Annotated in this window: 56 protein-coding genes and 1 pseudogene (1 of these 57 only partly in view); 24 read left to right on the top strand and 33 right to left on the bottom strand. The window is 64.1% G+C overall.

Features of this window, described 5'->3' with window-relative positions:
* Positions 1-1219: the 5' portion of a 1-acyl-sn-glycerol-3-phosphate acyltransferase gene (locus AC0KW6_RS07875; protein ID WP_474034615.1), read on the bottom strand. 212 nt of this gene lie to the left of the window's left edge; the window shows 1219 of its 1431 coding nt (coding positions 1-1219); it begins with the start codon at positions 1217-1219; its stop codon lies off the left edge, out of view.
* Between the two features lie 169 nt (positions 1220-1388).
* Here AC0KW6_RS07875 and AC0KW6_RS07870 point away from each other — a divergent pair, with 169 nt between their 5' ends.
* From AC0KW6_RS07870 to deoD, 3 genes are all read left to right on the top strand, one after another.
* Entirely contained in the window at positions 1389-3356 is a 1968-nt protein-coding gene (locus tag AC0KW6_RS07870; RefSeq protein ID WP_474034614.1) for a protein meaA, read from the top strand.
* Between the two features lie 117 nt (positions 3357-3473).
* Positions 3474-3791: an H-NS histone family protein gene (locus AC0KW6_RS07865; protein WP_323783724.1), complete on the top strand. Its 318-nt coding sequence runs from the start codon at positions 3474-3476 to the stop codon at positions 3789-3791.
* A 21-nt stretch (positions 3792-3812) separates the two neighbouring features.
* Positions 3813-4517, top strand: coding sequence for a purine-nucleoside phosphorylase (gene deoD / locus AC0KW6_RS07860; RefSeq protein WP_323783726.1), 705 nt, complete (start codon positions 3813-3815; stop codon positions 4515-4517).
* Positions 4518-4755: 238 nt separating this feature from the next.
* Here the strand turns inward: deoD and AC0KW6_RS07855 are convergent, their stop codons facing one another.
* From AC0KW6_RS07855 to AC0KW6_RS07785, 15 genes are all read right to left on the bottom strand, one after another.
* Positions 4756-5613 carry an urea carboxylase-associated family protein gene (locus tag AC0KW6_RS07855; protein ID WP_323783727.1) on the bottom strand — a complete coding sequence of 286 codons (858 nt, stop codon included), beginning with the start codon at positions 5611-5613 and terminating at the stop codon, positions 4756-4758.
* 85 nt (positions 5614-5698) lie between these two features.
* Positions 5699-6868: a type III PLP-dependent enzyme gene (locus AC0KW6_RS07850; RefSeq protein ID WP_474034613.1), complete on the bottom strand. Its 1170-nt coding sequence runs from the start codon at positions 6866-6868 to the stop codon at positions 5699-5701.
* Between the two features lie 423 nt (positions 6869-7291).
* Entirely contained in the window at positions 7292-7489 is a 198-nt protein-coding gene (locus AC0KW6_RS07845) for a hypothetical protein (RefSeq protein WP_323776752.1), read from the bottom strand.
* Between the two features lie 47 nt (positions 7490-7536).
* Positions 7537-7713, bottom strand: coding sequence for a hypothetical protein (locus AC0KW6_RS07840; RefSeq protein ID WP_323776751.1), 177 nt, complete (start codon positions 7711-7713; stop codon positions 7537-7539).
* 105 nt (positions 7714-7818) lie between these two features.
* A complete protein-coding gene (locus AC0KW6_RS07835) occupies positions 7819-8529 on the bottom strand; it encodes a ZIP family metal transporter (RefSeq protein WP_323776749.1) in 711 nt (236 codons plus the stop codon).
* A gap of 45 nt (positions 8530-8574) precedes the next feature.
* Positions 8575-8844, bottom strand: coding sequence for a hypothetical protein (locus AC0KW6_RS07830; protein WP_323776747.1), 270 nt, complete (start codon positions 8842-8844; stop codon positions 8575-8577).
* Positions 8845-8961: 117 nt separating this feature from the next.
* Positions 8962-9741, bottom strand: coding sequence for a succinate dehydrogenase iron-sulfur subunit (locus AC0KW6_RS07825; protein WP_323776746.1), 780 nt, complete (start codon positions 9739-9741; stop codon positions 8962-8964).
* An 11-nt stretch (positions 9742-9752) separates the two neighbouring features.
* The gene (gene sdhA / locus AC0KW6_RS07820) at positions 9753-11558 is read right to left on the bottom strand and encodes a succinate dehydrogenase flavoprotein subunit (protein ID WP_474034612.1); all 1806 of its coding nucleotides are present in this window, start codon (positions 11556-11558) and stop codon (positions 9753-9755) included.
* 19 nt (positions 11559-11577) lie between these two features.
* Entirely contained in the window at positions 11578-11949 is a 372-nt protein-coding gene (gene sdhD / locus AC0KW6_RS07815; protein WP_024088980.1) for a succinate dehydrogenase, hydrophobic membrane anchor protein, read from the bottom strand.
* Between the two features lie 17 nt (positions 11950-11966).
* Positions 11967-12350 (bottom strand): succinate dehydrogenase, cytochrome b556 subunit, encoded by a 384-nt coding sequence (gene sdhC / locus AC0KW6_RS07810; protein ID WP_323776742.1) that lies wholly within the window; start codon positions 12348-12350, stop codon positions 11967-11969.
* Between the two features lie 194 nt (positions 12351-12544).
* Positions 12545-13246, bottom strand: coding sequence for a DUF1194 domain-containing protein (locus tag AC0KW6_RS07805; RefSeq protein WP_323776740.1), 702 nt, complete (start codon positions 13244-13246; stop codon positions 12545-12547).
* Positions 13247-13384: 138 nt separating this feature from the next.
* Entirely contained in the window at positions 13385-14431 is a 1047-nt protein-coding gene (locus tag AC0KW6_RS07800; RefSeq protein WP_323776738.1) for a MaoC family dehydratase, read from the bottom strand.
* Positions 14431-14634, bottom strand: coding sequence for a DUF1737 domain-containing protein (locus AC0KW6_RS07795; RefSeq protein ID WP_323776736.1), 204 nt, complete (start codon positions 14632-14634; stop codon positions 14431-14433). Before AC0KW6_RS07795 ends, AC0KW6_RS07800 begins: the two co-directional genes overlap by 1 nt.
* A 6-nt stretch (positions 14635-14640) precedes the next feature.
* Positions 14641-15189, bottom strand: coding sequence for an NnrU family protein (locus tag AC0KW6_RS07790; protein WP_474034611.1), 549 nt, complete (start codon positions 15187-15189; stop codon positions 14641-14643).
* 34 nt (positions 15190-15223) lie between these two features.
* Positions 15224-16078, bottom strand: a complete 855-nt coding sequence (locus AC0KW6_RS07785) for an HpcH/HpaI aldolase/citrate lyase family protein (RefSeq protein WP_323776732.1) — start codon at positions 16076-16078, stop codon at positions 15224-15226.
* Positions 16079-16428: 350 nt separating this feature from the next.
* Here AC0KW6_RS07785 and AC0KW6_RS07780 point away from each other — a divergent pair, with 350 nt between their 5' ends.
* Positions 16429-16743, top strand: coding sequence for a hypothetical protein (locus AC0KW6_RS07780; protein ID WP_323776730.1), 315 nt, complete (start codon positions 16429-16431; stop codon positions 16741-16743).
* A gap of 77 nt (positions 16744-16820) precedes the next feature.
* Here the strand turns inward: AC0KW6_RS07780 and AC0KW6_RS07775 are convergent, their stop codons facing one another.
* Entirely contained in the window at positions 16821-17576 is a 756-nt protein-coding gene (locus AC0KW6_RS07775) for a sulfite exporter TauE/SafE family protein (protein ID WP_474034610.1), read from the bottom strand.
* A 157-nt stretch (positions 17577-17733) separates the two neighbouring features.
* Between AC0KW6_RS07775 and mdh the strand changes: the two genes are divergently transcribed.
* From mdh to lpdA, 8 genes are all read left to right on the top strand, one after another.
* Entirely contained in the window at positions 17734-18696 is a 963-nt protein-coding gene (mdh, locus tag AC0KW6_RS07770; protein WP_024088970.1) for a malate dehydrogenase, read from the top strand.
* Between the two features lie 302 nt (positions 18697-18998).
* Entirely contained in the window at positions 18999-20192 is a 1194-nt protein-coding gene (sucC, locus tag AC0KW6_RS07765) for an ADP-forming succinate--CoA ligase subunit beta (RefSeq protein WP_474034609.1), read from the top strand.
* Between the two features lie 12 nt (positions 20193-20204).
* Positions 20205-21032: a glycosyltransferase family 25 protein gene (locus AC0KW6_RS07760; protein ID WP_474034608.1), complete on the top strand. Its 828-nt coding sequence runs from the start codon at positions 20205-20207 to the stop codon at positions 21030-21032.
* Between the two features lie 13 nt (positions 21033-21045).
* Entirely contained in the window at positions 21046-21930 is an 885-nt protein-coding gene (gene sucD / locus AC0KW6_RS07755; protein WP_323776723.1) for a succinate--CoA ligase subunit alpha, read from the top strand.
* 238 nt (positions 21931-22168) lie between these two features.
* Positions 22169-25120 (top strand): 2-oxoglutarate dehydrogenase E1 component, encoded by a 2952-nt coding sequence (locus tag AC0KW6_RS07750; protein WP_474034607.1) that lies wholly within the window; start codon positions 22169-22171, stop codon positions 25118-25120.
* A 12-nt stretch (positions 25121-25132) separates the two neighbouring features.
* A complete protein-coding gene (gene odhB, locus AC0KW6_RS07745; protein ID WP_474034606.1) occupies positions 25133-26659 on the top strand; it encodes a 2-oxoglutarate dehydrogenase complex dihydrolipoyllysine-residue succinyltransferase in 1527 nt (508 codons plus the stop codon).
* Between the two features lie 211 nt (positions 26660-26870).
* Positions 26871-27281: an MAPEG family protein gene (locus tag AC0KW6_RS07740; protein ID WP_474034605.1), complete on the top strand. Its 411-nt coding sequence runs from the start codon at positions 26871-26873 to the stop codon at positions 27279-27281.
* 93 nt (positions 27282-27374) lie between these two features.
* Complete coding sequence (gene lpdA / locus AC0KW6_RS07735; protein ID WP_474034604.1) at positions 27375-28766, top strand: dihydrolipoyl dehydrogenase; 1392 nt, start codon at positions 27375-27377, stop codon at positions 28764-28766.
* 357 nt (positions 28767-29123) lie between these two features.
* Here the strand turns inward: lpdA and AC0KW6_RS07730 are convergent, their stop codons facing one another.
* From AC0KW6_RS07730 to AC0KW6_RS07720, 3 genes are read right to left on the bottom strand one after another with little or no spacing between them, the layout of a single operon-like run.
* On the bottom strand, positions 29124-29873 hold the full coding sequence (locus AC0KW6_RS07730; protein ID WP_474034603.1) for a lysophospholipid acyltransferase family protein: 750 nt from the start codon (positions 29871-29873) through the stop codon (positions 29124-29126).
* A complete protein-coding gene (locus AC0KW6_RS07725) occupies positions 29870-30769 on the bottom strand; it encodes a cell division protein FtsX (RefSeq protein WP_323776711.1) in 900 nt (299 codons plus the stop codon). Before AC0KW6_RS07725 ends, AC0KW6_RS07730 begins: the two co-directional genes overlap by 4 nt.
* Positions 30766-31443 (bottom strand): cell division ATP-binding protein FtsE, encoded by a 678-nt coding sequence (locus tag AC0KW6_RS07720; protein WP_323776754.1) that lies wholly within the window; start codon positions 31441-31443, stop codon positions 30766-30768. Before AC0KW6_RS07720 ends, AC0KW6_RS07725 begins: the two co-directional genes overlap by 4 nt.
* Positions 31444-31659: 216 nt before the next feature.
* On the opposite strand from AC0KW6_RS07720, the gene AC0KW6_RS07715 reads away from it, so the two are divergent.
* The gene (locus AC0KW6_RS07715; RefSeq protein ID WP_474034602.1) at positions 31660-32592 is read left to right on the top strand and encodes a zinc-ribbon domain-containing protein; all 933 of its coding nucleotides are present in this window, start codon (positions 31660-31662) and stop codon (positions 32590-32592) included.
* Positions 32593-32656: 64 nt separating this feature from the next.
* Here the strand turns inward: AC0KW6_RS07715 and AC0KW6_RS07710 are convergent, their stop codons facing one another.
* From AC0KW6_RS07710 to argH, 5 genes are all read right to left on the bottom strand, one after another.
* Entirely contained in the window at positions 32657-35263 is a 2607-nt protein-coding gene (locus AC0KW6_RS07710) for a TIGR02302 family protein (RefSeq protein WP_474034601.1), read from the bottom strand.
* Between the two features lie 48 nt (positions 35264-35311).
* The gene (gene lysA / locus AC0KW6_RS07705; protein WP_474034600.1) at positions 35312-36577 is read right to left on the bottom strand and encodes a diaminopimelate decarboxylase; all 1266 of its coding nucleotides are present in this window, start codon (positions 36575-36577) and stop codon (positions 35312-35314) included.
* Between the two features lie 491 nt (positions 36578-37068).
* Positions 37069-37221, bottom strand: a complete 153-nt coding sequence (locus AC0KW6_RS07700) for a hypothetical protein (protein WP_323783412.1) — start codon at positions 37219-37221, stop codon at positions 37069-37071.
* A 92-nt stretch (positions 37222-37313) separates the two neighbouring features.
* Entirely contained in the window at positions 37314-37490 is a 177-nt protein-coding gene (locus AC0KW6_RS07695; RefSeq protein WP_323783410.1) for a hypothetical protein, read from the bottom strand.
* Positions 37491-37525: 35 nt separating this feature from the next.
* The gene (gene argH / locus AC0KW6_RS07690) at positions 37526-38920 is read right to left on the bottom strand and encodes an argininosuccinate lyase (RefSeq protein WP_323783408.1); all 1395 of its coding nucleotides are present in this window, start codon (positions 38918-38920) and stop codon (positions 37526-37528) included.
* Positions 38921-38942: 22 nt separating this feature from the next.
* On the opposite strand from argH, the gene AC0KW6_RS07685 reads away from it, so the two are divergent.
* The 7 genes from AC0KW6_RS07685 to phbB all read left to right on the top strand — a co-directional run bounded on the left by AC0KW6_RS07685 (position 38943) and on the right by phbB (position 45077).
* The gene (locus tag AC0KW6_RS07685; protein WP_323783406.1) at positions 38943-39503 is read left to right on the top strand and encodes a TlpA family protein disulfide reductase; all 561 of its coding nucleotides are present in this window, start codon (positions 38943-38945) and stop codon (positions 39501-39503) included.
* A 219-nt stretch (positions 39504-39722) separates the two neighbouring features.
* Positions 39723-40064, top strand: a complete 342-nt coding sequence (locus AC0KW6_RS07680) for a hypothetical protein (protein WP_323783404.1) — start codon at positions 39723-39725, stop codon at positions 40062-40064.
* A 120-nt stretch (positions 40065-40184) separates the two neighbouring features.
* A complete protein-coding gene (locus AC0KW6_RS07675) occupies positions 40185-40583 on the top strand; it encodes a hypothetical protein (protein ID WP_474034599.1) in 399 nt (132 codons plus the stop codon).
* Positions 40580-41512 carry a sterol desaturase family protein gene (locus AC0KW6_RS07670; RefSeq protein ID WP_474034598.1) on the top strand — a complete coding sequence of 311 codons (933 nt, stop codon included), beginning with the start codon at positions 40580-40582 and terminating at the stop codon, positions 41510-41512. The genes AC0KW6_RS07675 and AC0KW6_RS07670 overlap by 4 nt, the downstream gene beginning before the upstream one ends.
* A gap of 128 nt (positions 41513-41640) precedes the next feature.
* Positions 41641-42480, top strand: a complete 840-nt coding sequence (locus AC0KW6_RS07665; RefSeq protein WP_474034597.1) for an EAL domain-containing protein — start codon at positions 41641-41643, stop codon at positions 42478-42480.
* 509 nt (positions 42481-42989) lie between these two features.
* Entirely contained in the window at positions 42990-44165 is a 1176-nt protein-coding gene (locus tag AC0KW6_RS07660) for an acetyl-CoA C-acetyltransferase (protein WP_024088946.1), read from the top strand.
* A gap of 189 nt (positions 44166-44354) precedes the next feature.
* The gene (gene phbB, locus AC0KW6_RS07655) at positions 44355-45077 is read left to right on the top strand and encodes an acetoacetyl-CoA reductase (RefSeq protein ID WP_323783691.1); all 723 of its coding nucleotides are present in this window, start codon (positions 44355-44357) and stop codon (positions 45075-45077) included.
* 92 nt (positions 45078-45169) lie between these two features.
* Here the strand turns inward: phbB and AC0KW6_RS07650 are convergent, their stop codons facing one another.
* Positions 45170-45331, bottom strand: coding sequence for a hypothetical protein (locus AC0KW6_RS07650; protein ID WP_323783689.1), 162 nt, complete (start codon positions 45329-45331; stop codon positions 45170-45172).
* Between the two features lie 112 nt (positions 45332-45443).
* Here AC0KW6_RS07650 and AC0KW6_RS07645 point away from each other — a divergent pair, with 112 nt between their 5' ends.
* Together AC0KW6_RS07645 and yddG are read left to right on the top strand one after the other, a co-directional pair.
* Entirely contained in the window at positions 45444-46391 is a 948-nt protein-coding gene (locus AC0KW6_RS07645) for a transcriptional regulator GcvA (protein WP_474034596.1), read from the top strand.
* Positions 46388-47251 carry an aromatic amino acid exporter YddG gene (yddG, locus tag AC0KW6_RS07640; RefSeq protein ID WP_323783685.1) on the top strand — a complete coding sequence of 288 codons (864 nt, stop codon included), beginning with the start codon at positions 46388-46390 and terminating at the stop codon, positions 47249-47251. The genes AC0KW6_RS07645 and yddG overlap by 4 nt, the downstream gene beginning before the upstream one ends.
* Positions 47252-47360: 109 nt before the next feature.
* On the opposite strand, the gene AC0KW6_RS07635 is transcribed toward yddG, so the two are convergent.
* The 3 genes from AC0KW6_RS07635 to AC0KW6_RS07625 form a co-directional block, all read right to left on the bottom strand.
* A complete protein-coding gene (locus AC0KW6_RS07635; protein WP_024088941.1) occupies positions 47361-47534 on the bottom strand; it encodes a YdcH family protein in 174 nt (57 codons plus the stop codon).
* A 235-nt stretch (positions 47535-47769) separates the two neighbouring features.
* Positions 47770-48537, bottom strand: a complete 768-nt coding sequence (locus AC0KW6_RS07630) for a tRNA1(Val) (adenine(37)-N6)-methyltransferase (RefSeq protein WP_474034595.1) — start codon at positions 48535-48537, stop codon at positions 47770-47772.
* On the bottom strand, positions 48534-48749 hold the full coding sequence (locus AC0KW6_RS07625; protein WP_323783680.1) for a putative signal transducing protein: 216 nt from the start codon (positions 48747-48749) through the stop codon (positions 48534-48536). The genes AC0KW6_RS07630 and AC0KW6_RS07625 overlap by 4 nt, the downstream gene beginning before the upstream one ends.
* A gap of 57 nt (positions 48750-48806) precedes the next feature.
* On the opposite strand from AC0KW6_RS07625, the gene AC0KW6_RS07620 reads away from it, so the two are divergent.
* A complete protein-coding gene (locus tag AC0KW6_RS07620; RefSeq protein ID WP_474034594.1) occupies positions 48807-49805 on the top strand; it encodes a polyprenyl synthetase family protein in 999 nt (332 codons plus the stop codon).
* 181 nt (positions 49806-49986) lie between these two features.
* Here the strand turns inward: AC0KW6_RS07620 and AC0KW6_RS07615 are convergent, their stop codons facing one another.
* The 4 genes and pseudogenes from AC0KW6_RS07615 to soxR form a co-directional block, all read right to left on the bottom strand.
* Complete coding sequence (locus AC0KW6_RS07615; RefSeq protein ID WP_474034593.1) at positions 49987-50808, bottom strand: 4-(cytidine 5'-diphospho)-2-C-methyl-D-erythritol kinase; 822 nt, start codon at positions 50806-50808, stop codon at positions 49987-49989.
* On the bottom strand, positions 50798-52510 hold the full coding sequence (locus AC0KW6_RS07610; RefSeq protein WP_323783905.1) for a tetratricopeptide repeat protein: 1713 nt from the start codon (positions 52508-52510) through the stop codon (positions 50798-50800). The genes AC0KW6_RS07615 and AC0KW6_RS07610 overlap by 11 nt, the downstream gene beginning before the upstream one ends.
* Before the next feature lie 135 nt (positions 52511-52645).
* Positions 52646-54301 (bottom strand): annotated as a pseudogene (locus AC0KW6_RS07605) (electron transfer flavoprotein-ubiquinone oxidoreductase); the annotation flags it as partial.
* 188 nt (positions 54302-54489) lie between these two features.
* Positions 54490-54945 carry a redox-sensitive transcriptional activator SoxR gene (soxR, locus tag AC0KW6_RS07600; protein ID WP_323784221.1) on the bottom strand — a complete coding sequence of 152 codons (456 nt, stop codon included), beginning with the start codon at positions 54943-54945 and terminating at the stop codon, positions 54490-54492.
* Positions 54946-55042: 97 nt separating this feature from the next.
* Here soxR and AC0KW6_RS07595 point away from each other — a divergent pair, with 97 nt between their 5' ends.
* Positions 55043-55423, top strand: a complete 381-nt coding sequence (locus AC0KW6_RS07595) for a VOC family protein (protein WP_474034592.1) — start codon at positions 55043-55045, stop codon at positions 55421-55423.
* Positions 55424-55617 lie beyond the last annotated feature (194 nt).

Genomic DNA, 55617 nt, shown 5'->3' with positions numbered 1-55617 from the left:
AACCCAGGTTTTCCCGCGGCATGTGGGCATGGGCCATCGGCATCGCCGCAATCAGTTCCGCCAGCCGATGCTCAACAGCGGCGCGGCTGAGGGCGCCGTGCTGCTGCAGGATGGCGGCGATCAGCGGCACCGGCAGCACCGGAACAATGGCGCTGATCCGCGCCATCAATTCCCGTCCCAGCGGCCTTGTCATATCGCCGTCCCGCCCGGCTTTGAACGCGGCCAGGCTGAGAGGGCGGCCAAAGTTCACCCCGGCATAGCCCGAACGGTAGTAACGCCCGGTCATCCACAGCCACAGCAGCCGTAACAGCCGCAGCGCGACCAGGCCGATGCGGGCGCGGAATCTCCGGTCTCCATCCTTGGCGGCAGATGTCAGGATCCTGTCTTCCAGCACCCGGTCGTAATTCAGCGCCACTGGCACAAAGACCACATCACGCCCGTCCGGGTCATAGCCCTCGACGATGTATTTCAGCAGGCCCAGCCTGGGGGCAGCGATCGCACCATCCAGGCTGAGGCCCCCTTCGGGGAACATCGCCTGGGTGGAACCGCCCCGCGTGGCCAGCCGCACGTAGGCCGCCAGCACTTTGCGGTAAAGATCATTGCGCGAACGGCGGCGGATGAAATAGGCCCCCATCGCCCGAATCAGGCGGCTGAGCGGCCAGACCCGCGCCCATTCCCCCACCGCATAAGACAGCGCCGAACGTTCCGCCGCCAGATAGGTGACCAGCACATAGTCCATATTGGAGCGGTGATTCATCACAAAGACCACCGTCGCATCCGGGTCGATGGCCCGCAGCGCCGCCTCGTCCTGGTGGCCCAGCCGCACCCTGTAGACCGCGTTGGACAGCAGCCGCGCCGCGCGGATGGCGAGGCCGAAATAGGCAAAGGCGGAAAATCCGGGCACAATTTCGCGGGCATAACGGCGCACCTGCTCGAATGCCACGTTTTCCGGGATGCCTTCTGCCGCCGCATGATCCACCGCCGCCTGGGCCACCTGCGGATCATGGATCAATCGTTGAATCAAGTCATAGCGGCGGGTCAGCTTGAACGGCTCAATCGGGCGCTCCAGCCGCTGGTTCAGCCGCGCCACAGCGCGTTCCAGCCGCCGCCGGAAGAACCAGCGCACCGAGGGGAACAGAAAATGCGAGGCAAGGGTCACCGCGGCAAAGCCCACGATCAGCACAAAGAGCCAAAGCGGAAGTTCCACGGTCTGCGTCATAAAGGGACAGTTGCCCAGGCCCGCGCCGTTTACAAGCGCCTTGCCGGCAGGGGGCCGCACCCCGGCAGCGGAATTGCCGCAACGCAGCGAATTGACATGGGTTGAAAATTGCAGTTTACATCTGCATGACGAAATAAAATTACCAGCACACTGACTCGCGAGGCCCGACATGCCGCAGATGCAAAAAGACCGCCCCTGGCTGATCCGCACCTATGCCGGCCATTCCACGGCATCGGCGTCCAACGCGCTGTACCGCGCCAATCTGGCCAAAGGGCAAACCGGTCTGTCGGTCGCCTTCGACCTGCCGACCCAGACCGGGTACGACAGCGACCACGTGCTGGCCCGCGGCGAAGTGGGCAAGGTTGGTGTGCCGATCGGCCATCTTGGCGACATGCGGACGCTGTTCGACGAGATCCCGCTGGAACAGATGAATACCTCGATGACCATCAATGCAACGGCGCCCTGGCTGCTGTCGCTCTATATCGCGGTGGCCGAGGAACAGGGCGCCGATGTCTCGAAGCTGCAGGGCACGGTGCAGAACGATCTGATCAAGGAATACCTCAGCCGCGGCACCTATGTCTGCCCGCCCAAACCCAGCCTCAAGATGATCGCCGATGTGGCCGAGTACTGCTATACCAACGTGCCCAAGTGGAACCCGATGAACGTGTGTTCCTACCACCTGCAGGAGGCTGGTGCCACGCCGGAACAGGAGCTGGCCTTTGCGCTGGCCACCGCGCAGGCGGTGCTGGACGAGCTGAAGCCGCGCATCGCGCCAGAAGACTTCCCGGCGATGGTCGGGCGGATCTCATTCTTTGTGAATGCAGGCATCCGCTTTGTCACCGAGATGTGCAAGATGCGTGCCTTTGTCGACCTGTGGGACGAGATCTGCGAGAAGCGCTACGGCGTGGGCGACCCCAAGTTCCGCCGCTTCCGCTATGGCGTGCAGGTGAACTCGCTGGGGCTGACCGAGCAGCAGCCGGAAAACAACGTCTACCGCATCCTGATCGAAATGCTGGCGGTGACCCTGTCGAAAAAGGCGCGCGCCCGCGCGGTGCAGCTGCCCGCCTGGAACGAGGCGCTTGGCCTGCCCCGCCCCTGGGACCAGCAGTGGTCGATGCGGATGCAGCAGATCCTGGCCTATGAGACCGATCTGCTGGAGTACGGCGACCTGTTTGACGGCAACCCGGCGGTGGACGCCAAAGTGGAAGAGCTGAAGGACGGTGCCCGGGCCGAGCTGGCCAACCTGGAATCGATGGGCGGCGCCGTGGCCTCGATCGAATACATGAAGGGCCGCCTGGTCGATTCCAACGCCGAGCGCCTGAACCGGATCGAGAAGAACGAAACCGTGGTGGTCGGCGTCAACAGATGGACCGAGGGCGAACCCTCGCCGCTGCAGACCGAGGATGGCGGCATCATGGTTGTTGATCCGGCGGTGGAGCAGGAGCAGATCAGCCGCCTGAACGCCTGGCGCAGCGAGCGGGACAATGCGGCGGTGGAAACGGCACTCGCCGCCCTGCGCGCGGCAGCGCAAAGCGGCGCCAATATCATGGAGCCCTCGATTGCCGCCGCCAAGGCCGGCGTCACTACCGGTGAATGGGCTGAAGAAATGCGCAAGGTTTACGGCACCTACCGCGGCCCGACCGGTGTGTCGGCCTCGGTCTCGAACAAGACCGAGGGGCTGGACGATCTGCGCGATGCGGTCAATGCGGTCAGCGACGTGCTGGGCCGCCGGATCAAATTCGTGGTCGGCAAGCCGGGCCTCGACGGCCATTCCAACGGTGCCGAGCAGATCGCCTTCCGCGCCCGCGACTGCGGCATGGACATCACCTATGACGGCATCCGCATGACCCCGGCAGAGCTGGTGGAGGTGGCGCAAAAGGACGACGCCCATGTGGTTGGCCTGTCAATCCTGTCCGGCAGCCACCTGCCCCTGGTCGAGGAGATGATGGGCCGCATGCAGGAGGCCGGCCTTGGCCATATTCCGGTGATCGTCGGCGGGATCATCCCTGATGACGACGCGGAAAGGCTGAAATCCATGGGCGTGGCGCGCGTTTACACCCCCAAAGACTTCGAGCTCAATTCAATTATGAGCGACATTGTGAACTTGGCAAGGCCACCGGAAATTGCAGTGAATTGACCTTTCTTCGGCATTTTTCCGCGAATTAGAAAAAAGATGCTGAAACGAGTCTGGCATTCGCGCCATAAAGAATGACATACCGGGATCTCCGGTATGTCATTTAATGTGGAGTGCAGAATGACCCTTGATCTTTCGGCAATGACCAGAAAAGAACTTCTTCAGCTGCAAGGCGATGTGGAAGAAGCGCTGCGCGCAGCGGAACTGCGCGAACGCCAGGAAGCTTTGAAGGCGGCTGAAGAAGCGGCTGCAAAATACGGCTTTTCCCTGGAAGAAATCGCCAATGCGTCGCGCCAGGGCGTAAAGAAGAACAAAGCGGCCCCGAAATACCGCAATCCCCACAACCACGAGGAAACCTGGACCGGCCGCGGCCGCAAACCGCATTGGGTGCATGCCGCGCTGACCGCGGGCATGGATATTTCCGACCTGGAAATCTGATCCTGACGGCGGAGCAACGCGATGACCATTCATATTGGTGCCGCAAAAGACGACATTGCGGAAACCGTTTTGATGCCTGGCGACCCCTACCGGGCGAAATGGGCCGCAGAGACATTTTTGACAGCCCCCAAACTGGTCAACGAGGTGCGCGGGATGCTGGGCTATACCGGCAGCTGGAACGGGCATCCGGTGACAATTCAAGGCAGCGGCATGGGGATGCCTTCGCTGTCGATCTACGCCAATGAGCTGATCCGCGATTTTGGCGCCAAAACGCTGATCCGCATTGGTTCCTGCGGCGGCATGCAGGACAGCGTCAAGCTCCGCGACGTGATCCTGGCGATGACTGCCAGCACTCTGAACAGCCCCTCCAGCGGCATCTTCCGGGAGCTGAACTTTGCCCCCTGCGCCGACTGGGGCCTGCTGCAGGCAGCGGCGCAAGCAGCAGCAAAACGCAATACCGCAACACATATCGGCGGTATCTACTCCTCGGATGTGTTCTATGACGAGCGGCCGGATCTGAATGAACAGATGGTGCGCCATGGCATTCTCGGCGTGGAGATGGAAGCAGCAGAGCTGTACACGCTTGCTGCCCGGCACGGCTGCCGGGCCCTGGCGGTGCTGACGGTATCTGACCATTTGGGCAGCGGCGAAGCCTTGCCGTCCGATCAGCGCGAGCGCAGCTTCGGCGACATGGTGGAAATTGCGTTGGAAGCCGCATTTGCCTGACGCAGTGGCAATTGTATAAAAAGTACGGGCAGCGGTTTTCCCCTGCCCTTTTTCCTCGCCAGGCTGAGGTTTGATCAATGCGGTCACAAGGCACTTTTTTCATTTTCTGGCCGCAGTGATTCCATGCATTCTCAAGGCTGGGCCAGTTTAGCGCCGCTTCATTCCTTCGGATCCCTCCCCTTTCATAGATCGCGCCAAAATTGGCCGTCACGCTGTAATTAATGCCTTTCTCTTATGGTCACGGCTGGCCATGGCTGCCATCATAGCCATTGCGCTGCGGGCTTTGCCAGCCCTTCAGCGCGCCTGCCGCGGGCGCAAAAATCTCGATCATTAGCGGATGGCAGGCCGCGGTATCGCTGGAATGCCCAGCCGAGCAATCGCCGCCGGGACAGGCACTGAGGGCACCCAGAAGATCAATCTCGGCGAAGAACTCCAGATAATCACCGGGCCGCACCGGGCTGGCCTTCATGAAATACTGGCCGGTGTCACGGGTAAAGCCGGTGCACATGAAGACGTTGAGCACATCATGCACATGCGGCTCCGCCTCCGCCCGGGAAATGCCAAGATGCTCCGCCAGTGCGCGCGTCAGGTTTGAATGGCAGCAGTGGTGGTACTGGCTGCCGGCCAGCAGGTTGCCGGTGTAGGGATCGCAGCGGGTGCCGATCACGTCATGCACCGAGCCGCCAAAATCGTCGATCCCGTACCAGCCCAAGGTATCCGCGGTTATCGTGGCCATGGGGCGCAGATGCGGGAAACTGCTCCACATCCGCTCGCCCCTGGTGATGTGGGTGCCATGCAAGGCACGGGTCTTGCCGGAATAGAACCGCTCGCTGAGGTCATTCCTGTTCCACAGGTTGAGGTCGCCGACCTGCGGCCCCTCGACCGAGCTGATCCGGAAGAAATGCCCGGCCGGCACCTCGAAACAGGCGGCTTCACGGGGCTGCGCCAGCACCTCGCCGGATTTCACCGCGCCCAGCCGGGCCTGCTGATACAGCGCCAGATCGGGCGCAGGCAGGGTCCCGTTGGGATAGCACACCACTGGCCGGACGGCGCGGCGGGCCTCCGCATCGGCGGGGGCTTCGAAAATGTCGGTCATGGGGCAAACCTTCCTGTCTTGTATGCCCCATCAAGACCGCATCGCCGCGGGCTTGCAAGCCCGCAGCGGCGGCTGGACGGCTCTGTCAGATCACAACCACGTCCAGCGGCGGGAAGCCGTTGAAGCCGACCGACGCATAGGTCGAAGTATAAGCGCCGCAGGAATGGATCACCACGCGGTCGCCGCCCTTCAGCCCCAGCGGCAGCTGGTAGGGCTTGCGCTCGTACAGCACATCCGCGCTGTCGCAGGAGGGGCCCGCCAGAATGCAGGGGCCGGTGGTCTCATGGTCGCGGTCCGTGGTGATCCGGTAGCGGATCGCCTCGCCCATGGTTTCGGCCAGGCCCGAGAACATGCCGATGTCGAGATAGGCCCAGCGGTGCAGATCATCGTCATGCTTGCGCGAGACCAGCAGCACCTCGGCGGCAATGGCGCCTGCCTCGGCCACCAGGCCGCGGCCCGGTTCGGCCATGATCTCCGCCACATCGCCAAAATACGCGCCGACCTGCGCCATCACCGCGCGGGCGTAATCTTCGGCCGGCATCATGTCCGAGCCATAAGAGGCCGGGAAACCGCCGCCAATGTTCAGCAGGTTCAGCTTATGGCCGGCCTCATGCGCCTGGCGCCAGACCCCCGCCACCTGCTGCAGCGTGCCCTGCCACATCTGCGGCTCGCGGGTCTGCGAGCCGACATGGAAAGACAGACCGTCGACCAGCAAACCGCGGGCGGCGGCATAATCCATCAGCTTCAGCGCCTTTTCCGGGGTGCAGCCGAATTTACGGCTGAGCGGCCAATCGGCTTCGCTGGCCTCGACGATCAGCCGCAGACAGATCCTGGCTCCCGGCGCATGCGCGGCCAGCTTGTCCAGCTCCTCACGCGCATCGGCGGCGAAATGGGTGATGCCGATGCTGTGGGCAAAGGCGATGTCGGCGGGACGTTTGATGGTATTGCCAAAGGTGATCCGGCTGGCCGCGGCCCCTGCCGCCAGGCACAGCTCGATCTCCGCCCGGCTGGCGGCGTCGAAATTGGATCCCTCCTGCACCAGCCGCTCAAGAATAGCCGCTGCCGGATTGGCCTTGACCGCATAGTGAATGCGGGCCCGGCCCAGCCCGCGGGCCAGCGCCCGGTATTTGGCCGCAACAGCTTCGGCGTCCACCACCAGCGTCGGCCGCTCAAACCGGTTTGCGGCGATAAAGCTCAGAGTGCGGGATACAGTTTCGCAATTACGGGCAGTCAGCCCGGCCACGTTTGCGTTCATGGTCATCTCCAAAAGACCCGGCCATATATGACCGCTCAGTACTGTCAGAGACGTTACCGTCGCTACGTAACCGTAGGGGCGTAACCCCTTTCGCCAGAGGCGCGTGCGTTGGCGTCTTGGGCGCCCGTATCGGGCATGTGCCTGAGTCGTTCAAGTGTTTTTTTCGCCATGTCTGCAGCTTACCGGCAGGCCGGTGCACTCCCGCCTGCGTCAGGGGCTTTGCAAAACCCCGCCGCAGTTGGGCCCGGGAGCGGGACAAAGAGGGAGGACGGGGACAAAACCGAAAAAAAAAAAGGTCTCCCCCCCCCCCCCCCCCCTCTCCCCCCCCCCCCCCCCCCCCAACCCCCCCCCCCCCCCCCCCCCAAGGCCGCACGGAAGGCGTTCCGGCAAAGCCGGTGCGCCTGCGGGCGCGGGAGCGTTCCGTCAGGGCTTGCGTTGCGGATTGCGGCAGATGCGCGGCGCCTCACCGCCCGGCGCAACCGCGCCGCAATAGCTGCAGTGCCATTGCCCCTGGGCACGCTGCTGGCGCCAGCGGCAATTGCGGGTCAGGCCGGTGGCATTGCGGCGCCACAGGAAATAGCCGGACACAGCGGCAAGGAGAAGCAGCAGCAACAGGGGCATGGCCCTTGTCTACGCTGCCGCTGCCGCAGCCTCAACTGCCAGGAGCCTCAGGCCGCCTGATAGTATTCGATCAGCCAATCGCCGGGATCAGCCTGCTTGCCCGCCGGCAGCGGTTCCGGAGCGGAATAGGCAAAGGCTTGCTCCAGCGCATCCAGCGCATCTTGTGCGGCCTGTTTCTTTTTCGGGGTCACGGTGTCCATCGGGTTGCCTCCATAGTCTGGCACGAGCCTCCCTTGCGCAGACAGATAAGCGCTGGCCAAATCCGCTGCAGCAGATAATCGTGCAAGGGCGTCATGCAGGAACTGCATTGCAAACCCTGGCGGCCAGTCTCAGCCGGTCAGAAGGTCGCCGGCCAGCCCCAGCGCAAAACCCGCAACCGCACCCAGCGCCGGCACGCTGCTGCGGCTGGAATGGGCCTTGGGCGCAATATCCTGAAACAGCAGATAGAGAATCCCGCCGGCGGCAAAAATCATGATCGCCCCCAGTGCTGCGCGGGCGTCGGCCAGCCAGACGAGCCCTGCCAGCGCGCAGACCGGCCCCAGTGCGGACAGCCCCAGAAAAGCCAGCAGCACATGCCAGGCCGGGCTGCGGCCGCGCCAGATCTCGCGGAAGGCAGCAAAACCCTCGGGCAGGTTTTGCAGAAAGATCATCAGTGCCAGCAGCCTGGCAGTGGCAGCATCCGCCACCAGCATCGCCCCCAGCGCCATCGCCTCGGGCAGGAAATCCAGCAGCATCGCCAGCAGCAGCGCCCCGCTGCCGCCGTGCTTTTGCAACATGGCATCTGCCGCAAAGAACACCCCCCCGCCCCCTGCAAACAACACCACGGCAAGCACCGGCGGCAGGACCTCCGCCGCTTCCGGCACCAGCACCAGCGCCACCGCAGAGGCCAGCGCCCCGCCGCCAAAGGCGCCGATGCTGTGCAGCAGCTCGTCCCGGAGCATCGGGTTGCGGATATGCTCGCACCAGGCAAGGAATCCGCCCAGCGGCATAGCGAGACCGGCAAACCCGGCTAAAAGAATGGCAAAAACATGAGGTTGCATTCCGGCAGCCTATAGCGGCTGGCACCGCAGCTCAACCGGTTTACGTCAGGTGTTGATGCAGGAGGTTGCCTGCGCGGCCTGCCCGTCTGTTACGGTTGGTCCGGCCTGCACGGTCCGCAAGACTGTCGCCCCGGCGCCATGGCCGAGGAATTCAGTCCGCACCCGGTACTGGCCGGTGATGCCTGCCGCTTCGATACATCCGGGGATGCGGGCATCGGTGGCAGCAAGCTGTGCCCCCAAGCGGTCATTGTCCGCCGCCGACAGGCAGCCTGAAAGAAGGCTTAGGGCCGCCATGGCCGCAAAGATGGTTTTCATAATTGGCCCGCCGCCTGCTTGGGGAAAAACAATGCCCCCGGTTTCGCAGGAAACCGGGGGCGGTGCAATTTTCATCGCCGCAGGACGGCGGATCCTCGCGGATCAGCCCTGCTGCGCTCAAACGCTGCGCTCGACCATCATTTGCTTGATATGTGAAATCGCCTTGGCCGGGTTCAAACCCTTGGGGCAGGTCTTGGCGCAGTTCATGATGGTGTGGCAGCGGTACAGCTTGAACGGATCTTCCAGCTGGTCCAGGCGCTCCGGTGTGGCCTCGTCGCGGCTGTCAATGATCCAGCGGTAGGCGTGCAGCAGCGCCGCGGGGCCGAGGTAGCGGTCGCCGTTCCACCAGTAGCTGGGACAGGAGGTCGAGCAGCTGGCGCACATCACGCATTCATAAAGCCCGTCCAGCTTCTTGCGGTCCTCGATCGACTGCTTCCACTCTTTCGCGGGGCGGTTGGTCTTGGTTTCCAGCCAGGGCATGATCGACGCATGCTGAGCATAGAAATGCGTCAGATCCGGGATCAGGTCCTTGATCACCGGCATATGCGGCAGCGGATAGATCGCCACATCGCCCTTGATCTCGTCCATGCCATAGATACAGGCCAGCGTGTTGATGCCGTCGATGTTCATTGCGCAGGACCCGCAGATCCCTTCGCGGCAGGAACGGCGGAAGGTCAGCGTCGGATCAATCTCGTTCTTGATCTTGATCAGCGCGTCCAGCACCATCGGGCCGCAACTGTCCATATCCAGGAAATAGGTATCAACCCGCGGGTTCTCGCCGTCGTCCGGGTTCCAGCGGTAGATCTTGAACTTGCGCACATTGGCGGCACCCTCCGGCTTGGGCCAGGTTTTGCCGGTGGTCATCCGCGAGTTCTTGGGGAGGCTGAATTGTACCATGATCTGTCTCCTTAGAACGTCCGCGCCTTGGGCGCGATTTTCTTGAGGCTGATGCCGCCTTCGTCTTCGGTCGACAGCGGGTCGGTAATCACCGGGCGGTAGCTGAGCTCCACCTTGCTGCCCTCCACGCGGGAGACGGTGTGGACGCGCCAGTTCTCGTCGTCGCGGGTTGCGTAATCCTCATGCGCATGGGCGCCGCGGCTTTCCTTGCGGGCCTCTGCGCCTACGATGGTGGCCAGCGCGTTGGGCATCAGATTGGTCAGCTCCAGTGTCTCCATCAGGTCGGAGTTCCACACCAGCGACCGGTCGGTCACCGCCAGATCGTCCAGCTTGGCCGCAATGGCAGTCATCTTCCCGAGACCCTCTTTCAGGGTCTTGTCGGTGCGGAACACCGCCGCATCCGCCTGCATGGTGCGCTGCATCTCCAGCCGCAGATCCGCGGTCGGGATGCCGCCCTTGGCGTTGCGCAGGCTGTCAAAGCGGTCGAACGCCTTGTCCACGGACGCCGTGTTCAGCACAGGGTTCGCCGCCTCTGGATCCACAACCTTGCCTGCGCGGATGGCCGAGGCCCGGCCGAAGACCACCAGGTCGATCAAAGAGTTGGAGCCCAGGCGGTTGGCCCCATGCACCGAGGCGCAGCCCGCCTCGCCCACCGCCATCAGGCCCGGCACAACACCGGTCGGGTTGTCTTCGGTCGGATTCAGCACCTCGCCCCAATAGTTGGTCGGGATGCCGCCCATGTTGTAGTGCACGGTGGGCAGAACCGGGATCGGCTCTTTGGTGACATCCACACCTGCAAAGATCTTGGCCGACTCGGAAATGCCCGGCAGCCGTTCCGCCAGCGCCTCGGGCGGCAGGTGATTGAGGTTCAGGTGAATATGGTCGCCCTCAGCCCCCACACCGCGGCCTTCGCGGATTTCCATGGTCATCGAGCGGCTGACATAGTCGCGCGGCGCCAGGTCTTTGTACTGGGGGGCATAACGCTCCATGAAGCGTTCGCCTTCGGAGTTGGTCAGGTAACCACCTTCGCCGCGCGCGCCCTCGGTAATCAGGCAGCCGGAGCCGTAGATGCCGGTCGGGTGGAATTGCACGAACTCCATGTCCTGCAGCGCCAGGCCTGCGCGCGCCACCATGCCGCCGCCGTCGCCGGTGCAGGTATGCGCCGAGGTGGCCGAGAAATAGGCACGCCCATAACCGCCGGTTGCCAGCACCACCATCTTGGCGTTGAAGACATGCATGGTGCCGTCATCCAGCTTCCAGCAGACCACACCCTGGCACTGCCCGTCCTCGGACATGATCAGGTCGATGGCGAAATACTCGATATAGAATTCCGCGTTGTTCTTGAGGCTCTGGCCATACAGCGTGTGCAGGATCGCGTGGCCGGTGCGGTCAGCGGCGGCGCAGGTGCGCTGCACCGGCGGGCCTTCGCCGAACTCGGTGGTGTGGCCGCCGAACGGGCGCTGGTAGATCTTACCCTCTTCGGTCCGGCTGAACGGCACACCGTAATGCTCCAGCTCATAGACCGCTTTGGGGGCTTCGCGGGCCAGGTACTCCATCGCGTCGGTGTCGCCCAGCCAGTCCGAGCCCTTGACGGTGTCATACATATGCCACTGCCAGCTGTCCGGCCCCATGTTGCCCAGCGAGGCGGCAATGCCGCCCTGCGCCGCCACGGTGTGGGAGCGGGTCGGGAACACTTTGGTCACGCAGGCAGTGCGCAAGCCCTGCTCGGCCATGCCCAGCGTCGCGCGGAGGCCGGCCCCGCCGGCGCCAACCACGACCACGTCATATTCATGTGTTTCGTATTCGTAAGCAGCCATTGATGGAAACCTCGGGGAGTTACAGGGCCAGGCGGATCAGCGCATAGGCGCTGGTCGCGGCGACAGCATAGGACAGGCAGTTGACCAGGATGATCGTCAGGCGGCCTTTGACGCCGTGCACGTAATCCTCGATCATGATCTGGGCGCCGGATTTGAAGTGCATCATGCCGACCCAGATCGTCAGCGCCGCCACAAGTGCCGGGAACGGACGCGCATAATAGGCGGTAATCTCTTCATAGGATCCGCCCAGCGCCGGGCCGAAGGTGAAGACAAACAGCGGCACCAGGATCAGGAGAGCAATCGAGCTCACCTGCATCGACCAGTGATGGCTGGTTCCGGATTTTGCAGCGCCCATGCCAACGGCGCGCTTGCGGTCAGTCAGATATCGCATCGCGTTATGTCCCCAGCTTAGACGATAATAATGGTCAGAACGGTCAGAACCGCCGAACCCGTGATCACAAACCAGCCCAGCTTCTCGGCCTGATCCAGTTCCAGCATATACCCATTGTCCCAGATCAGGTGCCGGATGCCCGCCAGCGTGTGATACCACAGCCCCAGCGCCGACAGGGTCATCACCAGGTCGCCGAACCAGCTGGTCAGCACGCCGTTGGCGGTGGCAAAATATTCAGGCGAGGTGGCAGCGGCCAGGAACCACCAGGCAATCAGCAGCGCCGAGACGACCAGCGCGTTGCCGGTGATCCGCGTCAGGATCGACGTCACAGAGGTCAGCTGCGGCCGGTAGACCTGCAAATGCGGCGAAAGCGGGCGGTTGCCCCGATTGACATCGGCCATATTGGCTCCTTTTCAGGTTGGCTGACGACGTTTTAGCCGATTTTTACGTCGTGTCACCCGAAGGATGTGTTAAAAAACACGTGAAATTGCCCTGTTGGCGCTAACAGGCCACAACTTGTGATCACAGCAAATAATTAGTGATCACAAATCCGCGGATTGAAAATTTTTTGCAGAATCACAAGGCACTCTGCAAATCACTGCAAAGCCTGCCCCCTCCTGTCTGCCTCAAGCGGCAGCGCAGCTGTCTGCCTTGCGACCTCCCGCACCAGCTTTTTGCGGATCCGTGCGGGGTAGTCGTCAAAGCTGGCAGCGGTGACCACAAATGCCCCGTCGCCGCGGATCACATTTTCATAGAAATAGGCCGTCAGGTCCGGTTCGCTCTGTTCGATGGCGATGGCATTCACGGTCACCCCGAGGGCTGACAGCGCCCCATGCGCGGCGCGCGGCTCGACACCTTCGTTGGAAAACCCGTCGCCGGAGATGTCGATCACCCTGCGCCTGCAGTCCGGAACCGCGGAGAACTGATCCAGCGCCAGCAACAGCGCCTCCCCCACTGCGGTGGAATAGTTGCGCCAGGGCCGCGGCGCCTGTTCGATTTGCCGGGCAAGCGCTTCCACATCGGCGAAACTGCGGACAGGCGCCCAAGGCAGCGTCACCTCCTGCCGGGACTCACCGGACCATTGCACCAAAAGCACTTGCGCGCGCGCCTTGACCAGCGCCTCGGACACAACCCCGTCGCGCAGCCCCTCCGCCAGCCCGTCCATCTGCACCCGGTACTCATCGGCATCCACCGAGCCGGACACATCCACCGCCAGCACCAATGCCAAATCGCAGGCCGCTGTCCGCAGCGGCCAGAGGGAAAGCGTAAAGAGAACCAGAAACTGCAAAACCCGCATGCCGCCAGCTTAGGCAGCAAATCCGCGGCGGGTCATCACATTTCTGCCCGCCGCGATATTCGCGCTGCGTCTTTCTGGTCAGAAATACTCCGGGGGTGAGCAGGCAGCGCCTGCGAGGGGGCAGCACCCCCTGCCCCGTTACTTGGGCATCAAGGCCCAGTAATCGAGATCCAGCAGAACATCCGGCAGATACTTGCCATCCTCGCCCTTCAGTTCAAACGGCGCGCCGCCCTTGGTCGCCACCAGCCGCAGCCGGATTGCACCGACGCCGGGCGCAGACGTGTCGGCCTTGTCCAGCACTTCGGACCAGGCCCGCACGGTCAGGCCGGACAGGCAGGGGTTGGCATGGGCTCCGCCATTCAGGCCCACAATCATCTGCGCATTGGCCAGCCCGTTGAACGACAGCGTCCGCGCCATCGAGATCACATGGCCGCCATAGATCAGCCTGGTGCCATCGGGGCGCGCGGTGTTGTCGAAATGCACCTTGGCGGTGTTCTGCCACAGGCGGGTCGCCAGCATGTGCTCGGCTTCCTCGATGGTGACGCCATCCACATGGTCGATGGTCTCGCCCACCGCGTAATCGCCCCAGCGGTGCGGCTCGCCGGCCAGGGTGAAATCGTAAGTGCTGAAATCCAGCCCTGCCGGGACCGCCAGCTGCTCCGCCGGGATCACCTTGTTCAGCTCAGGGATCACCGTCTCGGGCGCGGGCGCGTCAAGATCGCGCTTGCGCACCATCACCCAGCGCACATATTCCATCACGCATTCATCGCGCTGGTTCAGCCCGCGGGTGCGCACATAGACCACGCCGGATTTGCCGTTGGAGTTCTGCTTAAGCCCGATCACCTCGGATTCGGAGCGCAGGGTGTCGCCGGGATAGACCGGCAGCAGCCAGCGGCCTTCGGCATAACCGAGATTCGCCAGCGCATTCAGCGAGATGTCCGGCACCGTCTTGCCGAACACCACATGGAACGCCGCCAGATCATCCAGCGGCGCCGCAGGCAGACCAGCGGCCCGGGCAAATTCATCCGAAGAATACAGCGCATGGCGTGCCGGATAGAGCGCATGATAGAGCGCCCGTTCGCCGCCCGACACCGTGCGCGGCACCGCGTGGCGGATCACCTCGCCGACAGTGTAATCCTCGAAAAATCTTCCCGGATTTGTCTTGGCCGGATTGGTCTTGGCCATCAGTGTTCTCCCAGTTTGGTCTCAGGCGTGTAGGTTCCGTCCGCCTCCTTCACCACGGCCTGGCCGCAGCGCATGACCCCCTTCACAGGATCAAAGGTCTGGGTCGGGCTGCCGTGCAGCTCCCAGCCCTTGTTCAGCGCGTCGGTAACCTTGTGGCAAAAGGCAGAGGTGTCGTCCTCGGACAAAAATCGGTAGAGTTTCATGGTATCCTATCCTGGAAAGGGCGACGGCCCGATCATCCCGTGGACGTAGCCGATCACCCCCATCAGAACAATCGAGGCGGCAAAGAACATCGCATCCTTGGCGATGGAGCCTTTGGGCCGCGGCTGCCATGCCGGTTCCGTGCGGTTGATCACGATGACTTGCGCAACCGCCCAGGCCAGCAGCCCGCCGAACAGGATGATCGAGGCGAGGTCGCCGTTAACCAGAAGATGCGCCGCGGCCCACAGCTTGAAGCCCGCCAGCATCGGATGGCGCATCCCATTCAGCAGCGCGCCTTTCTTCGGCGCCGGGCTCATCATGTAGATCGCGATCAGCACCATCAGGTTGTTGATATGCACCATGAAGGACGGCGGCGCCCAGACATGGGTGAACCCGGTGCTGCGGTAGCCCAGCACCATCAGCACCACGCCGGCCGCCAGCACCAGCGCCACCGCGCCGCGGCCGCCATTGCCCATCGCGGCGCGCGCCTCCGGCGCCAGCCGTTTGAACAGGTGGCCGCCCCACCACAGCAGAAGTCCCAGGATCAAAAGCGCCATTTCAGCCCCTCTCAAATGTTAAGCTGATTAACACCTATGCGGAAAGCGCGGCGATTGCATCCGCTTTTGCGAGGATTTCGCGCGCCGTCGCCGCATGCAGGTTCTCGACTATCCTGCCACCGACCACGGCAACACCCTGTCCTGCGGCCTGGGCCTCTTCAAATGCGGCGATCTGGCGGCGGGCGGTCTCGATTTCGCGTTCGGTCGGGGCAAAGGCCCCATTGGCCACCTCCACCTGCGCCGGGTGGATCAGGGTCTTGCCGTCAAATCCCATGTCGCGGCCCTGCGCGCATTCCGCGGCCAGGCCCTCGACGTCTTTGAAGGCGTTATAGACACCATCGACGATCACCAGCCCTTCGGCCTTGGCGGCCAGCAGGCACAGACCCAGACCGGCCATCATCGGCAGCCGGTCGGGGCGGAAACGGGTCTGCAGCTCCTTGGCCAGGTCATTGGTGCCCATCACCATGCCCTGCAGCTTGGGGTGCGCAGCGATGGCAGCGGCATTCAGCATGCCCCGCGGGGTTTCCATCATCGCCCACAGCGGGATATCGCCGGTGATTTCCGCCAGCGCGTCCAGATCCGCAGGCGCATTCACCTTGGGCAGCAGAATCGCGTCGCACGCCATACGGGCGGCGGCGATGGCGTCGTCGCGCCCCCATTCGGTGTCCAGACCGTTGATCCGCACGATCTTCATCCGCGCGCCGAAACCGCCGGCCGCCAGTGCCTGCGTCAAGGTTGCGCGGGCATTGGGTTTTTCATCCACCGATACCGCATCTTCAAGATCGAAGATCACCGCGTCCACCGGCAGAGTCTTGGCCTTTTCCAGCGCCCGTGGCTTGGAGCCGGGGATGTACAGAACCGAACGGTAAGGACGCGTGCGCGGGTCCATATGGCCACTCCTAAAGTTATTTTGTTGCGTAAATCGGTACAGTTTCGACTGTATACTTTCAAGTACAATTCCGCCGCACCGCAGCGTAACTTTCCCCGCATATGCAGCAAGGTGCTGATATAATTTGTGATTTTCAGGCGCCCGCAGGGTTAACCCCTTTTCAGCATCTGGTTGGCAAACTAGTGGGCACCAAGGCACAGGATCCCTGCCGCCGCCCCAGGCCGCACCTGATGCCCGCAGGCATGGGGCCTGCATTTCGAACTGCGTTACACACCGGCCCGAAGGGGGATACCGGGGGCTGCCATCTGGCTCCCGGTTCAGTCCGGCCGTTCCGGAAAGGGTAAAACGAGATGAAAAACTCATTCTTCGCACTCCCGGCAGCCCTCGCCGCCCTGGCTCTGGCTGCTGCACCTGCCACCGCGCAAAGCCGCAACTGCGCCCCGCGCGACGTGGTGATCAAACGGCTGGCGGAAAAATACGGTGAAAGCCGTCAAAGCATCGGCGTGGGCCAGAAAGGCATGGTGATGGAAACCTTTGCCTCCGGCGAGACCGGCAGCTGGACCATTACAGTCACCACGCCGAACGGCATGACCTGCCTGGTGGCGTCGGGCCAGTCTTATGAAGTGCTCGCAGAAGCACTGCCGGACACCGGCAGCGACGCCTGAGCAGCGATCGAGGCAGGTTTCCAGGCTGTGGAGACAGCGGCCGGGGACGCCCCGGCGGGCCGCCTCCGATGCAGGTATCAGGTCAACCCGTCCCAAATCAGCTTGCTGCCGGTGGCGGTCAGAAGCAGATAGGTCAGCGCAAAAAACACACGCTCCGGCATCCTGTGATGCAGCTTCACCCCCAGCCAGGCGCCAAGCAGGGCAAAGGGCGCCAGCATCAGATCCAGCATCAGTGTTTCACGTGTGAACAGCCCCAGCCCGGCATAAGGCACCGCCTTGGCGAGGTTGATGGCCCAGAATATCAGCACGGTACTGGCCTGATATTCGGTTTTCCGCAACTTCAGGCTGAGGAGGTAAACCGCGGCCGGCGGCCCGCCCGCATGGCTGACAAAACTGGTGAACCCCACCGCCAGCCCGGCCAGCGCCCCCGCCCCGGAAGACAGCGGGGCTCCGGCCGACACGCTTACTCCGAAACGGCCGCGCATCCGCCACAGCACAAAGCCGACCGACACAGCGCCGATCAGCACCCGCATCACATCGTCATTCACCGCCGCATACAGCCAGGCCCCCAGCGCCACGCCGGGCAAGCCGCCGCCAATCAGCAGCAGCGAAGCCCGCAAGTTCCAGCGCCCCCAATAGGGTTTCAGCGAAGCCAGATCGATCAGCATCAACAGCGGCAGCATCAGCGCCAATGCTGCGCCCGGGTCAATCACCAGCGCCAGAATCGCCGCCGAGGCAAAGGCGGCGCCGGATCCGAAACCGCCCTTGGAGACGCCCGCAAAAACGACCGCCGGAATGGCAAAAACGAAAAACATCGCATCAAATGCCGCCATTGCCCGCCCTCGAAAGCCCTGAATTACACGCCCTTTAGCGATAGCAGCGCGGCATGCACAAGTATACCGAACCCTTTGCCGCAGCGCGGAACCCTTGCACGGCGGAGCGTTACGCCGTAGGCATCAGGAAATTTCAACCGGACCGGAGACATTCCCAATGGCACGACCCAAAATCGCCCTCATCGGCGCAGGTCAGATCGGCGGCACCCTCGCACATCTCGCAGCCCTCAAGGAACTCGGCGACGTCGTGCTCTTTGACATCGCCGAAGGCACCCCCGAAGGCAAGGCGCTGGACATCGCACAATCCGGTCCCTCCGAAGGCTTCGACGCCAGCCTCAAAGGCACCCAGTCTTACGAGGACATCGCAGGCGCCGATGTCTGCATCGTCACCGCAGGTGTCCCGCGCAAGCCGGGCATGAGCCGCGATGACCTGCTGGGCATCAACCTCAAGGTGATGAAATCCGTCGGCGAAGGCATCCGCGACCACGCGCCGGACGCCTTCGTGATCTGCATCACCAACCCGCTGGACGCGATGGTCTGGGCGCTGCAGCAATTCTCGGGCCTGCCCGCGAACAAGGTCTGCGGCATGGCCGGGGTGCTGGACTCCGCCCGCTTCCGCCACTTCCTGGCCGAGGAATTCAACGTCTCGATGAAGGACGTCACCGCATTTGTGCTGGGCGGCCATGGCGACACCATGGTGCCCTCGGTGCGCTATTCCACAGTGGCCGGCATCCCGCTGCCCGATCTGGTCAAGATGGGCTGGACCACTCAGGAACGCCTGGACGCGATCCTGCAGCGCACCCGTGACGGCGGCGCGGAAATCGTCGGCCTGCTGAAAACCGGTTCTGCCTTCTATGCGCCGGCCACCAGCGCCATCGAAATGGCCGAAGCCTACCTGAAAGACCAGAAGCGCGTGCTGCCCTGCGCGGCCTATTGCGACGGCGAGCTGGGCGTGAAGGGCATGTATGTGGGCGTGCCCACCGTAATCGGCGCCGGCGGCATCGAGAAGGTCGTGAACATCCAGCTGAACGAGGAAGAGCAGGTCATGTTCGACAACTCGGTCAATGCCGTGAAAGGCCTGGTCGAGGCTTGCAAAGGCATCGACGGCACGCTGGCCTGAGCCATCCAGCCTTGCGCTCATCAGGGGGTCCGCTTCGGCGGACCCTTTTCTTTTGCCGCGGCGTCCCGGCTCCGGCGCTTGACGCTTTTGGTTTGTGATACGGCGCTGGCGGCCCAATGCCGCCAGGCTCGAATCACCACCGTTAAGCTTCCGAAAGTTTGTGATCACACCCCCAAAATCCGTGATCACAAAACCTGAAAATCTTCGCCATTTCCCCGCGCCCTGTCAAATAAGCCTTTAACACTTGGCCTTAAGACGGCCTATTAACAACAGACAATTGCAGCCAGACGGGACAGTTTCAGATGAACATCCACGAATATCAGGCAAAAGCCCTTCTTCGCAGCTACGGTGCTCCGGTGTCCGACGGACGCGTGGTGCTGAAAGCCGAAGATGCCAAAACCGCCGCCGGTGAACTCGACGGCCCGCTGTGGGTGGTCAAGGCACAGATCCACGCAGGCGGCCGCGGCAAGGGCTCCTTCAAGGAAGCGGATGCCGGTGAAAAGGGCGGCGTGCGCCTGACCAAATCGGTCGAGGAAGCCGCCGAGGAAGCCAAGAAGATGCTGGGCCGCACCCTGGTCACCCATCAGACCGGCCCGGCCGGCAAGCAGGTGAACCGCATCTATATCGAGGCCGGCTCCGGCATCGAAACCGAGCTGTACCTGGCGCTGCTGGTCGACCGCCAGACCTCGCGCATTTCCTTTGTCTGCTCGACCGAGGGCGGCATGGACATCGAGGAAGTCGCTGCGGCCACTCCGGAGAAGATCCTGTCGTTCAGCGTTGATCCGGCCACCGGTTACCAGGCCTACCACGGCCGCCGCATCGCCTTCTCGCTCGGCCTGAAAGGCGCCCAGGTGAAACAATGCGTCAAACTGATGGGCCAGCTGTATCAAGCCTTCGTCGAGAAGGACATGGAGATGCTGGAGATCAACCCGCTGATCGTGGCGGACGACGGCAGCCTCAAGGTGCTGGACGCCAAGGTCGGCTTTGACGGCAACGCGGTCTACCGCCACGCCGATGTCGCCGAGCTGCGCGACACCACCGAGGAAGACCCGAAAGAGCTGGAAGCCTCCAAATACGACCTGAACTACATCGCGCTGGACGGTGAGATCGGCTGCATGGTGAACGGCGCAGGCCTGGCGATGGCCACCATGGACATCATCAAACTGTACGGGGCCGAGCCGGCCAACTTCCTCGACGTGGGCGGTGGCGCCACCAAGGAAAAAGTGACCGAGGCGTTCAAGATCATCACCTCCGACCCGCAGGTCAAAGGCATCCTGGTGAACATCTTCGGCGGCATCATGCGCTGCGACGTCATCGCCGAGGGCGTGGTTGCCGCGGTGAAGGAAGTCGGCCTGAAAGTGCCGCTGGTGGTCCGCCTTGAGGGCACCAATGTCGAAAAAGGCAAGGAGATCATCAACACCTCCGGTCTCGATGTGATCGCCGCCGACAACCTGAAAGACGGCGCCGAGAAGATCGTGAAAGCGGTAAAGGGCTAAGGGACAGAACCGGTGAAGGCGGCTGTCTACCTCATAGGCCTGCAGCAGGCGACGGGCCGGGCGGAGCTGATGCAGCGCGAGCTGAATCAGGCCGGGCTTTCGGCTGTGCGCATCAATGCGGTGGACAGCACCCGGGTCAGCCGCGGGGAAATGCTGCAGCAATGCAAATCCGAAGGCAACTGGGGCTATTTCCAGACCAAGGACATGGCCTGCACGCTCAGCCATGCCAGGGCCTGGGAGGCGTTTCTGGGATCGGATGCCGATGTGGCGCTGATCCTGGAGGATGACGTTTTCCTGTCGCCCGACACCGGCGCCTGGCTGAACGACCTGTCCTGGTGGCCGCAGGATGCCGGCATCGTCAAGTTTGAACGCTGGCGGGCGACGCGGCTGCAGGTCGCGCTTGGCAAGGATGGCGTCAGCCATATGGGCCGCGAGGTGCGCCAGATGCTGTCCCGCCACGCAGGCGGCGCCGCATATGCGATCTCGCGCCGGGCGGCACAGCACCTTCTGGACAGCCGCCCGTTCGACATCACCCTGGACAACCTCCTGTTCAACTTTGATGCCTCGCTGCCGGCGCGCGCCATCAAGGTTTATCAGGTCCAGCCGGCCCTTGCCGAACAGGGCAACGAGGCGCCGGACGAACACGCCATCGGGCCGGCGCGCCACCGCCCCAGGGGCTGGCCGCTGATCCGCCAGAAACTCCGGCGCGGGATCTATGAATTCCGCGGCGGCTTCAGAGTCTTTCCCAGTGTGGTCCTGGGGCGGGCCACCCTCGAAAAAATCCGCTTCGACGGCCGTTCATTGGCCACCCCGCAGAACCAACAGACACATACCGCTTGAAGGAACCGACATCATGGCAGTCCTCATCGACGAAAACACCAAAGTTATCTGTCAGGGCTTCACCGGCTCGCAGGGCACTTTCCACTCTGAACAGGCCATCGCCTATGGCACCAAAATGGTCGGCGGTGTCACCCCCGGCAAAGGCGGCATGGAACATCTGGGCCTGCCGGTGTTCAACTCCGTGCATGAAGCCAAGCATGTGACCGAGGCCAATGCCTCTGTCATCTACGTGCCGCCGCCCTTTGCCGCAGATTCGATCCTCGAGGCGATCGACGCGGAAATGGAAGTGATCGTCTGCATCACCGAAGGCATCCCGGTGCTGGACATGATGCGGGTCAAGCGGGCGCTGGAGAACTCCAGCTCGATCCTGATCGGCCCGAACTGCCCCGGCGTGATCACCCCCGACGCCTGCAAGATCGGCATCATGCCCGGCCACATCCACCGCCGCGGCTCCGTCGGTGTTGTGTCGCGCTCCGGCACCCTGACCTATGAGGCGGTAAAGCAGACCACCGATGTAGGCCTCGGCCAGTCGACCTGCGTCGGCATCGGCGGCGACCCGATCAAGGGCACCGAGCATATCGACGTGCTGGAATGGTTCCTGGGTGATGACGAAACCGAAAGCATCATCATGATCGGCGAAATCGGCGGCTCCGCCGAGGAAGAAGCCGCGCAGTTCCTGGCGGATGAAGCCAAGAAGGGCCGCAAGAAGCCGGTTGCAGGCTTCATTGCCGGCCGCACCGCCCCTCCGGGCCGCCGCATGGGCCACGCGGGCGCGATTGTCGCCGGCGGCAAGGGCGGCGCCGAGGACAAGATCGAAGCGATGAAATCCGCAGGCATCGTGGTCGCCGAAAGCCCGGCCGGCCTGGGCGAAGCGGTTCTGAAAGCGATCGGCAAGTAAATGGCCTCGCCTGCCCGTCACATATCAGGGCAGGCGCTGCCCGGCGGTCTCCGCCGGGCAGCCTGTTGCGCGTCACCGGCAGGAAATTTCGGGACACCGCCGCCAAGACGGTTTGCAGAACCGGCTTGGCCGCGAGGTTCCATGGTAACTTCGTTGTTTTGAAACCCGTGCAGAACACGCTGCCGGGATTGGCCCAAGGCCAAGTTGAATACGGTCCTAACCTGCAAGAGGCACCCAAATGACCGAACAAAGCCCAAACGATCTCTTCCGCGCCTCCTCTTTCATGCAGGGGCACAACGCGGAGTATCTGGAGCAGCTTTATGCCCAATACGCCAATGACCCGAATGCGGTGGATGCCGCCTGGGCCGAGTTCTTCCGCCAGATGGGCGACGCCGAACTGGACGTGAAGGCCGAGGCTCAGGGCCCCTCCTGGGCGCGCAATGACTGGCCGCCCGCGCCCGCAGATGACATCACCGGCGCGCTGACCGGCGAATGGCCGGCCCCGGCCGAGGCCAAGGGCGCAAGCAAGAAGATCAAGGAGAAGGCTTCCGCCAAGGGCGTTGAGGTCACTGACGATCAGGTGCAGCGCGCCGTTCTTGACTCGATCCGGGCTCTGATGCTGATCCGCGCCTACCGGATCCGCGGCCATCTGGCAGCGGACCTGGACCCGCTGGGCATGCATGCCGCCACGGCGCTTCCGGAGCTGGATCCGAAATCCTATGGTTTCACCGATGCCGACATGGACCGGCCGATCTTTATCGACAACGTTCTGGGGCTGCAGGTCGCCACCATGCGCCAGATTGTCGAGATCGTGAAACGCACCTATTGCGGCACCTTTGCGCTGCAGTACATGCACATCTCCGACCCCGCGCAATCCGCCTGGCTGAAAGAGCGGATCGAGGGCTACGACAAGGAAATCACCTTTACCCGCGAAGGCCGCAAGGCGATCCTCAACAAGATGGTCGAGGCCGAAGGGTTCGAGAAATTCCTGCACGTCAAATACACCGGCACCAAGCGGTTCGGCCTGGATGGCGGTGAGAGCCTCATTCCGGCGATGGAGCAGATCATCAAGCGCGGCGGCGCGCTGGGGGTGCGCGACATCGTGATCGGCATGCCGCACCGCGGCCGCCTGTCGGTGCTGGCCAATGTGATGCAGAAACCCTACCGCGCCATCTTCAACGAATTCCAGGGCGGCAGCTTCAAGCCCGAGGACGTGGATGGCTCCGGTGATGTGAAATACCACCTCGGCGCCTCCTCCGACCGCTCCTTTGATGGCAACACCGTCCACCTCAGCCTCACCGCCAACCCTTCGCACCTCGAGGCGGTGAACCCGGTGGTTCTGGGCAAGGCCCGCGCCAAGCAGGACCAGCTGGGCGACACGGACCGCAGCCAGGTGCTGCCGATCCTGCTGCACGGCGATGCGGCCTTTGCCGGCCAGGGCGTGGTGGCGGAATGTTTTGCCCTCTCCGGCCTGCGCGGCCACAAGGCGGGCGGCACCATGCACATCGTGGTGAACAACCAGATCGGCTTCACCACAGCACCGCATTTCTCGCGCTCCTCCCCCTATCCCACCGACAATGCGCTGGTGGTTGAGGCGCCGATTTTCCACGTCAACGGCGACGACCCGGAGGCGGTGGTCCACGCCGCCCGCGTCGCCACCGAATTCCGCCAGAAGTTCCACAAGGATGTGGTGCTCGACATCTTCTGCTACCGCCGCTTCGGTCACAACGAAGGCGACGAGCCGATGTTCACCAACCCGTTGATGTACAAGAAGATCAAGGGCCACAAGACCACGCTGACGCTCTACACAGACCGGCTGGTCAAGGACGGCCTGATCCCCGAGGGCGAGATCGAGGACATGAAGGCCGCCTTTCAGGCGCATCTCAACGAGGAGTTCGAGACCGGCAAGAATTACAAACCCAACAAGGCCGACTGGCTGGACGGGCGCTGGTCGCATCTGGACAAGAAAGACGCCGACTACCAGCGCGGCCGCACCGCGATCCCGCCGGAAACCCTGTCCGAAATCGGCGCTTCGCTCAGCCGGGTGCCGGACGGCTTCCCGATGCACCGCACCGTCGGCCGGTTCCTGGATGCCCGCGGCAAGATGTTTGAAACCGGCCAGGGCTTTGACTGGGCGACCGGCGAGGCGCTGGCATTCGGCTCGCTGCTGCTGGAGGGCTACCCGGTGCGCCTGGCGGGCCAGGACGCCACCCGCGGCACCTTCTCGCAGCGCCATTCCGGCATCGTCAACCAGGAGACCGAGGAGCGCTACTATCCGCTCAACAACATCCGCGCCGGCCAGTCGCAATTCGACGTGATCGACTCGGCGCTGTCGGAATACGCGGTGCTGGGGTTTGAATACGGCTATTCGCTGGCCGAACCCAACGCCCTCACCCTGTGGGAGGCCCAGTTCGGTGATTTCGCCAACGGCGCGCAGATCATGTTCGACCAGTTCATTTCCTCCGGTGAAAGCAAATGGCTGCGGATGTCGGGCCTGGTCTGCCTGCTGCCGCATGGCTTCGAGGGCCAGGGCCCCGAGCATTCCTCTGCCCGGCTGGAACGCTTCCTGCAGATGTGCGGCCAGGACAACTGGATCGTGGCCAACTGCACCACGCCCGCGAACTATTTCCACATCCTGCGCCGCCAGCTGCACCGCACCTTCCGCAAGCCGCTGATCATGATGACCCCGAAATCGCTGCTGCGCCACAAGCTGGCAGTCTCCAGCGCCGAGGATTTCACCACCGGCTCCAGCTTCCACAGGGTGCTGTGGGATGATGCGCAGAAAGGCAATTCGGACACCCGGCTGGTGGCGGATGACAAGATCAAGCGCGTGGTCATGTGCTCGGGCAAGGTCTACTACGACCTCTTGGAAGAACGCGACGCCCGCGGCATCGATGACATTTACCTGATGCGGGTCGAACAGTTCTACCCGTTCCCGGCGATCTCGATGGTGAAGGAGCTGGAACGCTTCAAGCAGGCGGAAATGGTCTGGTGCCAGGAAGAGCCCAAGAACCAGGGCGCCTGGACCTTCATCGAACCCAACATCGAATGGGTGCTGACCCGGATCGGCGCCAAGCACACAAGGCCGGTCTATGCCGGGCGCGCCACCTCGGCCTCTCCTGCAACCGGTCTGGCCAGCCAGCACAAAGCCCAACAAGCAGCCCTCGTGAACGAAGCGCTGAGCATCTGAGGATAAACAGATATGACAACCGAAGTCCGCGTACCCACCCTGGGCGAATCCGTGACCGAGGCCACCGTGGCCACCTGGTTCAAGCAACCCGGCGACACCGTGTCCGCTGACGAGATGCTCTGCGAACTGGAAACCGACAAGGTGACCGTCGAGGTGCCCTCGCCCGCAGCCGGCAAGCTGCAGGATATCGTCGCTCCGGAAGGCGAGACCGTCGGCGTTGACGCGCTGCTCGCGAATATCGCCGAGGCCGGCGCCGCAGGGCCGGAAACCGTGAAACCCAAGGCAAATGCCTCTGCCCCCGCTGCCCAGGCGGATGACCAGGCCGCCGCCACCGACATTACCGTGCCCGCGCTTGGGGAATCGGTCTCCGAGGCCACCGTCTCGACCTGGTTCAAAAAGGTCGGCGACAGCGTGGCGCAGGACGAAATGCTGTGCGAGCTGGAGACTGACAAAGTATCGGTCGAGGTCCCGTCCCCGGCAGCCGGCGTGCTGGCCGAAATCACCGCCGGCGAAGGGGAAACCGTCGCCGCCTCAGCCAAGCTCGGGGTGATCTCCGGCAGTGCCGCCGGCACCTCCGCGGCACCGGCTGCCCCGGCAGCAGCGCAAACACAGGCCGAGGCGCCCGCGGCCGCGGGCAAGGATGTCGCCAACGCCCCCTCCGCCGAAAAGGCAATGGCCGAAGCCGGTCTCAATGCATCGCAAGTCACCGGCAGCGGCCGGGACGGGCGCATCATGAAGGAAGACGTCGCCGCTGCGGTGGCTGCCGCCAAGACTGCTCCGCCCGCCGCTCCGTCTCCGGCCCCGGCCCAGGTGCGCGGCCCGGTCACGGCTGACGATGCCGCGCGCGAGGAACGGGTGAAGATGACCCGCCTGCGCCAGACCATCGCCAAGCGCCTGAAGGACAGCCAGAACACCGCCGCTATGCTCACCACCTACAACGAGGTCGACATGACCGAGGTGATGGCCCTGCGCAACGAATACAAGGACCTGTTCCAGAAGAAGCACGGCGTCAAACTGGGCTTCATGTCCTTCTTCACCAAGGCCTGCTGCCACGCGCTGAAAGAAGTGCCCGAGGTCAACGCCGAGATCGACGGCACCGATATCGTCTACAAGAACTTCGTGCACATGGGCGTCGCCGCCGGCACCCCCACCGGCCTGGTTGTGCCGGTGATCCGCGATGCCGACGCGATGTCCTTTGCCGCGATTGAGAAAGCCATTGCCGAAAAAGGCGCCCGCGCCCGTGACGGCAAGCTGTCGATGGCGGAAATGCAGGGCGGCACCTTCACCATCTCCAACGGCGGCGTCTACGGCTCGCTGATGTCCTCGCCGATCCTGAACCCGCCGCAGTCCGGCATCCTCGGCATGCACAAGATCCAGGACCGCCCGATGGCGATCAACGGTCAGGTGGTGATCCGTCCGATGATGTATCTGGCGCTGAGCTATGACCACCGCATCGTCGACGGGAAGGGCGCCGTGACCTTCCTGGTCCGCGTCAAGGAAGCGCTGGAAGACCCGCGCCGCTTGCTGATGGATCTGTAAACAACAAAGGGCAGCGCCCGCCCATTTCGTGGGGAGGGGCGGGCGCTGCCCGGCTTTGCCGGGCGGGACAAGGAAATCTATCGATGGAATTAAGGAGTGGGCTCTCCGCCGCATCAACCGGAACTGGCATTGCGAAAAATCATCATGACATTGAAGACAGTGCTGGTGAAAGCGCCTGCAACCTGAAACTCGCAGCGTTAGTTGCATTTACATGACCCCCGAACTCACCGCCCTCACCCTCGCCGCGCTCCTGCAGGTTTTCCAGATCGCCCTGATGGCCGTGCCAGCCAACCTCGAGCTGAAGCCGGGCCAGACCCTCGGCCCGCGCGACCGCGACCGGCTGGGCGGCGATTTGCAGGACCAGTTCTCGCGCCGCACCGCGCGGCTGTGGCGGGCGATGAACAACCATTTCGAAGGGCTGATCCTGTTCACCATCGCCTGCGTGGTGGTCACGCTGGCGCAGAAATCCTCAGCCCTCACCGCCGCCTGCGCCTATCTCTACCTCGGCGCGCGCGTGCTTTACGTGCCGGCCTACGCCTTTGGCTGGACTCCTTGGCGCAGCCTGATCTGGGCCGCCGGCTACCTCGCCACCGCGGCCATGCTGGCCGCCAGCCTCACATGACCCTTCATCTTTCCACAAATACTCCGGGGGAGGCCCGCATGGGCCGGGGGCAGCGCCCCCTCCCCGCTCAACCCAATAAGGAGCACATGACACATGGCATCCTATGACGTGATCGTAATCGGCGCCGGCCCCGGCGGCTATGTCTGCGCCATCCGCTGCGCCCAGCTGGGCCTCAAGACCGCCGTGGTTGAGGGCCGCGAAACCCTCGGCGGCACCTGCCTGAACGTGGGCTGCATCCCCTCCAAGGCGCTGCTGCATTCCACCCACCTGCTGCATGAGGCAGAGCACAACTTCGCCCATATGGGACTCAAGGGCAAAAGCCCTTCCGTCGACTGGAACCAGATGAAATCCTACAAGGATGAGGTGATCGGCCAAAACACCGGCGGCATCGAGTTTCTGTTCAAGAAGAACAAGATCGACTGGATCAAGGGCTGGGCTTCGGTCCCCGCGGCCGGCAAGGTGCAGGTCGGTGGCGAGGTGCATGAGGCCAAGAACATCGTGATCGCCTCCGGTTCGGTGCCATCGTCCATTCCTGGCGTCGAGATCGACGAAAAGATCGTGGTCTCCTCCACCGGTGCGCTGGAACTGCCGAAGATCCCCAAGAAACTGACAGTGATCGGCGCCGGCGTTATCGGGCTGGAGCTGGGCTCGGTCTATGCCCGCCTGGGGTCCGAGGTGACCGTGGTGGAATACATGGACGCGGTCTGCCCCGGCATGGATAAGGACGTGCAGCGCAGCTTCAAGCGGATCCTGGAAAAACAGGGCCTCAACATCATCCTCGGCGCCGCGGTGCAGGGGGTGGAGACCACCAAGACCAAGGCCAAGGTCAAATACCAGCCCAAGAAGGGCGGCGATGAGGTGACGCTGGACGCCGACGCGGTGCTGGTTGCCACCGGCCGCAAGCCTTACAGCGAGGGGCTGGGGCTGGATGCACTGGGCGTCAAGATGACCGAGCGCGGCCAGATCGCCACCGACAACCACTGGCGCACCAATATCCCCGGCGTCTATGCCATCGGCGATGTGATCGAAGGCCCGATGCTGGCGCACAAGGCCGAGGACGAGGGCATGGCGGTGGCCGAGGTGATCGCAGGCAAGCATGGCCATGTGAACTATGGCGTGATCCCCGGCGTCGTCTACACCACGCCCGAGGTGGCCACCGTGGGGGCGACCGAGGACGCGCTGAAAGCCGAGGGGCGCAAGATCAAGGTGGGCAAGTTCATGTTCATGGGCAACGCGCGGGCCAAGGCCGTGGGCCAGGCCGAGGGCGGATTCGTCAAGATCATCACCGATGCGGAAACCGACCGCATCCTCGGCGCCGCGATCATCGGCCCGGCCGCGGGCGACTTGATCCACGAGCTGTGCGTGGCGATGGAATTCGGTGCCTCGGCCGAGGACGTGGCACTGACCTGCCACGCGCATCCGACCTACTCCGAGGCCGTGCGCGAGGCCGCTCTGGCCTGTGGCGACGGGCCGATCCACAGCTGATCCAGGCATAGTGCCGGGTTTACTAAAGGGCAGCTCGCCGCAGCTGCCCTTTTTCTGTTTGGCAACGGGCGTGTCCCCCTCCTTGCTGGCGCTGAAATCAGGTCCCAGGTCAGGTCCCAGAAAGGCACAGCCATCGCCGTTTCATTGCAAGTCAGCTCCCCCGCAAGCGCCGGACAGACCTTCGACCGCAGCTGTTACGCAGACACTATATGCGGATTGCGAACCCGCACATGAGGCCGCATTTGCAGCCCACTACCGTGACCGAGGGGCTGGCGGGCGGGCTCGATGTCCCGGCGCCGTCTTTGCCAGGGAGATTTGAGTTTTCTAGCTTCCGGAGAGTGCAAACGCTCCGGCGGATCAGGCCCGTTGCACAGTCTCGCCCGGTTCAAACCCGGCTTCCCGCATCAGCGCGTCCGAGCGGCTTTCGACGCGCTGTTCCAGCTGGGCCATGAAATCCTCGCGGCTTATCCCCGGCTGCATCACCTCCAGGAACTCCACCACCGCCAGGCCCGGCTTGCGGTAGATCCCCGTGCGCGGCCAGAACACGCCGACATTGGTGGCGGCCGGCACGCAGGGCTGGCTCAGGCCTTGATACAGCACCGCAGTGCCGATCTTATAGGGCTTGCGGGCGCCGGGTGCGACACGGGTGCCTTGCGAATAGATGATCAGCTGGCCGGGCTCGCGGCTCTCCTTGGCGACATCCTTGACCATCTTGGCAATCGCCGCGCCGCGCTTGCCGCGGTTCACCGGCACGCAGCCCAGCCGCTTGGCGTAGACTCCGATGACGGGCGTCCACATCAGCTCGCGTTTCATGATGAACCGGGCCGACGGCACTGCGTTGAAAATGATCAGGATGTCCAGAAAACTTTGGTGCTTGGCGGCGATGATCACCTCACCAGACGGCACCTGGCCTCGGACTTCGGTCTTGATGCCGACCATCCAGCGCGCGGTCCACAGGACCCAGCGGGCATAAGTTTTGCAGGCGATGCGCGCGCCCTTGCGGGAGACTGCGGCCCAAGGCGCAAACAGCAGCCCCAGCACCAGCATCGACAGATACATCTGCACCAGAAAGGCGGCTGAACGCAGCCATTGAACCGGGTTTTTCACGACACTGCTCCCAAACGTTTACCGGCAGCGCGGGTGGTCGCGGCAAAGGCCACCAGCGCGCCCAGCACCGGAATCACCAGCGGCGCCAGCCAGCCCCAGCCCTGAAAGCCAAGCCCGGTGAGAAAGCCGCCCTCATCCGAAGCTTCCGGCATCAGCCAGACACCGATCATCCCCAAGACAACGCCCGCAGCGGACCCGGTCAGGGCGCGCAGGGTGAACCGGCGGATGAAGGCCTGGGCGATATAGCTGTCCAAAGCGCCGACCAGCCGCAGGACTTCGATCACCTGGGCATTGGCCGCAAGGGCCGCATTGGCCGCAAGGGTGATCATCGCCGCCGTGGCGCCGCCGATCAGCAGGATCGACACCCAGGCAAGGCGGCGCAGCGACCGGGCTGCATCAACCAGCGGCGCGCGCCAGCGGGTATGGTCATCCAGAACCGCGCCCGGCACTTCGGCCTGCAGCCGCAGACGCAGCCCGGCGGCGTCATATCCGGGGTCCTCGCCCGTGACTTCGATCAGCTGCGGCAGCGGCAGACTGCCGACCGGCAGGCTGGAGCCGAACCAGGGCGCCAGCAAGGCCGCCTGTTCCTCGCCCGACAGCGCCCGTGCGGTGGCCACGCCCGGTGTCTGGCGCAGGATTTCCAGTGCCGCTTCGGTCTGTGCCGCGCGCTGCTCAGCCGGGGCGTTGATGCGCAGGGTTGCCGCCCGCGCCAGCTCCGAGGCCCATTGGTCCGCCAGCCGCCCGGAGGCCATCGACAGCGCCAGCGCAAAAACCGCAAGAAAGGCCATCGCGCCGGAGACAAACAGCGTCAGATGGGCGGTGAAACCGCTGGGCGGCACCACCCGGTTGGCCTGGGTATCGCCCAGCACCAGCTTGTGCAGCCTGCTGTCGGTCATAAGTCTGCCCCCGCCAGCTGCAATTGCCGGTTGGAGATCCGCAGCACCCGGGCCTGCACCTGGTTCTTGGCCGCCCGGATCAGCGACAGGTCATGGGTGGCCACCAGGATGGTCTTGCCCATCCGGTTCAGCTCCACCAGCAGCTGCAGCAGCCGCTGCGACATTTCCCAGTCCACATTGCCGGTCGGTTCATCGGCAATGATGACATCCGGCGACAGGATGACCGACCGGGCCAGCGCCGCCCGCTGCCGTTCACCGCCCGACAATTCCGGCGGCAGCGCATGGGCCCGTTCAGACAGGCCGACCCAGTTCAACAGCTCGTGCAGATTGGCCTCCTCATGCGACAGCTCCCGCCCGGAAACCAGCAGCGGAAGGGCGATGTTCTCGACCACCGGCAAATGATCCAGAAACCGGCAGTCCTGATGCACAACGCCGACGCGGCGGCGCAGATGGGCCATCTGATCGCGGTCCAGCCCATGCACATCCATGTTGAAGGCCCGCACCCGGCCCGAGGTCGGCATCAGCGCGCCATAGCAAAGTTTCAAAAGCGTCGTCTTGCCCGCGCCGGACGGGCCGGTCAGAAAATGGAACGATCCCGGCGCCAGCTGAACTGACACCTCATCCAGCAGCTCGCCGCCGCCGTAATTATAGCCCACATTCTCCAGCTCGATCACTGCTGCCCCCTGATTGCGCCGCAAAATTGGCGCTCCGGTGTTTTGCCCCATGGGACCATCAGTTTCAATGGGCTCTGTTGCCGGGAAACCCCCGCCCCTGCCAGGCTGGGGCTGGATCGGCATTTGACGCTTTAACCGGGCTGCCGGGCCGCATATAATCCCTTGAAAAACAACCTGTCGCCTGCTGGCCGGCAGGATGGTGCCGAGGAGAGCATGATGCGCCTGACCTGCCCGAATTGTGCAGCCCAGTACGAAGTGCCCGAGGATGTGATCCCCGACGGGGGCCGGGATGTGCAGTGTTCCAGTTGCGGCCAGACCTGGTTTCAGGCATCCGCCGGGGCTGTTGCCGCACGCGCCGCCGGGGAAACCGCGCCGGACGCAGCCGAAATCCAAGTGGCAGCTGCGCAGGCGGCAGAAGATTTCCCTGAGCCGGACATGCCTGGGGACGTCTCCGGCGATCCTCCGGACACGCCCGCTGCAGTTGCCGCGGCGGCGCAGGATACGCCGGAGCCCGCTGCCGGCGCCCCGGAGACCGGCGAAGACGATGATCCGGACCAGTGGACGGGTGCTGACGCAACCGGGGCTGCAGACGCGGAGCCAGAGGCGCCGCCGCGGAGCCGCGCCCTGAACCCCGCCTTGTCCGACATCCTGCGCGAGGAAGCCGAGCGCGAAGCCGCGCTGCGGGCGGCAGAAGGCCACAGCCTGGAAACGCAGCCTGATCTGGGGCTGGAGGCAGCCGCAACACCCGAGGACGACGCCGCCCGCCGCAGCCGCCAGGCCCGCGACCGGATGGCCCGTATCCGCGGTGAAGACCCGCGCCAGCTGGCCGCAGCTGAAACCGGCTCGCGCAAGGAATTGCTGCCGGATATCGAAGAGATCAATTCGACCCTGCGCTCTGCAGACAGTGCAGCCCCTGCACTGCAGGCCGCCTATGAACAGCCGCCGGTGCAGCGCAAACGCAGCTTTGCCCGCGGGTTTTCGCTGTCGGTGATTGCCGCGCTGGTCATGGTCATGATCTATGACAACGCGCCGCTGATCTCGGAAAAACTGCCGCAGGCGGATCCGGCACTCAGCAGCTATGTCGGCTGGGTGGATCAGGCGCGGCTGTGGCTTGATGATCAGGTTAAATCCCTGACCAGCGTCCAGTAACGCTGCCCCGGCAGCATCCTTTGTCCTGAAGTTCCGGATACCGGTTGCTGCAGGCAGCCGGGGTTCAGAACCTGTCCAGCAGCCGTTGCAGGTAATTGCGCTCCCGCTCGCTGCGGTCGCGCTCTCCTGCCCGGCGGCGGATGTCCTCCAGCAAATTCCAGGCGCGGCGGTAGGCATTGCCCTCTCCCACCTTGCCGCCATCGTTAACCGATCCGTTGCTGCGGCCCAGCGGGTCCAGCCGCTCGCCCTCGGCCGTGGCCGAAGGCTGCCCCTGGCCGTTGCGCTGGCCGTCTTCGCGCTGCGCCAGCGCCTGGCCCAGATTGCGCATGCCTTCGCGCAGTGCCTCCATCGCTTCGGACTGCTGGTCGATCGCTTCGGCCATATCACCGCCGCGCAGCGCATCTTCCGCGCCCTCCATCGCCCGGCCGGCCCGGTCCAGCGCTTCGCGGGCGGCATCGCCTGCCTCGCCATCCAGATAGGGAAGCCCCTCCTGCTGGCGCTGCAATTGCCGCCGCAGGGCCTGCTGGCGGTCGGCCAGCGAGCCGCCCGCGCCCGGCTGCGTGCGGCCATCCGGCCCGGAGCCCTGGGGATTGCGGCTTTCGGCGCCGTCGCTGCCCTGGCCGTCCTGGCCGCTGTCACCACCCTGCCCGCCCTGATGGCTTTGGCCGCGGCCCAGACCGCCATCGCGGCCTTCGTTGCCCTGGCTCTCGCCGCGGCGGGCGCCGGGATTGAACTGCTCCTGCAAATCACGGAACGCCTGGTCGGACAGCCCCTGCTGCTCGCGCAGGGTTTCGCCCAGCCCTTCCATCGCCTCCCGGCCCTGGCTGCCCTCGCCCTGACCCTGCTGCGCGCGCGTCATCCGCATGTTTTCCATCATTTCCTGAAACTCGCGCAGCGCCTGTTCGGCCTCCGCCATGCGGCCCTGCTGCATCAGCTCCTGAATGCGGTCCATCATCGCCTGCAGGTCATCCTGGCTGAGGGTCATCATGTCCTCGGGCATCTGGCCCGGTTCCAACACCTCGCCATTCGCTTCCGCCTGCCGGCTCAGCTGGCGCATATAGTCCTGGGTCGCCTCGCGCAGCTCCTGCATCAACTGGGCGATCTCCTGATCGCTTGCGCCATCGCGCATGGCCTGGCTCAGCCGTTCCTGCGCCCGCTGCATCCGCTGCAGGGCATCGCCCACGTCGCCCTCTTCCAGCTGGATTGCAAGATCCCAAAGCGCCGCGGCGATTTCCGCCTGCTGCGGCTCCGGGATGCTGCCCTGCACGGTATAGCTTTCCAGCCGCCGCAGAATGGTGCGCAGCCGCAGGAAATCGCCATAGTCGCGGAACAGGTCTTCGGGGCGGTGCGACAGGCTGCGCAGGATCTGCGCCGCCCGCGGCGCATTTGCGCGCGCCCACAGCAGATCCCGGCGCTGTTCGATCACCGCAGCCGCCAGCGGATCAAAGAAACGGCGGGTGACAAGATCCGAGCCAAAGCCGGCCGCCGCCGCGGATTGCCCGGCCGCATCCACCGCCGAAAAAGTGAAAACCACCGGCAAGTTGGCCCAGGGGTGCCGGGCAAAATCCTCGATCAGCTTTTCGGTAAACTCCTTGCGCGAGCCTGACAGCGGCAGCGGCAGGTCCAGCACCAGCGGCTCCCGCGGGTCGGGGTCTGCGGCCAGCCCGTGGCGGCGCTCCACTGCAGCCAGATCCAGAGCAATCCGGACCTGGCCCGCGGCCACGCCATAGTCATCGCGGGCCGCAAAGGCCAGCGTGGTATAGCCGTCGCTCTCCAGCTCGGGCCGGCCCGCGACCGCCACCTTGGGCGGCTGGTCCGGGATCACCTCCACCTGCCAGCTGCGCCCGCCGGTGCCGTCGATGGAAACCGTGCCGCTGCGGAGGACATCGAATTCCAGCGCGCCGTCCAGGTCCCGCGGCGGCTCTGCGCTTTGGCCTGCAACACTTTGCGACAGGCTGAGCGCCCCCGCCTCGCCATAAAACCGCAGGGTGACGCGGCTGCCTTCCGGCAGTTTCAAGATGCCCCCGGCCTGATCGTTCAGATACAGGACCGGCAGGCGGGTATAGGCGGGCGGCTCTGCCCAGCCCTCCCAGGCCGGGCCGTTGAGGGCGGCGCCGCCGTCCGCTCCCAGCTCCTTGATCGACGCCGCTTGCCAGACCGAGCCGAACAGCAGCGCCACCGCCAGGAACAAACCGGCCGCATAGCGCAGCGCATAAGGATCCGCTGCGGCCACGTTCAGATCCGGTGCAGGCGCCCGCGCCTGTGCCGCGGCATCGGCCATCCGGCGCTGATGCGCCTGCCACAAGGCGATCGAGGCGGCATCCCCGGCCCCGACGGCCTGGGTATCCAGCAGCGCCGCAACCGGCCGCCCGGGCAGGGTTGCGTCCAGACGCGCCAAGGCCGCGCTCCGGGCAGGCCAGCGGAACCGCCAGGCGCCCCAGCCAAAAGCAGCTGCGGCTGCAAGCCCGGCAGCAATTGCGCCGGTCCAGACCGCTGGCTCCGGCAGCAGCAGGTGCAGGCCCAGCATCAGCGCCGCCAGCGCCGCCATCAGCACCGAGGCCAGCGGCCAGAACGCCCGCATGGCACGTTCAGCCACGAGTCCGGCCTGCGTCAGCAGCACAGGCCGGCGCAGGCGTTTCAGGACCGGATCGGCACGTCTGTCAAAGGGCATTCGGGCCTCATGTTCGGATGGCCCGCGCCGGATCGCGCCCGGATCGCTTCAGAGCCACTCCGGGATGGTATCGCGGTTTATCATTTCGTCAAAGGCGGGACGTGCGCGGATAACCGCGAATTGATCCCCATGCACCAGCACTTCCGGGATCAGGGGACGCGAATTATACTCGCTGGCCATCACCGCCCCATAGGCCCCGGCGCTGCGGAAGGAGACCAGATCGCCCGCCGCCAGCGGCGGCAGATCGCGCTGCTTGGCAAAGGTATCGCCAGTCTCGCAGACCGGGCCGACGATGTCGTAAGGCTGGCTTTCAGTGCCTGCCGCAGGCTCCTGCACCGGTACGATGTCGTGATGCGCCTCATACATCGCCGGGCGGATCAGGTCGTTCATCGCCGCGTCCAGGATCAGGAAATCGCGGCCCTCGCCCGATTTCAGATAGATCACCCTGGACACCAGCTGGCCCGCGTTGCCCGCGATCAGCCGCCCCGGCTCGATCTCGATTTCGCAGCCCAGATGGCCCAGCGTCTCCTTGACCATCCGGCCGTATTCCACCGGCAGCGGCGGCGCCTCGTTGGAACGGGTATAGGGAATGCCCAAGCCGCCGCCCAGATCCAGGCGGCGGATGTTATGGCCGTCTTCCCGCAGGGTTCCGGTCAGCTCCGCCACCTTCTGATAGGCCAGCCGGAACGGCTCCAGATCGGTCAGCTGCGAACCGATGTGGACATCGATCCCGACCACATCCAGCCCCTCCAGCGCCGCAGCGCGGGCATAGACCTCGCGGGCGCGGGCAATCGGGATGCCGAATTTGTTTTCGGATTTGCCGGTGGCGATCTTGGCGTGGGTTTTGGCGTCCACATCCGGGTTCACCCGGATGGTGATCGGGGCAACCACGCCCAGCTCCTGCGCCACCGCGTTGATCACTTCCATCTCCGGCTCGGATTCCACGTTGAACTGGCGGATGCCGCCGGTCAGAGCGACGCGGATTTCCTCTGCCGTCTTGCCGACGCCGGAAAACACGATCCGCTCCCCCGGCACGCCTGCCGCCTTGGCGCGCAGGTATTCGCCCTGGCTGACCACATCCATGCCCGCGCCGGCCTGCGCCAGGGTCTTGAGGATGGCCTGGTTGCTGGCTGCCTTCATCGCATAGCAGACCAGGTGATCGGTGCCCTCCAGCGCTTCGTCAAACAGCCTGAAATGCCGCAGCAGGGTGGCGGTGGAATAAACATAGAACGGGGTGCCCACCGCCGCGGCGATCTCGGAGATGGGAACGTCTTCGGCGAAAAGCGCGCCGTCGCGGTAGAGAAAATGATCCATGGCCCCGCGTTTAGGGCAAAACGGGCGGGCGGATCAAATGATTCCGCTGCCCTGCCCCGGCCGGCGCCCCGATTGGCTGAGCGCGGGTTTCGAGTATTTCCGGAACGATGAAAGCAACGGTGAAAACACTGGCCCGCCTTTCATCTTTCCGGAAATACTCCTTGCACCCCGCCGGCCGCAGCGGCGCCGTTCGCGGTGTTGCGCCCCCGGCGCACGCCGTTGTCACCGCATCTTAAGCCCGCCCTGCCATGCTCTCCCCTGATCGCGGTCACCGCCGGGACTGACATCCCCGGCACTTTGGAACAGGGCCCTTTGGCAAGGGCACGCAGAGACAACGTTCAGCGTGCGGGAGGAAGCTCCCGTCCCGCCTCCGCCCCTTGGCGGCGCCGCCACTCCTTACAGCTGATGATCCGCACATCAGATACAGAACGCACCACAGCAGACGGGAACCGGACGGGCAGCAAGCCCGGACCGGCCATTTCCGGTACTTGCTAGAACGTGCTGGATACTCCAACCCGGCCATAGCCGGAAACCTTCACTCCGGTTGCGGCAGGCTCCTGCTTTTGCGGCGGGTTCGCCGCCTGTCCGCCGGTATCACAGGCGGCCAGGCCCAGGAGGGCCAGAACAACAACAGCTGCTTTCATCGCAATATCCTCAAATGAAAACCGCCCCGGCATTGCGGCGGGGGCGGTTGTGAAATGGTGGCTGAACCGGAGCGCATCAAGGGCGCCCGGCACTAGAAGCCCAGGTAGACGCTGACCGGCCCCTTGTGCAGCCCGACGGCGCCGCCGGCATGGACACCGCTATCGCCCACGCCAATGCCTGCGTTCAGCGTCGGCTGCACCGGCTCGCCATCCACACCGCAGGCGGCCAGCGCCGCCAGCCCAAGCAAAGCAATGATCATGTTGCGCATTTCTGCCTCCCCGCCGCGGGCCCTGCATCGCGGCCTCAGCCTGCCAGAATCTCCGTCCAGCGGGCGATCTGCGCGCGCACTTGCGCCGGCGCAGTGCCGCCGTAAGACATCCGCGAGTTTACCGAATTCTCAACGCCAAGCACAGTAAAGATATCTTCGGTGATCTCTGCATGCACCCCCTGCATATCCTGCAGCGAAAGATCCGGCAGGTCGCAGCCGCGGCTTTCGGCCATCGCCACCAGGGTGCCGGTCACGTGGTGGGCATCGCGGAACGGCACCTTCAGCACCCGCACCATCCAGTCGGCCAGATCGGTAGCGGTGGAAAAGCCGGACCCGGCCGCCGCCGCCAGCGATTCGCGGTTGCCGGTCATGTCCTTGACCATGCCCTCCATCGCCGCCAGCGCCAGCATCCAATTGTCGGCGGCGTCAAACACCTGTTCCTTGTCTTCCTGCATGTCCTTGGAATAGGCCAGCGGCAGCCCCTTCATCACCATCATCAGCGCGGTATTGGCGCCAAAGATCCGGCCCACCTTGGCGCGGATCAGCTCGGCGGCGTCCGGGTTCTTTTTCTGCGGCATAATCGACGAGCCGGTGGAGAACCGGTCGCTGAGGGTCACAAAGCGGAACTGGGCCGAGGACCAGATCACCAGTTCTTCGGCAAAGCGCGACAAATGCACCGCGCTGATCGACGCCACAGACAGGAACTCCAGCGCAAAATCGCGATCCGAGACTGCGTCCAGCGAGTTGGCAGCGGGGCGGTCAAAGCCCAGCGCCTTTGCGGTCATCTCCCGGTCGATCGGGAAAGACGTGCCCGCCAGCGCCGCCGCCCCGAGGGGCGATTCGTTCATCCGCACGCGGGCATCGCGCACGCGCGACAGGTCGCGGCCGAACATTTCCACATAGGCCATCATATGGTGGCCCCAGGTCACCGGCTGCGCGGTCTGCAGGTGGGTGAAGCCCGGCATCACCCAGTCAGCCCCCGCCTCGGCCTGCGACAGAAGCGCACGGATCAGCGCCAGCAGGCCCGACTCGGCCGCGTCGAGCTGGTCGCGCACCCAGAGTTTGAAATCGGTCGCCACCTGGTCATTGCGGCTGCGGCCCGTGTGCAGACGGCCGGCAGGCTCGCCGATGATCTCTTTCAGGCGCGCCTCCACATTCATATGGATGTCTTCCAGTGCCGTGGAAAACTGAAACGTTCCGCCCTCGATCTCTGACAAAACGGTGAGCAGCCCTTCCCGAATGGCTTCGGCATCATTATCCGTAATGACGCCTGCTGCGGCCAACATTGCCGCATGGGCCCTTGAGCCTGCGATGTCCTGTGCTGCCATCCGCTTGTCGAACCCGATCGAGGCGTTGATCGCCTCCATGATCGCGTCGGGACCTGCGGCAAAGCGGCCGCCCCACATCTGGTTCGAGGATTGATCTGTCATGGTGTGGAACCCCGGAGATAATATGCGTCTGTTTCGTCAGCTTTCCCTTTATATGGCCCTGACCTTGGGTGCAAATGCGGCCTTTGCCGCGGATCAGGCGCAGCTGGAGGGCTTGCGCGACGGCTCGCTGAAGCGGCTGGTTGTGCATTCCGAGCCGCGGGATGTGTCCGCCACCGCGTTTGAGCTGGCGGATGGCGCCGGCACCGCCAGCCTGGAGGATTACAAAGGCAAGGTGGTTCTGTTGAACTTCTGGGCCACTTGGTGCGCCCCCTGCCGCAAGGAAATGCCGCAGCTGGCCGAGCTGCAGGAGGAATTCGGCGGCGCGGATTTCGAGGTGCTGACGATTGCCACCGGCCGCAACTCGCCCGCCGGCATCCAAAAGTTCTTTGATGAGAACGGCATCTCCAACCTGCCCCGACACCAGGATCCGAAACAGGCGCTGGCGCGTGAAATGGCGGTGATCGGCCTGCCGATCACGGTGCTGCTGGACCGCGACGGCAACGAGGTCGCCCGGCTGCTGGGCGATGCCGAGTGGAATTCCGACAGCGCCAAGCAGATCGTCAAGACGTTGATTGGCGAATAGGCCGCGGGGCCCACAGCCACCAACGACACATCAGGCATTTATACCGCAGCCTCCCGGTGTACAGGTAACCAGTATACCGGGAGGGTCCCCAGGAAATTCAGGTATTGAATGGCCAGCGGCCTGCGCTTGGGCACGCCCGCCTGACCCGGCAGAATTTCGCACTATTTGATTCCTGAGGGACGCCCCCGCAAGGCGCCCGCTAATAGGGTGGAGAGTGATATGAAACCTGTTGTGCTACTGATCGGCAAGCTGCCGCATGTGATCGGCGATGTCGCAGAGCAGCTTGACCATCTGCCAATCCAATGGCTCGGCGCGCATGACCAGCCCGAGGTTGTGCGCCAGCTGGAAACCGAACCGCGCATCGCCTGCGTGATCATGGGCGCGGGCCTGGACGATCAGATCCGCGGCGACCTCATTGGCATCATTGCGGCGCTCAGGCCCGATATCTGCATTCACCTGAAGGACCGCGCGTCGGGGCCGGACGGGCTGGTGCCCTTTGTCGAGCGAGTGGTCCGGATGCAAGTCCTGGCTCCGCCGCAGCGCACGGCCGCGGCGGTTTAGGCAAGAGCCGCCCGCGCGGGTCGCGGTCCCTGCCCTGGCGGCGGGGCAGGATCCGCTTGACCCCACGCCACCTTTGACAGCCGCCTGCCCGCCCGCCAATCTGCCCGGCGGGAGGAAACAATGCCGCTTGAACTGCTGCTGGCCCTGGTTGCGGGCGGGATAGCCGCAATTGCCGCAATCCTGCATCTGTCGGGACGGTCTGAACGCGCTGTGCTGACCGCGGAAACTGCGCGGGCAGCCTGGCTGCGGCATTGCCCCGGCGACAGCATCCGCAACGTGCGGCCTGCGGCAGACGGTCAGGCGGCGCTGATTGCAGCCCAAAGCGGCGCGGGCCTGGTTTGGGCCTTTGGTGCCGCCACCGTGGCCCGGCACCTCAGCGGTGCGGAAGTGTCCCCCAGCCCCAACGGTTTGCGGTTTGACTTCAACGACTTCAGCGCTCCGGACCTGTCTCTGACGCTGACGGCGGCCGAACGCAAACACTGGCAGGCGCTGATCGCCGCCGCCAGGGCCGCGGCATGAACGGAACACTCTCTTACCCCGATGTGACCCAATTGGCAGTGCCGTTCTTCATCGCCGCCATTCTGGCCGAACTGCTGTGGATCGCTTTGAAAAACCGCGGCGGGCGGTATGAGACGCGCGATGCGGTCACCTCGCTGATCATGGGCGCGGGCAGCGTCGCCGAAGGGCTGCTGCTGGGCTTTGCCGCCTGGGGGGTCCTGATGCTGCTGTGGCGGATCACGCCGCTGGACATGGGCACCTCCCTGTGGGCGGTGCTGGTATGCTTTGTGCTGGACGATCTGCGCTATTACTGGGTGCACCGCCTGGGCCACCGGGTCCGCTGGGTCTGGGCCAGCCATGTGAATCACCATTCCAGCCAGCATTACAACCTCACCACTGCGCTGCGGCAGACCTGGACCGGGACCTTCACCTTCATGATGGTGGTGAAGGCGCCGATGGTTCTGCTGGGGTTCCACCCGGCGCTGGTGCTGTTTTGCGGCGGGCTGAACCTGATCTACCAGTTCTGGATCCACACCGAGACCATAAGCCGCCTGCCGCGCTGGTTCGAGGCGGTGATGAACACCCCCAGCCACCACCGCGCGCATCACGGCCGCAATGCGCGCTATCTGGATTGCAACTATGCCGGCGTGTTCATCATCTGGGACAGGATTTTCGGCACCTTTGTGCCCGAACAGAATCACGACCGCCCCGATTTCGGCCTGGTCCACAACATCGCCAGTTTCAATCCGCTGCGGGTGGCTTTTCACGAATGGGCGGGCCTTTTCAAGGACATTGCCCAGCCCGGCCTCAGCTGGAAACAGCGGCTGCTCTATGCGTTTGCACCGCCGGGCTACAGCCACGACGGCAGCCGCAGCACCTCGGCCGGGATCAAGGCAGACCACCTCGCCCGCCATCCCGAGGATGCAGGCACCCCCGGCTTTGACAGCTAGGCCGCCCGCGGCGGCGGCCGGCGGATCGTTCAAATTCGAACTTTAATTCCGCCTCAACCCTTTTGCGTGAAACTGCCGGGAGCATCATACTGTGTCACAACTTTGCCGGAACAGGGTCGCAGCAGCACATGACCAAATACAACCCCAATGCAGAAATACCCGAAGGTTCTGAAAGCCCGCTGAACGCGGCGGTGACCGGCCGCGACCGCTCCACGCTGGACATGGTTTCAGAGGCGGTGCGCCACAATCAGACCGTGCTGGCCTATCAGCCCGTCATGCAGGCGCTGGCGCCGCGCGGGGTGGCGTTTTACGAAGGGTATATCCGGGTGCTGGATCCGGCAGGCCGGGTGATTCCCGCCCGCGAATTCATGCATGTGGTCGAAGAAACCGAAATCGGCCGCGAGATGGACTGCCTGGCGCTGCAGCATGGGCTGCGGGCGCTGGATAAATACCCGCAGATCCGCCTGTCCGTGAACATGTCGGCCCGTTCCATCGGCTATCAGCGCTGGTTCAAGGTGCTGGAGCGGTTTCTGAAACGCGACGCAACACTGGCCGAGCGGCTGGTGCTGGAAATCACCGAAGCCTCGGCCATGGCGGCACCGGAACTGGTGACGGACTTCATGGGGCGGATGCAACCGCACGGGATTGCCTTTGCGCTGGACAATTTCGGCGCCAGCACCACCTCGATCGGCCATTTCCGCCAGTTCTTCTTTGATGCGGTCAAGATCGACGGCCAATTCGTGCGCGGCGTGCACGCCAGCCACGACAACCAATCCGTTGTGCGCGCGCTGGTCGGCATTGCCAAGCAATTCGACATGTTCACCGTCGCGGAATCGGTGGAAAGCCAGGCAGATGCGGAATTCCTGGTCGATACCGGCGTTGATTGCCTGCAAGGCTACCTGTTTGGCGCTCCTTCCGTTTCGCCGCCCTGGATCGCGGAGATGAAGCACCGCCGCGAGGCAGGCTGACCGCAGCCGCGACCCGGCACCGCAGACGGTCGCTGAAACATCCCTGTGCAGAAGCACCGCAGTGCGCGCCGTTCGCCGGGCGGGGAAAATGTTAAAGGCGCAGCGGGGACAGGACACCAGCCTGCCCTGCGAGGCAACGGTGCCGCGGGCACCCTGCGAAGGGCTAAGGTCTCTTTGCGCCGCCTCTATCGCCTGCGCATCAGCGCCTCGGTACTGCCAGCCCTGTTATTCCTGTCTTTCCCGGGACCGGTCCGTTGATGCCATTTGCGCGGCGCGGCGCTGCTTTGCAGACGGATCACCCCGGGCTGACGGGAATCCTGTGTTGCACGGCGTTTCTGACGGTTGACTCTGCTGCCCCCCCTGAGACACCCTGTCAATTGCTGCACGTGCAGCAATAGATTATGTCGGCATCCGGAGGACACGGGTAAGATTGTTGCGCGCCAGATTTCACATCCCGCGCGCAAAGATCCCCCGGAAGACCTGAATTGATGGCAGAGGACCAGAAATCAATGACCAATGTTGTAATTGCATCCGCCGCGCGCACCGCCGTCGGCTCCTTTGGCGGCTCGTTCGCCAACACCCCTGCCCACGATCTGGGCGCAGCCGTGCTGGAAGCCGTGGTAGAACGGGCCGGTGTGGACAAATCCGAAGTCTCGGAAACCATTCTCGGCCAGGTTCTGACCGCCGCCCAGGGCCAGAACCCGGCCCGTCAGGCCCATATCAATGCCGGCCTGCCGCAGGAAAGCGCCGCCTGGAGTCTGAACCAGGTGTGCGGCTCGGGCCTGCGCGCGGTGGCACTGGGCGCCCAGCACATCATGCTGGGCGATGCCTCCATCGTTGCCGCCGGCGGCCAGGAAAACATGACCCTGAGCCCCCATGCCGCGCATCTGCGGTCCGGCCATAAGATGGGCGATATGAAATATATCGACACCATGATCCGCGACGGTCTGTGGGATGCTTTCAACGGCTACCACATGGGCCAGACCGCCGAAAACGTGGCCGAGCAGTGGCAGATCTCCCGCGAGATGCAGGACGAATTTGCCGTTGCCTCGCAGAACAAGGCGGAAGCAGCCCAGAAAGCCGGCAAATTCGCCGATGAGATCGCCGCCTTCACCGTCAAGCACCGCAAGGGCGAGACTGTGGTGGACCAGGACGAATACATCCGCCACGGCGCCACCATGGAAGCGATGCAGAAGCTGCGCCCGGCCTTCACCAAGGACGGGTCTGTCACTGCCGCCAATGCCTCGGGCCTGAACGACGGCGCTGCCGCCACCCTGCTGATGAGCGCCGATGAGGCCGAAAAGCGGGGCATCGAGCCGCTGGCCCGCATTGCGTCTTATGCCACTGCCGGACTGGACCCGTCGATCATGGGTGTCGGCCCGATCTATGCCTCGCGCAAGGCGCTGGAAAAGGCCGGCTGGTCGGTCGGCGACCTGGACCTGGTCGAAGCCAACGAAGCCTTTGCCGCCCAGGCCTGTGCGGTGAACAAGGACATGGGCTGGGATCCGTCGATCGTCAACGTGAACGGCGGCGCCATTGCCATCGGCCACCCGATCGGCGCTTCGGGCTGCCGGGTGCTGAACACGCTGCTGTTCGAAATGAAACGCCGCGACGCCAAAAAAGGCCTCGCCACCCTGTGCATCGGCGGCGGCATGGGCGTTGCCCTCTGCGTGGAGCGCCCGTAAGTGGCGCAATAGTGCTGATATCGGAGGGCGCCCTGCCGGGGCGCCCTTTTTCTTTTACAATTCAGCGGTATCTCGCGGGTGCGACAATTTTTTTGCGGCAATGCAGAAACTTCATGACGCAATATTGTTGCGCAGGCGAAACCGAAACTGTAGCAAGATTACAAAGAAGTCAAACTGGAGGATTCTTGAATGGCACGTACTGCACTCGTCACCGGCGGTTCCCGCGGCATCGGCGCAGCAATCTCGCAGGCGCTGAAGGCGCAGGGCTGCAATGTGGCCGCGACCTATGCCGGCAATGACGAAGCCGCGGCAAAGTTCACCGACGAAACCGGCATCAAGACCTATAAATGGAATGTCGGCAGCTATGAGGAAAGCGCCGAAGGCATCGCCAAGGTCGAAGCGGAAGTGGGTCCGATCGACATCGTGGTCGCCAATGCCGGCATTACCCGCGACGCGCCGTTCCACAAGATGACGCCGCAGCAGTGGCAGGAAGTGATCGACACCAACCTGACTGGCGTGTTCAACACCGTGCACCCGGTCTGGCCCGGCATGCGCGAGCGCAAATTCGGCCGTGTGATCGTGATTTCCTCGATCAACGGCCAAAAGGGCCAGTTCGCTCAGGTGAACTATGCCGCGACCAAGGCGGGCGATCTGGGCATCGTGAAATCGCTGGCCCAGGAAGGGGCCCGCGCAGGCATCACCGCCAATGCGATCTGCCCCGGCTATATCGCCACTGAAATGGTGATGGCGGTTCCGGAAAAGGTCCGCGAGTCGATTATCGGCCAGATCCCGGCCGGCCGTCTGGGCGAGCCTGAAGAGATTGCCCGCTGCGTCGCCTTCCTGGCGTCTGACGACTCGGGCTTCATCAACGGTTCGACCATCTCGGCCAACGGCGCGCAGTTCTTCGTCTGATTCTTCGCTTCGGCGAAAACGGCAAGGGCCGGTCCTGATGGACCGGCCCTTTTCCTATCCCGTAAGTGCCTTTTCCTGAAAGCAGAGCGCGCTCAGGCCCAGCGGGAAACCTTGGGGCGGAGGGCTGGCAGGTGCCGTGCGCCGAACAGCCGGGCCCAGGCCAGTTTCAGCACGTGTTTCAGCACCTCACCGCGCTCAGTGTGGGCACGGGCCATGGCAGACTTCACGGCGGCATCAGCAGAGTATTCCAGCATCTTCGGCCTCCTATTCGGATCAGTATCCTTTACATGCATTCACTGTGACGACGTTCCGTCGAACGCGCAAACGAGACTTTGCAGTGGTTCAGTTAAGCTGTACTTATGTGAAATGCCTGACCGCCTGCCGCCCCTCACTGCTTTGCGCGCGTTTGATTCCGCCGCCCGGCACATGTCCTTTGCCAAGGCGGCGGAGGAACTGAATGTGACCCCCGCGGCGCTGTCGTTTCAGATCAAATCGCTGGAGGAGCATCTGGGCCGGCCGCTGTTCCGCCGCCTGAACCGCGCGGTGGAGCTGACGGAAGCCGGCAAGACACTGGCCCCCGGCGCCGCCGAAGGTTTTGAAGCGCTGACCGCCGCCTGGCGCGCCGTGCGCCGTCTGCAGGACAACACCACGCTGACGGTGACCGCGGGACCGGCGCTGACCGCCAAGTGGCTGGCGCCGCGGCTCTATGAATTTGCCCGCAGCCACCCGGAGATCGACCTGCGCTTCTCGGCCACGCTGCGGCAAATGGATTTTGCCCGGGACGAGGTCGATGTGGCGATCCGCTTTGGCTATGGGCCGGACGAGGGGGTCTGGGCGATGCCCCTGCGCAAGGACTGGATGACCCCGGTGATGACGCCGGAGCTGGCCGAACGCTACCCGACCCCCGAAAGCCTGATCGAGGCGCCGCTGCTGTTTGACGAGTCGCTGAATTTCCTCGATCCGCCCTGTGATTGGCCGGTGTGGTTCCGCACCCAGGGGATCGATTTCACCCCCACCCATGGCGCCTGGTTTTCACAGGCCGACCATGCCATCGACGCGGCGCTGGCCGGGGTTGGCGTGGCGCTGGGGCGGCGGCCGATCATCGTGACGGACCTTCATGCGGGCCGGCTGGTGGCACCGTTCAAGACCGCGATTGAGACCAAGGCGCATTTCCGGTTCCTCTGTGCCCGCGGCACCGAGAACCGCCCCCAGATCGCCGCCTTCCGCGAGTGGTTTGTTGCCGAGATCGAAAAAACCGCCTACGTCACGGAAGCTTTTGATATCATCCCCGTTGAGGACATCCCGCCGCCATGACCAGATCCCGCGCGACCGCCGTCGGCTTTGTCGCTGTTTTGCTGTGGTCGCTTCTGGCGTTGCTGACCGTCGGGTCGGAACCTGCGCCGCCGCTGCTGCTGAATGCGCTGTGTTTCACCCTCGGCGGCACGCTGGGCATGATCTGGACCGCCGCCACCGGCAAGCTGGGCCAGCTGCGCCATGTGCCCTTTCGGGTCTATCTCTTTGGCACGCTGGGGCTGTTCGGCTATCACGCGCTGTATTTCTCGGCGCTGCGGCTGGCGCCGGCGGCCGAAGCCGGGCTGATCGCCTATTTGTGGCCCTTGCTGATCGTGCTGTTTTCCGGCCTGCTGCCCGGCGAGCATCTGAAGGCGGGGCATCTGATCGGGGCCGGACTGGGCTTTGCCGGGGCGGCCACCATCATTTCCGGCGGCGGCGAAGGGTTTCAGGCGCAATATCTGCCCGGCTATGGCCTGGCGCTGCTGTGCGCGCTGACCTGGTCGGGATATTCGGTGCTGTCGCGGCTGGTGGGCGGGGCGCCGACCAGTTCGGTTGCGGTGTTCTGCCTGGCCACCGCCGTGGCCTCCTGGGGGCTGCATTTCGCACTTGAGGAGACCGTCTGGCCTGCGGGCACGCTGGGCTGGGGTTCAACCCTGCTGCTGGGCCTTGGTCCTGTCGGACTGGCGTTTTATGTCTGGGACATCGGCGTCAAACAGGGCGACATTCAGATGCTTGGCACCAGCAGTTACGCCGCGCCGCTGTTGTCGACGCTAATCCTGGTGCTGGCGGGCATTGCCGCCGCCTCCTGGGGGCTGGCGCTGGCGGCGGCGCTGATCACAGGCGGGGCGCTGATTGCGGCAAGGGCCAGTTCGGCAAGCTGACCCCGCAATCCTGATCCGGCATTCCTGCTGCCGCAAAATGAAAAGAGGGCCGCCGCGCCGGGCAGGCCCTCCGAACCGTGTTGCCGGGATGCGTCCCGGTGGAAACTCCTCAGACCAGTTCAGTCGTCAGACGCTCAATCTCTTCCTTCAGCTTGAGCTTTTGCTTCTTCATTGATGCGATTTCCAGACCGTCGGTACTGGGCGATCGTTGGGCCTGTTCCACTTCCATGCTCAGATGCTCGTGCTTCTTCTTAAGTTCGGTCAGATGCGAGCTAAGGCTCATGGCAACCCTCCTTCTTAGAGCTAGATGTGTTCGACATCAAAGAGTGGACCACAAGTTTCCACGTCTGTCACGCCGCAGCCGCAGTATTTTTGTCATGAAATTTTCATATCAGCCATGCGCCGCGCATTTTGCCGCAGGCGGCATCGCATTCCGGCAGAAACCTGCTGATAAACATGTCTCATAAGTTGAATGCGGATGGCTTGCCCCCTATATTCGCGGCGCTGCAAAATCGCTGTCAGACCGGCCAGGGCAACGCCGCACCCTCGCGCAGAACCGCCCGGATTTGCGGCTGGTAGCTGTCTGCGTCCCGCTCATGCCGGGCACCCTGATGCAGAATCAGCGGCGCATGCAGCCGGAAACCGGCCCGCCCGCCCTTGCGCGCGCGCAGGATCACCAGCTCAGCCGCCCGCCCTGCGCGCGGCGCCAGCGGCAGCACCTCGACCGAGCCAAGACCGCCGCTGCAGGCCGCCAGCATATCCGGCAGCCGGTCGGCGCGCTGGATCATGTGCAGGTATCCTTTCGGCGCCAGCCGCCGGGCGGCGGTTGCGATCCAGTCCGCCAGTGGCGTGCCCTCCCCCAGCGCGACCTGCCTGCCGGCATCCCGCGCCCGGCTGTGGGCGCCCGGTTTGTAATACGGCGGATTGGCAATGACGTGATGGAACTGGCGCTGTTTCAGGACCTCTGGCAGTGCCGATAAATCGGCCTCGAACACCTCGATCGCCTGATCGTTTTCGGCAGCATTGCACCGGGCCAGCTCCGCGTAAGACGGCTGCAGCTCCACCCCCGCCAGCTGCAGGTCCGGCACCCGCGCAGCGAGGCACAGCAAGGCCTGTCCGGCACCGCAGCCCAGCTCCAGGACCGCCTCGCCCGGCCTGGCCGGGACCGCCGCTGCCAGCAGCACTGGATCAACTCCCGCACGGTATCCCTTGACCGGCTGCCACAGCCGCACCCTGCCGCCAAGAAAACCGTTGCGGCTCAGCGCGTCTTTCGCAAAGGCGTTCATCGGCCCAGGGGAATTTGATTGTCGCGCATCACTTCCAGCGCGTCGTCGTAATCATCCGCCCGCACCATCAGGCGGCGCGGGAAAATTCCGATCCCGCCTTCCAGGACGCTCATATTTACGTCCATTTGAAAGCAGTCTATATCCTCACCCTCAAGAAGGGCGGAGGCAAAGGCCATGATCGTCGGATCGGTGCTGCGCAGAAGCTCTTTCATAGGATTGGATCTAAGGGCAAGGCCCCGGCCTTGTCGAGCCTTGCGAGCGGGAAAGTGATGGACCAAGTGATGACCAGAAAGCCGCATGAGATGCTGGCCGCCACGCTGAGCCAGGAACTGGACGCGGTGAATGTGCTGATCCGCAAGCGGATGGCGTCGGAACATGCGCCGCGCATCCCCGAAGTGACGGCGCATCTGGTTGAGGCCGGCGGCAAGCGCCTGCGGCCGATGCTGACGCTGGCAGCCGCGAAGATGTGCGGCTACCAGGGCGATCACCATCTGAAACTGGCCGCGACGGTGGAATTCATCCATACCGCCACCCTGCTGCATGACGATGTGGTGGATGAGAGCGCCCAGCGGCGCGGGCGCCCGACCGCGAATCTGCTCTGGGACAACAAAAGCTCGGTGCTGGTCGGCGACTACCTGTTTGCCCGCAGTTTCCAGCTGATGGTGGAGACCGGGTCGCTGCGGGTGCTGGACATTCTCGCCAACGCTTCGGCCACGATTGCCGAAGGCGAAGTACTGCAGATGACCGCGGCCTCGAACCTGAAGACCGGCGAAGACATCTATCTGCAGGTGGTGCGCGGCAAGACCGCGGCGCTGTTCTCGGCCGCGACCGAGGTCGGCGGGGTGATTGCCGGGGCTTCTGAAGAGCAGGTGAAGGCGTTGTTCGATTACGGCGACGCGCTGGGGATCGCCTTTCAGATCGCCGATGACCTTTTGGACTATCAGGGCGACAGCAAGGCCACCGGCAAGAACGTCGGTGACGATTTCCGCGAGCGCAAACTGACCCTGCCGGTGATCAAGGCAGTGGCGCAGGCGACCGATGAGGAGCGCGCGTTTTGGACCCGCACCATCGAGAAGGGCCGCCAGCAGGACGGCGATCTGGAGCAGGCGCTGGCGCTGATGGCGAAATACGGCACCCTTGAGGCAACGCGGCAGGATGCCCTTGGCTGGGCCGCCAAGGCGCGGACGGCGCTGGAGGTGCTGCCCGGTCACGAGATCCGCAGCATGCTGAGCGATCTTGCCGATTACGTAGTGGCGCGCTTGAACTGAGCGGGGCATGGGGGCGCTGCCCCCTCGGCCTTGCGGCCTCACCCCCGGAGTATTTTTGCAAAGGTGAATGGGCAAGCTGGCGGCGCGCCTTGCGCGGGCACGGCGCCAGGCCCAATGGCGGGCAAGTATCTTTGATGCGCTGTCCCGCGGGCGGGATATCCCTGTTTCCAGCGGGGTTGCTTCAGGTCAAAGTGACGGCGCTGCACCACCACTCGGGATGCTCGGCCCCGATTTCATAGGCCGCCATATGGGCGGCCTTTTTTGTGGGGTAGAGCGCAAAGCAGGTGGCGCCGGACCCGGACATGCGGGCCATCAGCGCATTTCGGCTGCTGCGCAAATCGGACAGGGTCCGGTCGATCACCGGGGCCAGCGCGCAGGCCGGGGTTTCAAGATCATTGCGCTGCTCCTGCAGCCACGCGGCGCAGTCTTGGGCATCGGTGAATGCGGGGATGTCCTGCGGCATCGGCGGGTTGTCACGGCAGGCAAGCGCCGAAAACACCGGGCCTGTCGGGACATGCGCGCCGGGATTGACCAGCAGCGCGTGCAGCTCCGGCAGCTCCGCAGGAGCCACCTGTTCGCCGATCCCCTGCATCCGGGCTGCGCGGGCTTTCATGCAGACCGGCACGTCGGCGCCGAGCGACAGCGGCAGAGCCTCGGGGATATTGCGTGCCTCCGCCGCCACTGCGCGCAGGACCGCAGCCGCGTCCGAGGAGCCGCCGCCGATGCCCGCGCCATGCGGCAGCTGCTTGGAGAGGCGGATGCGTCCGGTCCAGCCCGCCCCGGCGGCGGCTTTCCACACCAGGTTCCGCTGATCTGCCGGCACGCCTTCGGCGAACAGGCCGGAAACCTCCAGCGCCAGCTCAGGGCCGGGCTCAAGCTGCAGCCGGTCGCCGGTATCCGCAAAGACCACCAGCGAATCCAGCAGGTGATAGCCGTCAGCGCGGCGGCCGGTCACATGCAGGGTCAGATTGATCTTGGCCGGCGCAAAGACCTCAACCGCCATTGGCGACCTTCAGGGGCTTGGCGCCTTCCTCGGCCAGCACAGCGTCCAGCCCGACCTCCAGCTTGCGGCGGATGCGTTCGGGATCGGCCTCGCCATCGGTGTCTTCGGGTTTGATGAAGGACAGCGCCCGCTTCCACTGGAACTCAGCCTCGCGCGCGCGGCCGACAGCCCAGTAGACGTCGCCGAGGTGATCGTTGACCACCGGATCCACCGGCATCAGTTCCACTGCGCGCTCCATATGGGCGACCGCCTCGTCAAACTGGCCCATGCGGTAGAGCACCCAGCCCAGGCTGTCGACGATAAAACCGGAATCGGGCCGTGCTGCGACGGCGCGTTCGATCAGATCCAGTGCCTCGTCCAGCTTGCTGCTTTTTTCGACCAGCGAGTAGCCCAGGTAGTTCAGCACCTGCGGCCGGTCCGGGTCCAGGTCCAGCGAGGCGCGGAAGTCGGATTCGGCCTGCGCCCATTGGTCCAGCCTTTCATGGCAGATGCCGCGGGCATAATACAGGAACCAGCGGGTGCCCGAGCCTTCGGATGTGTTGGCCAATGCCTTGTCATAGGCGCTGGCAGCGCCGGCATAGTCTTCCTGCTGACGCAGCAGATCGCCCAGGCTGACATAGACGCTGGGCTGTTTCGGGAAGTCCCGCGCCAGCTGTTCCAGAACCTCGATGGCCGCGTCCGGCTTGGCGGCGCGGCGCAGTGCCTCGGCGCGGCCCATTTCCGCGGCATGGTAATCGGGGTGGCTGACGGGCACCTGTTTGTAGGTGGCCACTGACAATTCATACCGGCCCAGCTGATCCAGCAGCCCGGCGCTCAGCAAGATTGCGTCCACATGATCGGGGCGCAAGGAGGCCGCCATGCGGGCATACATCAGCACATAATCATTGGCGGTGTCGCCATTCAGGGCCGCACCAAGGGTAAAGAACACTTCGGCGACCCCCTCCAGCGGGCTGGGGGCGATGGTGTAGGAAAGCGTTTCACCGGCGGCGAGCTGCGCATCCATGGCTTCCAGGCCGGGGTCCAGGCGGCTGCCGAAGGCCGCTTTCAGCGCCTCGCGGGCGTCGTCATGGCGGCCCAGCTGCGACAGGATCTGCACCCGCGCGACCGCCGCGCGGCGGCTGAGGGTGGCCAGGCGCCCGTCCTCGGCGGCAAACAGCTCTTCGGCGCCGCCGTAATCCCCGGCAGAGGCCAGCGCCAGCGCCCGGTGATAGACCACAAAGGGGCGCAGGCTGCCATCCTGGGCCAGCTGATCAAAGCTTTTGAGCGCATTGGAGACGGAGCCGGTGCCGATATGCGCCCAGCCTTCCAGCAAGCCGTCCACCAGCGGGTGGATCGCCGCCTGTTCGGCGTCGCGGTCCAGGATCGCCTGGAAATCACCCGCCGCCGCATGGCTGCCTGCAATGATGATATTGGCCACCTGGCTGCGGGCGCCGGTTTGCAGCAGCCGCTGCGCTACCGGCACTGCCAGTTCGGCCTTGCCCATGGCGAGCTGCGCAAAGATCACGTTTTCCATCAGCAGCGGGTTCTGCGGATCGCGGGCCAGTGCCTGGGTGTAATACAGCGCCGCCGCGGCAAAATCGCTGTCATAGGTTGCCGCCCGTCCCGCCAGATAAGCGCCGGCCAGCCCGTCCGCCTGCGCGGCAGGCGCGGAGACGGCCGCCAGGGCCGCACAGGACAGGGTGCGAAGAATGGATACGGGCACGCGGGACCCCTTTACGATTTACTGCTCTTGCTCTTCTATGAAAGCGTAGTGCGCTGCCCGTCAACACGCAATGGGGCGGCCCGAGGACCGCCCCATAAATTCCGGCAAAACCGCGCCGGAAAGCTCAATTTCCGTTCACATATTCGGGTAATTCGGGCCGTCGCCGCCCTGCGGCGTGGTCCAGGTGATGTTCTGGGACGGGTCCTTGATGTCGCAGGTCTTGCAGTGAACGCAGTTCTGGAAGTTGATCACAAACTCCGGCTGGCCGTCTTTTTCCACCACCTCGTAGACGCCGGCCGGGCAGTAGCGCTGCGCCGGTTCGGCGAATTTCGGCAGGTTGATCTGGACCGGAGTGTCCTGATTGCCCAGGCGCAGGTGGCAGGGCTGGCTTTCCTCGTGGTTGGTCATCGAGAAGCTGACGTTGGTCAGCCGGTCGAAGGACAGCACCCCGTCGGGCTTGGGGTAATCGATGGGCTTGTGCTTGGAGGCTTCCTCGGTCGCTTCGGCGTCGTTCTTGCCGTGGCCCAGAGTGCCGAACAGCGAGAAGCCGAGCAGGTTGTTGGTCCACATGTCCAGCCCGCCAAAGGCCAGCGAGGCGGTGAGCCCCCATTTGGACCACATCGGTTTCACGTTGCGGACCATCTTCAGGTCCTTGCCGATGGCGCCGCCGCGCACGTCGGCCTCATAGGCGGTCAGCTCATCGCCCGAACGCTCGGCCTTGATCGCATCGAATGCGGCTTCGGCGGCTGCTTTGCCAGACAGCATCGCATTGTGATTGCCCTTGATGCGCGGCACGTTGACCATGCCTGCCGAGCAGCCCAGCAGCGCCACGCCGGGGGCCACCAGTTTCGGCATCGACTGCCAGCCGCCTTCGGTGATGGCACGGGCGCCGTAGGCGACGCGTTTGCCGCCCTTCAGCAGCTCGGCAACCACCGGGTGATGCTTGAACCGCTGGAATTCCATATAGGGGAACAGATGCGGGTTCTTGTAGTTCAGGTGCACCACGAAGCCGACGTAAACCTGGTTGTTGTCCAGGTGGTAGATGAACGAGCCGCCGCCCGCATTCTTGCCCAGCGGCCAGCCCATGGTGTGGGTGACGGTGCCTTCCTTGTGCTTGGCGGGGTCGATCTCCCAGATCTCTTTCATGCCGAGCCCGTATTTCTGCGGCTCCTTGCCGTCGGACAGGCCGTATTTGGCGATCACCTCCTTGGACAGCGAGCCGCGCACGCCCTCGCCGAGGAAGACATATTTGCCGTGCAGCTCCATGCCCGGTTCATAAGACGGCCCCGGTGTGCCGTCGGGGTTGCGGCCGAACTCGCCGGCCACCACGCCCTTCACTTCGCCGCCCGCGCCATAGACCAGCTCGGAACAGGCCATGCCGGGGAAGATTTCGACGCCCAGCTCCTCGGCCTGCTCCGCCATCCAGCGGCAGACGTTGCCCATCGAGACGATGTAGTTGCCGTGGTTGTTCATCAAGGGCGGCATCGGGAAGTTGGGGATGCGGACATGGCCGGCTTCGCCCAGCATCAGGAAGTTGTCTTCCTTGACTTCGACGTTCAGTGGCGCGCCTTTTTCCTTCCAGTCCGGCATCAGCGCATTCAGGCCGCAGGGGTCCAGTACCGCCCCCGACAGAATATGCGCGCCCACTTCCGAGCCTTTTTCCAGGACAACGACCTGCAGGTCGGCGTCCAGCTGTTTCAGGCGGATGGCCGCAGACAGGCCGGCAGGGCCGGCCCCGACGATCACCACGTCGTATTCCATCGCTTCGCGTTCAATCTCGGCCATTTTGCGGCGCTCCTTGGCTTTTGTTCGCTACCGGCCCCACCAGAGTTGCGTGGGCGCAATATAAATTCGCGGTTGCTTAGCGTTTGGCAGGCCATCCGGTCAATCCAAACTCCGCGTCAAACACCTGTAAAACAGGCATCCGGGACAAAAAGTGCGTCCATTATCGTCATTCAAGCATCATTTTCCGCCGCAGTTCATATCTCGGGCCGGTCTCCCATCAGGTATCGGGGTCCCTGCCCTTTCTCTGCTGCCTTGTCTGCGGGGTTGTAAAGTTTGCAATTCGGCAGCGACAGGCAGCCGCAGCCTATGCAGCCGTCCAGATTGTCGCGCAGCCGCAGCAAGGTTTCGATTCGCTGGTCCAGATGGCTGCGGAAGCTTTCAGAGATCCGCGCCCAGTCTTCTTTGGTGGGCGTCCGGCTGCCCGGCAGGCTTTTCAGGAAACCGCGGATCTCCGGCAGGGAAAATCCGAACTGCTGGGCAATCATGATGAAGCTCATCCGCCGGATGTCGGCGCGGTGGAACCGCCGCTGCCCGCCTGCATTGCGCCAGGGCTCCACCAGCCCTTGGGCCTCGTAATAGCGGATGGCGGACACCGCGAGGCCGGTGCGGCCGGCCAGATAACCGATGGATATCCCGGCGGATGAAGGCATGGCAAACTCCCTGAAAAATTCCCTTGAGCTAAAGTTAGGTTTAGGAACTAGGGTGAGTCGCATCAACAGGTTTGCTCAAACGACAAGGAGATTTCCAATGAGCGCAGTTCTGGAACATGCAAACGTCACCGTCGCCGACCCCAATGCCACCGCGAAATGGATGCAAGAGGTATTCGGCTGGCATGTGCGCTGGGAGGGTGAGGCCAAGAATGGCGGCTACACCGTGCATGTGGGCGGCGAGACCAGCTATCTTGCGCTTTACACGCCGCGCACGCCCGCAGGCACCGCGCCGGAAAGCTATGGCATCATTGGCGGGCTGAACCACCTGGCGGTGATCGTCGAGGATCTGGACGCCACCGAGGCTGCGGTGACGGCTGCAGGTTTCACGCCGATGAACCACGGCGACTACGAACCCGGGCGCCGGTTCTACTTCCATGATGATAACGGCATCGAATACGAGGCGGTGCAATATGATTGACATCCTCTGGCAGGCTGGCCTGCCCGCGCTGCCCGCACGCGGCATTTTTCCGCGCAATCCTGTGGAAAACACCTGCAATCCGTCTGCTTAGGCGGAATTGCGTGCCTGGAAGCTCCGCGCGCACTTGAAATCAGGTGCAGGATTGGGTCAGGTATTTGTCAACCGGACCGGAGGCCCCGCGGCTTATGCTGCGG

This window comes from Leisingera sp. SA215 (assembly GCF_055902035.1).
This window is presented reverse-complemented; position numbering and strand designations above follow the sequence as displayed.

What these genes read in the sequence shown, in the direction of transcription:
- AC0KW6_RS07660 (WP_024088946.1), top strand. Translation starts at nt 42,990, where the DNA reads ATGACCAATGTTGTAATTGCATCCGCCGCGCGCACCGCCGTCGGCTCC.
- AC0KW6_RS07825 (WP_323776746.1), bottom strand. Translation starts at nt 9,741, where the DNA reads ATGGTACAATTCAGCCTCCCCAAGAACTCGCGGATGACCACCGGCAAA.
- sucC (WP_474034609.1), top strand. Translation starts at nt 18,999, where the DNA reads ATGAACATCCACGAATATCAGGCAAAAGCCCTTCTTCGCAGCTACGGT.
- AC0KW6_RS07625 (WP_323783680.1), bottom strand. Translation starts at nt 48,749, where the DNA reads ATGAAAGAGCTTCTGCGCAGCACCGATCCGACGATCATGGCCTTTGCC.
- AC0KW6_RS07685 (WP_323783406.1), top strand. Translation starts at nt 38,943, where the DNA reads ATGCGTCTGTTTCGTCAGCTTTCCCTTTATATGGCCCTGACCTTGGGT.
- AC0KW6_RS07845 (WP_323776752.1), bottom strand. Translation starts at nt 7,489, where the DNA reads ATGCCCCTGTTGCTGCTGCTTCTCCTTGCCGCTGTGTCCGGCTATTTC.
- sdhA (WP_474034612.1), bottom strand. Translation starts at nt 11,558, where the DNA reads ATGGCTGCTTACGAATACGAAACACATGAATATGACGTGGTCGTGGTT.
- AC0KW6_RS07830 (WP_323776747.1), bottom strand. Translation starts at nt 8,844, where the DNA reads ATGAAAACCATCTTTGCGGCCATGGCGGCCCTAAGCCTTCTTTCAGGC.
- AC0KW6_RS07780 (WP_323776730.1), top strand. Translation starts at nt 16,429, where the DNA reads ATGAAAAACTCATTCTTCGCACTCCCGGCAGCCCTCGCCGCCCTGGCT.
- AC0KW6_RS07870 (WP_474034614.1), top strand. Translation starts at nt 1,389, where the DNA reads ATGCCGCAGATGCAAAAAGACCGCCCCTGGCTGATCCGCACCTATGCC.
- AC0KW6_RS07750 (WP_474034607.1), top strand. Translation starts at nt 22,169, where the DNA reads ATGACCGAACAAAGCCCAAACGATCTCTTCCGCGCCTCCTCTTTCATG.
- AC0KW6_RS07615 (WP_474034593.1), bottom strand. Translation starts at nt 50,808, where the DNA reads ATGGCGGTTGAGGTCTTTGCGCCGGCCAAGATCAATCTGACCCTGCAT.
- AC0KW6_RS07635 (WP_024088941.1), bottom strand. Translation starts at nt 47,534, where the DNA reads ATGAGCCTTAGCTCGCATCTGACCGAACTTAAGAAGAAGCACGAGCAT.
- AC0KW6_RS07790 (WP_474034611.1), bottom strand. Translation starts at nt 15,189, where the DNA reads ATGGCGCTTTTGATCCTGGGACTTCTGCTGTGGTGGGGCGGCCACCTG.
- AC0KW6_RS07800 (WP_323776738.1), bottom strand. Translation starts at nt 14,431, where the DNA reads ATGGCCAAGACCAATCCGGCCAAGACAAATCCGGGAAGATTTTTCGAG.
- AC0KW6_RS07775 (WP_474034610.1), bottom strand. Translation starts at nt 17,576, where the DNA reads ATGGCGGCATTTGATGCGATGTTTTTCGTTTTTGCCATTCCGGCGGTC.
- AC0KW6_RS07665 (WP_474034597.1), top strand. Translation starts at nt 41,641, where the DNA reads ATGACCAAATACAACCCCAATGCAGAAATACCCGAAGGTTCTGAAAGC.
- AC0KW6_RS07630 (WP_474034595.1), bottom strand. Translation starts at nt 48,537, where the DNA reads ATGAACGCCTTTGCGAAAGACGCGCTGAGCCGCAACGGTTTTCTTGGC.
- AC0KW6_RS07700 (WP_323783412.1), bottom strand. Translation starts at nt 37,221, where the DNA reads ATGAAAGCAGCTGTTGTTGTTCTGGCCCTCCTGGGCCTGGCCGCCTGT.
- argH (WP_323783408.1), bottom strand. Translation starts at nt 38,920, where the DNA reads ATGACAGATCAATCCTCGAACCAGATGTGGGGCGGCCGCTTTGCCGCA.
- AC0KW6_RS07725 (WP_323776711.1), bottom strand. Translation starts at nt 30,769, where the DNA reads ATGACCGACAGCAGGCTGCACAAGCTGGTGCTGGGCGATACCCAGGCC.
- mdh (WP_024088970.1), top strand. Translation starts at nt 17,734, where the DNA reads ATGGCACGACCCAAAATCGCCCTCATCGGCGCAGGTCAGATCGGCGGC.
- phbB (WP_323783691.1), top strand. Translation starts at nt 44,355, where the DNA reads ATGGCACGTACTGCACTCGTCACCGGCGGTTCCCGCGGCATCGGCGCA.
- AC0KW6_RS07710 (WP_474034601.1), bottom strand. Translation starts at nt 35,263, where the DNA reads ATGCCCTTTGACAGACGTGCCGATCCGGTCCTGAAACGCCTGCGCCGG.
- AC0KW6_RS07675 (WP_474034599.1), top strand. Translation starts at nt 40,185, where the DNA reads ATGCCGCTTGAACTGCTGCTGGCCCTGGTTGCGGGCGGGATAGCCGCA.
- odhB (WP_474034606.1), top strand. Translation starts at nt 25,133, where the DNA reads ATGACAACCGAAGTCCGCGTACCCACCCTGGGCGAATCCGTGACCGAG.
- lysA (WP_474034600.1), bottom strand. Translation starts at nt 36,577, where the DNA reads ATGGATCATTTTCTCTACCGCGACGGCGCGCTTTTCGCCGAAGACGTT.
- AC0KW6_RS07715 (WP_474034602.1), top strand. Translation starts at nt 31,660, where the DNA reads ATGCGCCTGACCTGCCCGAATTGTGCAGCCCAGTACGAAGTGCCCGAG.
- AC0KW6_RS07620 (WP_474034594.1), top strand. Translation starts at nt 48,807, where the DNA reads ATGGACCAAGTGATGACCAGAAAGCCGCATGAGATGCTGGCCGCCACG.
- AC0KW6_RS07795 (WP_323776736.1), bottom strand. Translation starts at nt 14,634, where the DNA reads ATGAAACTCTACCGATTTTTGTCCGAGGACGACACCTCTGCCTTTTGC.
- deoD (WP_323783726.1), top strand. Translation starts at nt 3,813, where the DNA reads ATGACCATTCATATTGGTGCCGCAAAAGACGACATTGCGGAAACCGTT.
- sdhD (WP_024088980.1), bottom strand. Translation starts at nt 11,949, where the DNA reads ATGCGATATCTGACTGACCGCAAGCGCGCCGTTGGCATGGGCGCTGCA.
- soxR (WP_323784221.1), bottom strand. Translation starts at nt 54,945, where the DNA reads ATGCCTTCATCCGCCGGGATATCCATCGGTTATCTGGCCGGCCGCACC.
- AC0KW6_RS07805 (WP_323776740.1), bottom strand. Translation starts at nt 13,246, where the DNA reads ATGCGGGTTTTGCAGTTTCTGGTTCTCTTTACGCTTTCCCTCTGGCCG.
- yddG (WP_323783685.1), top strand. Translation starts at nt 46,388, where the DNA reads ATGACCAGATCCCGCGCGACCGCCGTCGGCTTTGTCGCTGTTTTGCTG.
- AC0KW6_RS07595 (WP_474034592.1), top strand. Translation starts at nt 55,043, where the DNA reads ATGAGCGCAGTTCTGGAACATGCAAACGTCACCGTCGCCGACCCCAAT.
- AC0KW6_RS07835 (WP_323776749.1), bottom strand. Translation starts at nt 8,529, where the DNA reads ATGCAACCTCATGTTTTTGCCATTCTTTTAGCCGGGTTTGCCGGTCTC.
- sdhC (WP_323776742.1), bottom strand. Translation starts at nt 12,350, where the DNA reads ATGGCCGATGTCAATCGGGGCAACCGCCCGCTTTCGCCGCATTTGCAG.
- AC0KW6_RS07680 (WP_323783404.1), top strand. Translation starts at nt 39,723, where the DNA reads ATGAAACCTGTTGTGCTACTGATCGGCAAGCTGCCGCATGTGATCGGC.
- lpdA (WP_474034604.1), top strand. Translation starts at nt 27,375, where the DNA reads ATGGCATCCTATGACGTGATCGTAATCGGCGCCGGCCCCGGCGGCTAT.
- AC0KW6_RS07865 (WP_323783724.1), top strand. Translation starts at nt 3,474, where the DNA reads ATGACCCTTGATCTTTCGGCAATGACCAGAAAAGAACTTCTTCAGCTG.
- AC0KW6_RS07670 (WP_474034598.1), top strand. Translation starts at nt 40,580, where the DNA reads ATGAACGGAACACTCTCTTACCCCGATGTGACCCAATTGGCAGTGCCG.
- AC0KW6_RS07850 (WP_474034613.1), bottom strand. Translation starts at nt 6,868, where the DNA reads ATGAACGCAAACGTGGCCGGGCTGACTGCCCGTAATTGCGAAACTGTA.
- AC0KW6_RS07855 (WP_323783727.1), bottom strand. Translation starts at nt 5,613, where the DNA reads ATGACCGACATTTTCGAAGCCCCCGCCGATGCGGAGGCCCGCCGCGCC.
- sucD (WP_323776723.1), top strand. Translation starts at nt 21,046, where the DNA reads ATGGCAGTCCTCATCGACGAAAACACCAAAGTTATCTGTCAGGGCTTC.
- AC0KW6_RS07645 (WP_474034596.1), top strand. Translation starts at nt 45,444, where the DNA reads ATGCCTGACCGCCTGCCGCCCCTCACTGCTTTGCGCGCGTTTGATTCC.
- AC0KW6_RS07695 (WP_323783410.1), bottom strand. Translation starts at nt 37,490, where the DNA reads ATGCGCAACATGATCATTGCTTTGCTTGGGCTGGCGGCGCTGGCCGCC.
- AC0KW6_RS07785 (WP_323776732.1), bottom strand. Translation starts at nt 16,078, where the DNA reads ATGGACCCGCGCACGCGTCCTTACCGTTCGGTTCTGTACATCCCCGGC.
- AC0KW6_RS07650 (WP_323783689.1), bottom strand. Translation starts at nt 45,331, where the DNA reads ATGCTGGAATACTCTGCTGATGCCGCCGTGAAGTCTGCCATGGCCCGT.
- AC0KW6_RS07740 (WP_474034605.1), top strand. Translation starts at nt 26,871, where the DNA reads ATGACCCCCGAACTCACCGCCCTCACCCTCGCCGCGCTCCTGCAGGTT.